We start from the raw sequence: 54,972 nt of genomic DNA, 5'->3' as shown, positions 1-54,972 counted from the left end.
GGACAGGACGGGTGCGATGCCGTTGCTGCACTGGATGGTGAAACCCAGCCCGCCGTTCAGTATCTGTCCGTCCGCCTGGGTGAACAGCGTGTTGTGGGTGCCGAAGTCCAGCGTCCCGAAATCGGCACCGGTGGCACCGTCGGTCAAATTCACCCCGTTTATGATGCAACCGGCCTGGAGCGTTATTGTGGCGTCGACGGTGCCAGTGATTGTTGCTTGCGCCGATGTGGCCTGAAAAGCCAGTGCCAATACAGCCATGGATGAAAGTATTTTCTTTGTGAGCATTTTGAAAACTCCTCAAAAGAGCTGCGCTCTTTCAATTTGCCTTCCCCACAAGACGATTTTCTATTTAATGGAAAAAGGTTAATGAGTCTTCATTCTCGAATAGATGTAAGTTACAACTAAAGGTAATATTATTGCAAATCACAACTTAATTGACCCGTTGTTACATGGTATCTTTATCGTATCTCGTTGTGATGATTGCGATTTAAAAATTGTGATCGCGGACATGCTCCACAGTGGGACAGCGGCGGCAAGGTTCAACCGCCGCCATTGCGGGCCGTTACGATCCACGCCGCCCCGTCGATGAGAATCGAGGTGTCGCCCGGGCGCTGCGCCAGCGCGGCGCGAACCGCATCGGAGGCGAGGTCCTTGATATCGTTGGGCTGGTCGACGAGCGCCCGCGACAGCGGCCCCACCGCAAAGGCCATGTCGAGGGCGTCCTCGATCGCGGCGTCCCTGGTGGTGCCGTGGCCATAGGGGATGGCGGCGTCAAAGGGCGCGATTGCGATGTCGGAAAAGCCCGAGTCGGCCAATATGGCCTTCAGCCGGGCCGAGTCGCCGAAGGCAAAGGGGCCGGGGGCATTGGGATCGGCGGGCGTCTGGGGCAAGATGTCGCGGATCGCGGCCATCGGCAGCCGCACCCAGTCATTCTCCGCCGCGCTGCGCCAGCAGACGAAGGCGAGGCGGCCATCGGCCGACAGCGCGCGGCGCATATGGGTGAAGGCCGCCCGCGGATCGTCGAAGAACATGACGCCGAAGCGCGAAAAGATGAGGTCGAAGGACAAGGGCGGGAAATCGGCCCGGGCCGCGTCCGCCAACAGGAAGCTGACGGGCAGCGCGTCGGGGGTGTCAGCGCGCGCGTGATCCAGCAACTGGCTGGAGATGTCGACGCCAAGGACATGACCGTCACCGCCGACCATGCGCGCGAGGGCAAAGCTGGTGGTGCCTTGTCCGCAGCCCACGTCGAGGATGCGCTCGCCGGGGCGCGGTGCGGCAGCGGCGATGGCGGCATCGCCAAAGACCTGGAGCATCTGGTCGAGGCGGCCGAGATTGGCGGCCCAGCGGTCGGCGGCGTCGCCCTCCCAATCGTGGGTCTGCGCGGCGGTCGTCTCGGTCATAATGGCTCCCAATATTTGCGAATGATTCGCAAGTATACCTTTTGGCGACGCTCGGCAAGCGATGGAAAATAATACTGGAACCGGCCGGGAAAACGGGGCAGCGTCGTTTGCATGTCCGCGCGTCCCGTCCTTGGCATCATCGCTTGCAACCGCCCGGTGGGGACCGAAACCGCGCAGGTGGTGGTCAGCCGTTATGCGGCCGCGGCGATGCGCCACGCCGATTGCGCGGCGCTGATCATCCCGTCGCTGCCCGATCATATGCGCGCGGGCGAGATTGTCGGGCGGCTCGACGGGGTGCTGCTGACGGGCACGCCGTCGAATGTTGAGCCGGCGCGCTATGGCGACGGCGCGGCGGGCGAAGGGCCGTTCGATCCCGATCGCGACCGGATGATGATCGACCTGGTCGCGGCGGTGATCGCGGCGCAGCGGCCGCTGTTCGGCATCTGCCGCGGCTTTCAGGAAATCAACGTCGCGCTGGGCGGCACGTTGCGCCGCGACACGTCGGCGAACGAAGCGCTGCTGCCCCATCACGCCCCCGCTGGCGCCGCCTTTGACGCGATGTTCGATCATCGTCACCGGGTCGATCTGGCCGAAGGGGGCATGCTCGCCGCGGCCTATGGCCAGCCGTCGCTCGACGTCAATTCGGTCCATTATCAGGGCATCGGCACGCTCGCCGACGGGCTGGCGGTCGAGGCGCGGGCGCCCGACGGGCTGGTCGAGGCGTATAGCGCCCGGCCGAACGGCGCGCCGCTGCTCGCGGTGCAGTGGCATCCCGAATGGGCGACCGACGACAAGGCGCAGAGCCAGACCTATTTTCACCTTCTTGGCCGTGCGTTAAGAGGGGCGTTATGAACCGCTGCGTCACCCGCTATGACCGCTGCCTCGCACGGATCAGCTTTTCGCCCTGACCGAAGAAAGCCGGCACTCTCGCCCCCGCGCGTGTCGAGGCCATCGACGCGGTCCGGGGTCGAGACACCTACTTTTCGCGGCGCAAGGCCGGGAGGCATCTCGGCTTCGCTCGATGCAAATTGACTTCTGGATCAGGAACAAGACTATGCCCCGCAATCACGACATCGCCGAACTGCGGCGTCTCGACATCGCCCATCATCTTCCCGCGCAGGCCGACTGGGCCGAAATCGAACGGCTGGGCGGCAGCCGCATCATCACCCATGCCGAGGGCTGCACGATCACCGACGGTGAGGGGAACCGCATCCTCGACGGCATGGCGGGGCTGTGGTGCGTCAATGTCGGCTATGGCCGCGAGGAACTGGTCGAGGCGGCGGCGGCGCAGATGCGCGAGCTGCCCTTTTACAACACTTTCTTCAAGACCGCGACGCCGCCGACCGTCGAGCTGGCGGCCAAGATCGCATCGCTGACCGGCGGGCGGTTGCCGCACGTCTTTTTCAATGCGTCGGGCAGCGAGGCGAACGACACCGTCTTCCGCATGGTGCGCCACTATTGGAAGCTGAAGGGCGAGCCCAAGCGGACGGTCTTCATCAGCCGCTGGAACGCCTATCATGGTTCGACCGTCGCCGGGGTCTCGCTGGGCGGGATGAAGGCGATGCACGCGCAGGGCGACCTGCCGATCGCCGGCGTCGAACATGTCCGCCAGCCCTATGCCTATGGCGAAGGGCAGGGGATGAGCGAGGAGGAGTTCTGCGACGCCTGTGTGCAGGCGATCGAAGACAGGATCCTGGAGGTCGGGCCCGAAAATTGCGCCGCCTTCATCGGCGAACCGGTGCAGGGTGCCGGCGGCGTCATCATCCCGCCCAAGGGATATTGGCCGAAGGTCGAGGCGGTGGTGCGCAAATATGGCCTGTTGCTGGTCGCCGACGAGGTGATCTGTGGTTTCGGCCGCACCGGCAGGATGTGGGGGCATGAAACGATGGGTTTCACCCCCGACCTGATGCCGATGGCGAAGGGGCTGTCGTCGGGCTATCTGCCGATCTCGGCAACCGCGGTGGCGAGCCATGTCGTCGCGGTGCTGAAGACCGGCGGCGATTTCGTTCACGGCTTTACCTATTCGGGCCACCCGGTCGCCGCGGCGGTGGCGCTGAAGAATATCGCGATCATCGAACGCGAAGGACTGGTCGAGCGCACCGCCAGCGTGACCGGACCGCATCTGGCCAAGGCGCTGGCGACGCTCGACGATCATCCGCTGGTTGGCGAAACCCGCTCGGTGGGCCTGCTCGGCGCGGTCGAGATCGTCGCCGACAAGGAGAGCCGCGCGCGCTTTGGCGGGGCCGAAGGGACCGCCGGGCCGATGGTGCGTGATGCGTGCATCGCGGGCGGGTTGATGGTGCGCGGCATTCGCGACAGTATCGTTATGTGCCCGCCGCTGGTGATTTCGACCGACGAGATCGACGCGATGGTTGCCATCATCCGCAAATCGCTGGATGAAGTCATGCCGAAACTGCGCGCCCTTTAACACGGAAAGATCAACCCCATGCCATCCGGCCTTTTTGCCCTGCTCGACGATGTCGCCACCATTGCCAAGGTCGCGGCGGCGAGCATCGACGACATCGGCGCCGCCGCGTCGAAAGCGGGGGTGAAGGCGGCGGGCGTGGTCGTCGACGATACGGCGGTGACGCCGCGCTATGTGACCGGATTCACGCCCGACCGCGAACTGCCGATCATCTGGCGCATCGCCAAGGGGTCGATCTTTAACAAGCTGGTGCTGATCCTGCCGGTGCTGCTGGGGCTGTCGGCGCTGGCGCAGTGGGCGATCACGCCGCTGTTGATGATCGGCGGCGCCTATCTGTGTTTCGAGGGCGCCGAAAAGGTCTGGCATTCGCTCCGGAAGGATACGACGAGCCTGGAGGAGGATGCCGCGATCGTCGCCGACAAGGATCATGAAGAGGCGATGGTCAAGGGCGCGATCCGCACCGACTTCATCCTGTCGGCCGAAATCATGGTCATCGCGCTCAACGAAGTGCTCGACGAACATTTCGCGATGCGCGCCGCGACGCTGGCGGTGGTGGCGATCGCGATCACCATCGCCGTCTATGGCGTCGTCGGCCTGATCGTGAAGATGGACGATATAGGCCTGGCCATGACCAAGGCGGGTTCGGCGGCGCGCCGGTCGATTGGGCGCGGTCTTGTCAACCTGATGCCCAAGTTGCTGGCGGCGCTGGCGACGATCGGCACCGCGGCGATGCTGTGGGTCGGCGGCCAGATTTTCCTCCACGGCCTCGACGAATATCATATCGGCAATATCGGCCACGGGCTTCACGATTTCGCCCATGCGGTGGCGGGCGGCCTGCCCGGTGCCGGGGTCTGGGAATGGCTGATCAACGCGGGCGGCGCGGGGTTGTTCGGGCTGGCGCTGGGCGGGGTGATCGTCGCGGCGCTGCATCTGGTGCCGGGCAAGAAAGCCGCGCATTAGGTGGCGTGCGCCGGGGCAGGCGCGTCTGGTGGCTGGTTTGGGGTGGGGAGCGGTTAGGCAGCTTTCGGGAAAACGTGGTCCGATAGAGGCCCTTCGGCGGTGACGGAAAACCCTTCAACGCACGTTGTCGGACACTTTCTCAATCCGACAGTAATTCTCGGACGAGCGAGGTGCCATGCGACCGCACGATGCCGTGTGTGACGCGAATAGCTCCGAAACGTGCAACGAATGCACGAGTTTCATGTGGTTTTCGTCACGCGCGCGGTGGATGCACCACCCGCGCCGTTCTTTTACCAAATCTCGCCGAGTGTATAGTTCACCTCTGAGCGTCCGCTGGTTACATAGGCGTTGTGTCGCGAAAGCAATGGCCCCATTTGTTCCTCGGCTATCCATGGTCGGTCAATCGCGGTGCAGCGCCTCTCGAAGCGGCGGAGACCGCGAAGGTTCTCTCGCGCGGCGTCAGCAAATTCGACTGATACGAACATCTGGTTGAGGCCCAAAAGGCCAGCAGTCCAAAGGTGCTTGCCAGCGATGGGAGGCTTGCTGATCGGGACTTCGTGGCCGGGCTGGGTTAGCTTACATAGGATTTGCTTTACGCCTGTATCGTTCTCCCAAAGAAACTCGAAATTCTCTGGATTGTTGTCTGTTATCAAGCAATCGATATCCTGCTGCGCGCTGAACAGGAAATAGTCCTCACCGATCCGATCGCCATTTTTTCGTTCAAGAATTATTGGGGCGAATGCATGGATGCCCGGCTCAAGCTCCTCAACGAGGTCGCGAAATCTCTGATGGACGGCAACCGATCCATCAACAAGGATCATGTCGCTCAGCTTACCTTTGTGCGCCTTGCTCTGTCTCGCGACTATAGGCTTTCCGCCAAAGCGCCAAGGCAGGAAAGAGCTTATGCCGGTCGCGTTTATCAGTTTTGTGTTGTCGGGATTTTCTGTGATCTCGAAGTTTGGCTCAAAGAAATGCCAGTTCTTTTCCATTAACCAAGCCATCAAATACCCTCCTGCATGCGCAAGGGTAATGGCAGCTTGTTAAGAAAACGGCTCGGTTGACTGACAAACAGGCGTTTTCCGTCAGCTTTTAGGTGGAGGTACAAGATCACCTAACGACCAGCTTGGGGTCGTTTCCGGTCATTCAATCCAAATCGGTGGTGAACGGCGACTTTGGGGGGCAAGCGGACGTTGCCCTCCTTCGTCATCCCGGACTTGATCCGGGATCCCGCTCTTTGAGGCGCGGATCGCCTTCGATCTCAAGCGGGACCCCGGATCAAGTCCGGGGTGACGATGATGGATAGGTCAACTTCCGGTCGCAACCGGTCGCTAGCCGATGGACCTGTTTTTCCGTTCGTGTCGCGCGAAGTCGAGGCACCCATCGATGCGGCGCCTGGCCCGAGGGGTATCTCGACTTCGCTCGATGTGAACGAGCTGAGGAGGCGGAGACGGCGGCGTCAGGGGCGATACCGGCCATCTGATCCGGATCGGCACCAACGACTGGAACGGCGTAGAGAGCGACCGTTTTCAGTTCGGCCCCGTCGCTGCGGCACAGGGAGGACATGGGCGGCCGCAATCGGTTGTCGGCGGTCCTTTTCATGTCGTCGTCCCGGCCTTGGTCCGGGGTCATGAGGGCGACGGGTTGGGGAGCGTTTATCCCAGCAGCACCACCGGGCTGTCGGCGCGCCAGTGCATGCTGACCTTGTCGTCCCAAGTGAAATCATCCTGGTCGCGGCGCGACAGATTGGGGCGCGATACACGGACACGCGCGCCGCTTTCCAATTCGATCTCGAACAGGGTGATGTCGCCGAGATAGCTCATCCCCTTGATCGTCCCGCGCGCGAAATTATGGCCGTCGGGGGCGTCCTGCGCCGCGGCCTTGACCGCCTTGCCCGCGCCGGGGACGTGGAGATAGATTTTCTCTGGCCGCAGCGCGACCCACACATCGGCGCCGTGCGGGCCGGTGACGCCATGGTTCAGATAGATTTTGCCGAGCCCCGGGCAATCGACCGCCGCCCGGTCGGGTTCGTCGAGGGTCAGCTTGCCCTCGAACAGATTCACCGAGCCGACGAAATCGGCGACGAAGCGGCTGGCGGGAAATTCATAGAGGTCGGACGGGGTAGCGAGTTGCGATACCTCGCCCTTGTTGATCACCGCGATCCGGCACGCCATCGACAGCGCCTCGTCCTGGTCGTGGGTGACGGTGACAAAGGTGATGCCGACCTTTTCCTGCAATTCCGACAGTTCGAACTGCATCTGGGCGCGCAGCTTGGCATCGAGCGCCGACAGCGGTTCGTCGAGCAGCAGCACCTTGGGCCGCATGACCAGGCTGCGGGCGAGGGCGACGCGCTGGCGCTGGCCGCCCGACATCTGGTCGGGCATGCGGCTTTCGAATCCGCCGAGCTTGACCAGTTCGAGCGCCTCGGCGACGCGGTCCTTGATCTCGCCGCCCTTCACCCCGGCGATCTTCAACCCATAGGCGACATTGTCGGCGACGCTCATGTGCGGAAACACGGCATAGCTTTGGAACACCATGTTCACCGGCCGCTTGTTCGGCGGAATGCCGGTCATGTCCTGGCCATCGATGAGGATGCGGCCTTCGCTCGGCAATTCGAACCCGGCGATCATCCGCAGCAGCGTCGTCTTGCCGCAACCCGACGGACCCAGCAGGACGAAAAATTCGCCCGCCAATATGTCGAGGCTGATCCTGTCCACCGCCGTCACCTTGCCAAAGCGTTTGGTGACATTCTGGATCTGGATGATCGGCGGGCGCGTGTCGGTCATGTTCAATGGGTTTCCGCAATCGCCTTCACGCCCTGAAGTTTCAGCGCGATGAAGGTCAGGGCGACGGTCAGGATGATGAGCAGGGTCGAGGCCGCGTTGACCTCTGGCGTCACCGAAAAGCGGACCATCGAATAGACTTTCACCGGAAAGGTGATGGTGTCGGGGCCGCTGGTGAAATAGGTGATCACGAAATCGTCGAGGCTGAGGGTGAAGGACAACAGCGCCCCCGCGACCAGCGCCGGGCGGATGTGCGGGATCAGCACGTCGCGGAAAATCTGCCATTCGCTCGCCCCCAGATCCTTGGCCGCTTCCTCCTGTTCGCGGTTGAAGCTGGCGAGCCGCGAGCGCACGACCATGGTGACGAAGGGAAAGCAGAAGGTGATGTGGGCGATGGTGATCGCGCCGAGGTTGAACGGCCAGACAAGGTCGGTCGGCCAGCCGATCGCCGCGAAGAACATCAAAAACGCAACGCCGAGGCAGATTTCGGGGACGATGATCGGCAGCGAGATCGTGCCGTCGACCGCGCCTTTGAAGGGAAAGCGGAAGCGCCACAGCATCACCGCGGCGAGCGCGCCGAGGATCAGGCTGGCGACCGTCGCCAGCGCCGCGATGGTCAGCGAGTTGAGCAGCGCTTCGACCAGCTGGTCATTGCCCAGCGCCTTTTCATAATATTTGGTGGTGAAGCCGCGCCACACCACGTTGCGCTTGCTGTCGTTGAAGCTGAAGATCATCAGCACGACCAGCGGCGCATAGAGAAAGACCATCACCGCGCCGACCCACAGCCGCATCCACAGGGTGCGGCTATATTCGAGCGGCGCGCGCGGGGTGCGGGCGAACAGCGCCATCAGTGGACCTCCGGCACTTTGCGGCGCATCGATTGCAGCGCGATGAGCGCGAACATGGCGTAGATGAGCAGGAAGGAGAGGGCGGCGCCGAACGGCCAGTCATTCGCCTTTTTGAACTGGCGTTCGATGACATTGGCGATCATCTGGCTGTCGGTTCCGCCCATCAGATCGGGGGTCAGATAGGCGCCGAGCGCCGGGATCAGCGTGATCATCACCCCCGCGACGATGCCCGGCGCGGCGAGCGGCACGACGACCCGCAGGATGGTGCGCAAATGCCCCGCGCCAAGGTCGAGGCTCGCCTCGATCAGGCTGCGGTCGATGCGGTCGAGCGCCGCATAGAGCGGCAGCACCATGAAGGGCAGGTGGACATAGACGAGGCCGAAAACGACCGCGAAATTGTTGAACAGCAGCGGCACCGGTTCCCAATCCGGCAAGGGTTGGAGCCCGGCAAGCGTCTTGATCCAGCTCGCCCCGTCCCACAGCGCGCCGAGCCCTTTGTTCGCGAAACCCTGGGTCCCGAGCAGCATCATCAGCGCATAGGTGCGGATCAGCAAATTGGTCCAGAAGGGCAGCATGATGCCGAGCAGCAGCCAGGGGCGCCATTTTTCGCTGGCAAAGGTGATCGCCATCGCCACCGGAAAGCCGACAATCAGGCAGATGAGCGTGACCAGCGCGGCGACCGCGAGGCTTTTCCCGAAGATGGTGAGGTACAGCCATTCGGTCGCGCGCTTGTAATTGTCGAGCGTGCCCGAAATGGCGATGTCGGCAAGGCCCCTGTTCTCGCCGAAACTGTAGAGCCAGACGATCGCGAGGGGGACAAGGAAAAAGGCGACGATCCAGAACAGGGTCGGGACCGATACGGCCGCGAAGCTGCGCTTGTTTGTCCGCCAATCCTGTTCGGCCACCCCCTGCGTCCCCGCCGTCGTTCAGGCCGCCCTGACACTTGTAAACGCCTGCTCGTAGAGCCGCTGCAGGTCGGGGTTGAACTTGGCATATTCGCACTTGGCGAGAACGTCGATCGGCGGGAAGATAACCGGATTATCCTTGTAATCGTCGGGCATCAGCGCCTTGGCCGCGGCATTGGGCGTGGGATAGAGGATCGTTTCGGTGACATGTTTGTCGACCTCTGCATCCAGAATATAGTTGATGAAGGCGTGCGCATTCTTGGGATGCGGCGCGCCCTTGGGAATGCATAGATTGTCCGAATTGAGCTGGCTGCCCTCTTTCGGCACGACGAAATCGATATCGTCATCTTCGGTCATCGCCTGTGCGATGTCGCCATTATATTCGAGCACGATGTCGCAGTCGCCCTTGAGCAGCAGGTCCTGGCCGTCATCCTCGTGGAATTTCTTCACATGGGGTTTTTGCCGGATCATCATCGCTTCGATCGTCGCGATGTCGGCGGGGGTCAGGCTGTTGACCGATTTTCCGAGATATTTGCCATAGAGGCGGAACATATCACCCGCTTCGGACAGCCAGGCGATACGCCCCGCATATTCGGCGCTGTCGAACAGGGGCTTCCAGCTGTCGGGCGGGCTTTTCACCTTGGACTTGCGATAGCCCAGGCCGAGCACCAGCCAGGTATAGGGCATCGAGAATTTGCGGCCCGGATCATAATCGACATCGATATAGGCGGGGTCGATATTCTTCATGTTCGGGATTTGCGCATGGTCGAGCGTTTCCAGCATTCCGGCACGAGCCATGCGTTCGACGAAATCATTCGACGGCACGATGACGTCATAGCCGGGATTGCCTGCCTTGAACTTGGCGAACAGCACATCATTGCTGTCGAACAGGTCCATCGTGACATCGACGCCCGACGCCTTTTTGAAATCACCCAGCGTGTTTTCGCCGATGTAGGTATCCCAATTGTAGAAGTTCAGCCGGGCTTCCTCGCCATTGGCGAGCTTCTGGCTTTCGCCCTTGCCGCACGCCGCAAGGCCGCCGAAGCTAATGCCGACTGCGGCAACCCCCAGTGCCTGCAACAAAGAACGGCGATTCCTGGCTCGACCCAGCAGTTCGTTCAGTTCCATGACGGCCTCCCTGTATCGCAGGCAAGCTGACTTAATATGCGGGCGTTGAAAAGAGTAATTTTCGCACCCGTCCGAAGCCGTTCAAAAGATGCCCGAAGTTTCAGGCGTTGCGCAGGTACCAATCATAATCAATCGTCGGGACGGCCGAGAAATAACGGTCCTGTTCCACGCGCTTGACGATGCTGAACATGTCAACGAAACGATCGCCGAGATAGTCGCGCATCAGCGCCGAGCCATGGAAGCGGTCGACTGCCGCGAACCAGTTCGAGGGCGGCCGGTCGTCGCCCGAGGCGTCGCGGTCATAGCCGTTGCCGGTCACCGCCACGCCGGGATCGGCGCCGGCCGCCATGCCGTGATGGATGCCCGCGAGCACCGCCGCGACCGCCAGATAGGGGTTGGCATCGGCGCCGCAGACGCGATGTTCGACATGGCGGCTGGCGGGCGGCCCGGCCGGAATGCGGAAGGATACGGTGCGGTTGTTGACCCCCCAGGTCGGCGCGACCGGGGCATAGCTGTTCGCCTTGAACCGGCGATAGCTGTTGGCGTGCGGGGCAAAGAGCGCGAAGGCGTCGCCGATGCTGCCGATCATCCCGCCGATCGCGTGGCGCAGCGCCGCGGTTCCGTGCGGATCGTCGCTCGCGAAAATCGGGGTGCCGCGATCATCGTTCATCGAGACGTGGATGTGCATGCCGCTGCCCGCCTGTTCGGCGAAGGGTTTGGCCATGAAGCTCGCCTCCAGCCCGTGCTGCTGGGCGACCGCCTTGACCAGCCTTTTGTACATGATCGCATCGTCGCAGGCGCGCAGGGCATCGGGCTTGTGGCGCAGCGTCAGTTCGAACTGGCCGGGCGCAAATTCCGAAATCGCGCTTTCGAGCGGCAGCCCCTGCACATCGGTCGCGGCGTAAAGGCCATCGAAGAAGGGACGGAAATCATCGAGTTCGCGCAGGCCATAAACCTCGACATTGCGCGGGGTGTCGCGGCTGTAGCCGGGGCGGGCGGGGCGCACCGATCCGTCGCGGGCGCGGCGCGGATCGAGAAGATAGAATTCCAGCTCGACCGCGAGCACCGGGACCAGCCCGTCGGCGGCGAAGCGGTCGACGACGCGGCCGAGCACATGGCGCGGGTCGAGATCGTGGGGGGTGCCGTCGAGTTCATAGAAATCGACCAGAAATTGCGCGGCGCGATCGCCGCCCCACGGCGTCTTGACGAGGGTGCCGGGAACCGGCTTCATCGACCGGTCGGCGTCGCCATCCTCCCACACCAGGCCGGTTTCGATCGTATCCTGTCCGGTGATGTCGACGACGGTGATCGACCCCGGCATCATCCGGCCGCTGTCATAGACGGCGAGCACTTCGTGCCGGCGCAGCCGCTTGCCGCGCGGGACGCCGCCCATGTCGGTATAGATCATCTCGATCGAATCGATGTCGGGGTTCGCCTCGAAAAAGGCTTCGGCCTCCGATCGCGGCGCTATGACGCCCGATGATGTCGCCATGGCCCTGCTACTCCTTCAATGCCTTGATACAGTCGGAAAAGCCGCCGACCAGCCGGTCGATCTGATCGTCGCCGGTCACCGGGCTCACCAACATCATATTGTGGAACGGCGCCAGCAAAATTCCGCGATTGGCGAGGAAGATGTGGATCGCCGCTTCGAGCGCCGGGTGCATCGCCGCCTTTGCCTCGGTGCCATTGCGGGGCGGGATGGGGCAGGTCAGAAATTCGACCCGCGCCCCGACCTGGGTGACGTGCCAGTCGAGCCTGGCGGCGGCAATTTCGCCCTCCAGCCCGGCAACCAGCCGCGCGGCGCCGCGCAGCATAGGGCCATAAGCGGCGGGCGTGATCACCTCGCCCAGCATCGCGTCCATGGCGGTGATCGCCAGCGCGTTCGCCGACAGCGTTGTGCCGATGCCGCTGTGCCCCGGCGGCCGCGCCGCATTGAGCGCCGCCATGCGGGCGCCGACCGCCGCCGAAAAGCCATAGATGGCGCAAGGCACGCCGCCGCCGATCGATTTTCCGACCACCATCAGGTCGGGGGCCGGCCCGTGGGTGCGGCCGTGCCCGCCATAGCCCGACGAGAGGCAGTGGGTTTCGTCGAACACCAGCAAGGTGCCGGTTGCGTCGCACAGCGCGCGCAGCCGCGTCAGAAAGCCCGGCGCATCGCGCACCATGCCGATATTGGTCATCACCGGTTCGGCGAGCACGCAGGCGACGTCGCCGCGGCCGAGCGCCGCCGCGAGCGCCGCTTCGTCGTTGAATTCGATGACGGTGGAGGTGGCGGTCAGGTCGTGCACCTGGCCGATCAGGCTGGCGCGCATCGCCGGCGTGCCGCCTGTCAGATCGACGAAAGCATCATCGACGGCGCCGTGATAGGCGCCGTTGAACGTGAGGATCTTCGGCCGCCCGCTGATTCCCCGGCACCAGCGGATGACGGCGCGGTTGGCCTCGCTCGCGGTGGTCGTAACCTGCCACTGCGGCAGGCCGAACATCGCGGCGAGCCGCTGCGACAGCGCATTCCCGCGCGCCGTCGGCAGCATATAGCTGAGCCCTTCGCCCGCCTGGCGGGCGAGCGCGGCGGCGAGTGGCGGCGGCGAATGGCCGAACAGGCTGGCCGTGTCGCCAAGGCAGAAATCGTCATAGCGCTGCCCGTCGATACTGGTCAGCACCGCGTCCTTGGCCGACGCAGCGACGATCGGCACCGGGCTGGGCCAGTCCTTCATCCAGTGGAAGGGCACCGACTGGAACCAGCCGGTCGCGGCGGCATGTTGCGCGAAAGCGTGCGGGTTGGCGGCGCGGAAGCGTTCGGCCTCCCGCGCCGCGACACGGGCGATGGCGGTGTCGGCGATCATCCGATGCGATCCTTTAGCGCATACCAAAGCAAACCCAGCGTCGCGAGCGGCCGGCGCAGCCATTTCCCGCCGGGGAAGGGGGAAGACGGCAGAGCGGCGAAGACGTCGAAGCGTTCGGCGGTTCCGGCCAGCGCGTCGGCAACCAGTTCGCCCGACAGCGTCGTCACCAGCGCGCCATGGCCCGAAAAGCCGTGCGCGAAAAAGACATTGCCGCGCCGTCCGATATGCGGCAGCCGGTTCATCGTCACCGCGACCGCGCCGCCCCAGCCATAGTCGATCGGCGTATCGGCGATCTGCGGGAAGACTTCGGCCATGAAGGGGCGAACAAAGGCGGCGATGTCGCGCGGCGGGGTCTGCGAATAGCGTTCGCCGCCGCCGAAGATCAGGCGCCGGTCGGCCGACAGGCGGAAATAGTTGAGCACGAAACGGCTGTCGGCAACCGCCGCGTCGCTTGGCAACAGCGCGTCGGCGCTGACCAGCGGGGCGGTTGCGATATTATAGTTCATGATCGGCACGGTGTAGCGGCCAAGATCGGGATCGACGTCGCCGATCCAGCTGTCGGCGGCGTTGATGATATAGCGCGCCGCGATCGTCGCATCGCCGATGAACAATTCGCCGGGATTGCCATCGAGAATCAGGTCAGCCCGCCGACCTTCGAGGATGACGACGCCTGCCGCTTCGGCCGCCCGGGCGAGGCCGATCGCATAGTTGAGCGGATGGAAATGCCCGGCATGGGCGTCATACACCCCGCCATGATAGAGCGGGCTGGCGATATGCGCGTCCATATCGGCGCGTTCGATGATCCGGGTCGGATAGCCGAAGCGGCTATCGAGAAATTCGGCCTCGCGGTGCATCGCGGCAAAATCCTTCGGCGTCCATGCCGCCTCGAGATGCCCCGCCTTGAGGTCGCAATCGATGCCGTGCTTTGCGATCCGGGCCTGCACCCGATTGTCGCGCCAGCACAGATCGAACAGCGCATCGGCGCGTTCACGGCCGAATTCGGCTTCCATCTCGGAGGCCGACCAGCGCAGGCCGGGGATCAATTGTCCGCCATTGCGACCCGATGCCCCGAAGCCAATGGTTTCGGCCTCGACCAGCATCACCGAAAAGCCGCGTTCGGCGCAGGCGAGAGCGGCCGACAGGCCGGTGAAGCCTCCGCCGATCACCGCGACATCGCAGCGATAGTCGCCGTCAAAAGCGCGCGGCCGCCACGGGTACGCGGTCGCCGCATAATAGCTGTTGGCGAGCGGGTCGGTCATCTGGCCCTTAGGGTTCAGACCCGCATCAGCAGATGTTCGCGTTCCCAGCTCGACACCACCGACTGATAATTGAAGAGTTCGTGGTCCTTCACCGCGAAGAAGATTTCGAAGAAATCGTCGCCGAGCAGGTTGCGGACCTTTTTGCACGAACTGAAACGATCGAGCGCCGCCTCGAGTGTCCGGGGGAGGGTGCGGGCGCGGTTATAGGCGCTGCCCTCGATCGGCTTGGGTGGCACCATGCGGTCGACCATCCCGATATAACCGCACACGAGCGACGCGGCGATCGCGAGATAGGGGTTGCTGTCGGCACCCGCGAGCCGATTTTCGACGCGGCGGTTGTTCTTGTCCGAAATGGGGATGCGAAAGCCGCACGACCGGTTGTCGATCCCCCAATGAACGTTGATCGGCGCCGCGCTGTCGGGGCGCATCCGGCGAAAGCTGTTCACATTGGGCGCCCACATCGGCGAGATTTGCGGCATGAAGCGGATCAGCCCGGCGACATAGCTGCGGAACAGCGCGCTATCGCGGCCGTTGGCGGTGGCGAACAGGTTGCGCCCGGTGTCGGCATCGACCACCGACTGGTGGACATGCATCGCGCTGCCCGGCTGTCCGGCGATGGGGTTGGCCATGAAGGTGGCATAGACGCCATGTTGTTTGGCGACGTTGCGGACGACGCGCTTGAACAGGAACACCTCGTCGGCCAGCCGCAGGGGGTCGCCATGGATGAAATTGACCTCGAGCTGGGCGGCGCCCATTTCATGGATCATCGTGTCGATATCGAGCCCCATCAACTCGCAATCGTCATAGATATGATCGATGATATCTTCATATTCGTTCATTGCCTCCAGCCCATAGGGCTGGCTGGCCGACTCGCTGCGTCCCGACTGGCCGGTGGGCGGGGTCAGCGGAAAATCGGGGTCGGTGTTCTGTGACACCAGATAGAATTCGACCTCGGGCGCGATGATCGGTCGCCACCCCTTGTCGGCATAAAGCGCCAGCACCTTTTTCAGGATCGTGCGCGGCGCGATGTCGACCGCGCTGCCGTCGCTGTTCACCGTGTCGGCAATGACGAAGGCGGTCGGCGATTTGAAACCCGGTGCGACGCAAATCGTGTCGGGATCGGCGATCAATATCTTGTCGGGATCCTTGTCCCATATATCGTCGATATCATCGGGATAATGGCCGTCGATCGTGCAGATGAAGACACTGCCCGGAATGCGCAGCGACTTGTCGTTGACCGACGACAGGAATTTGCGCGCGGGCAGCACCTTGCCCCGCTGGACGCCGTTGATGTCGGGGACGATACATTCGACCTCGTCGATCTTATGTTCGCTGATCCATTGTTCCAAATTGACTGACATGCGCCCCCGATAGGACCGAAGAGCCGGTCCGTTTGTGGATAAGGTCAGCCTATCGCAAGCTTTGCCGCCGCGCCAGTGGGGTGGTTTTGAGCATTGCCAGCGGCGGGGCGGCTTGCCAGATTGACGGCGAGTATCCCTCGTCATCGCGAGCGGAACGATGCCATCAGCCGCCTGCGGTCCCTGGGGCCGCCGCCCGGCGGCTGACGATGGTTTCGTCGCCGCATTTCCCTTGCGATGCCGGGATCGAGGAGACGGCAATGCACGGTGACAATGACCAGCTGGCAAGCTTTTGGATGCCCTTCACCGCCAACCGGGCGTACAAGGCGCACCCGCGCCAGCTGGTGTCGGCGAGCGGCGTCTATTACCAGAGCGCCGACGGGCGGCAGATTCTCGACGGTACGTCGGGGCTATGGTGCAGCAATGCGGGCCATTGTCGCCCCGAAATCGCCGAGGCGATCGCCAAGGCCGCAGCGACGCTGGACTTCGCGCCGACCTTTCAGCTTGGCCACCCTTTGCCTTTTGAACTGGCGCATCGGCTCGCGGCGCTGATGCCCGCCGGGCTCGACCGGATATTCTTCACCAACAGCGGCTCCGAATCGGTTGATACCGCGCTGAAAATCGCGATCGCGGCGCAGCGCGCGAAGGGGCAGGGAACGCGCACCCGGCTGATCGGGCGCGAGCGCGGCTATCACGGCACCGGGTTCGGCGGGATCAGCGTCGGCGGCATCGTGACCAATCGCCGGACCTTTGGCGGCGGACTGCCCGGCGCCGATCATCTGCGCCACACCCATGACCTGGCGCGCAACGCCTTTTCGCGCGGACTGCCGGCGCATGGCGCCGAGCTTGCCGATGATCTGCAGCGACTGGTCGACCTGCACGGCGCCGACACCATCGCGGCGGTGATCGTCGAACCGCTCGCCGGATCGACCGGGGTGCTGTTGCCGCCGCAGGGCTATCTGGCGCGGCTGCGCGAGATTTGCGACCGCCACGGCATCATCCTGATCTTTGACGAGGTGATCACCGCTTTCGGCCGCGTCGGCGGCGCGACCGCGGCGCAGGCCTGGGGCGTCACCCCCGACATCATCACCATGGCCAAGGGGCTGACCAACGCCGCGGTGCCGATGGGCGCGGTCGCGGTGCGGCGCGAGTTGCATGATGCGGTGATCGAAAGCGTGCCGGGCGGGATCGAGCTGTTCCACGGCTATACCTATTCGGGCCACCCGCTCGCGAGCGCCGCGGGCCTTGCGACGCTCGACCTTTATGCACGCGACGGGCTGTTTGCGCGTGCCCGCGACTTGGGCGGTTATTGGGAGGACGCCGCGCATAGTCTGAAAGGGCGGCGCCATGTCATCGATATCCGGACAACGGGACTGGTCGCGGGGATCGAGCTGGAACCGCGCCCCGGCGCCCCGACGGCGCGTGCAATGGAATTGTTCCATGGCGCTTTCGACAATGGTCTGCTCGTCCGCGCGACGGGAGACATCATCGCCCTGTCGCCGCCGCTGATCGTCGAACCGGGCCAGATCGACGAGATGTTCGGCAAGATCGGCGACCTGCTCGACCGGATCGACTGAGGCGGCGCGCGTAATGGATATGAGCGACAAAAGGGGCAGGGTGGACGCGGCGAGCGGCATGGACGACGCCTATCGCCTGACGCTGGAAACCCCGGCGATCGCCGACTATCTGCGGCTGCGCGCCGATGCGGGCATGACGCCGCGCAGCGCCCGCGCGGCACAGGCCGGGCTGCCCCACACGCGGATCGGCGTCGTAATACGCCGCGACGGCCAGGCGGTCGGGATGGGCCGGGTGATTGGCGATGGACTGCACTATTTGGTCGTCGACATCGCGGTCGATCCCGCGCATCAGGGGCGCGGGCTGGGCAAGGCAATCATGGCCGCACTGAGCACCGAGCTTCGCCGCATTGCGCCCGCCGAAGCCTATGTCTGTCTGATCGCCGATGGCGAAGCGCACCGGCTGTATCGCCGCTTCGGGTTCCGGCCCACCGCCCCGGCTTCGATCGGGATGGCGCAATGGATCGGAAATTAAGGGCGTGATTCCAAAAGTCTGATTCTGATCTAGTGGGGCGGCGGGTCTTTGGGCGGATCGGTACCGAACCCGCGCGCGACTAGGCCTAATCTTCCGGCGCGAGGGGAAAGGCGACCGATACCGTCGTGCCCTTGCCCAGCTCGCTTGCGATGTCGAGCTGACCCTGATGACGTTCGCTGATATGCTTGACGATGGCGAGGCCGAGGCCGGTTCCGCCGACCGACCGGCTGCGCGCTTCGTCGACGCGATAGAAACGCTCGGTCAGGCGGGGCAGATGTTCGGGCGCGATGCCGTCGCCTTCGTCGCGGACGGCCAGCCGAACCCGCGCGCCGTCGCGCCCCAGTTTTACCGTGACCGGCGTTCCGGGCCGCCCATATTTCATCGCGTTCGAGATGATGTTGTGCGCAAGCTGTCCCAACTGGGCGGCGTCGCCCAGCACATGCTGCGGCCCATCGTCGATCCGGGCCACGACGTCATGCGGCCGGGCTTCTTCGCTGTCCCTTAGCTGCGTCACGGTGGTGCGCACGATGGCCGCAAGGTCGACGGGGGTGGTGGGACGGCGGAAACGGTCAGCTTCGACCCGAGAAATCGACAGGAGGTCGATCACGAGCTGTTGCATCCGGCGTGCTTCGCGCTCGATGATCGACAGGAAACGATGCCGCGTTTCCTGATCGGCGTCGCCATTCATGTCCTGAAGCGTTTCGACATAGCCGAGAATGGCGGCAAGCGGCGTGCGCAGTTCATGGCTGGCGTTGGCGACGAAATCGGAACGCATGCGGTCGGCGGCATCGAGCGCGGACCGATCGGACAGAAAGATGATCCGGTCGCCGCCCGACAGCGCCGCAATGCGCATCGTCCAGCGTTGCCCGGGACGGGGGAAGTCGACCAGGCTGATGAGGTCGGCGGCGCCTTCGCCGCCCGTCTGCGACAGAGCTTCGGTCGCGGCCGGGTGCCGCACCGCGGTGCGAATATCCGCCCCGACGATATGCCGGCCGAGCAGGCGCACCGCCGCATCATTGGCGATGGTCACGATATTGTCGGCGGTGCCGATCAACGGTTCCTTTTCCTGATCCGCCCAACGGAAAAAATCGGGATGGCGCAGCAGCGACGGGCGCGGGGTTTCCGCCGCCGGGGCGGCAGTGTCCGCGCGCGGTTCGGGCAGTTCGGAGGGAAGGGCGGCGTGGACGACGGCCGCGGCCGCCACACCGGCGAGCGTCAGGATCGCGATCACCAACGGATTGCCGCCCGCCAGCGCCGCAAAGATTGCGGCGACGGCAACCAGCGTCAGCGCAATGACCAGGCTGGACAGGCGATCGAACATCGCCGCTGCGCCTTGCACGCCCGCCGATGTTTCGCAAGCGGCTTTGCGGGCGTTAACGCTTTGCCGCGACCTGTGCCAATGCGGGAAAAGCCATGGCATCCACCGTGTTTTGCTTTGCCTGTTCTCGTCCATCGGTTATGCGCATGCCATGGAAAACAGCGAACTTCCGACCGGCGAGGCCCATGAGGCCCACGAAGCTCTGCCCTCGCGCCGCCGCATGCTGGCACTCGGCGCCGTCGGCGTGTCGGCGGCGCTGACGATCCGTCCGGCCTTCGCCCAGACGGCGGTGTCGGTGATGAATTGCGAGATCCCGGTGCCGGCGCCCACGGCCGCGGGCCAATATATCGACGGCCGCGGGCGGTTGGTACCACCGGGGACAAAGGGCGCCTTTCCAGGCTCTCCGCGTCCCTTTACGGGCGAAGAGGTCAAGCGCGCCTTTCAGGGGCGGACGCTTCCCGGAACGACTTATGACCAGTCGCAGGCCTATTTGAAATATATCCGGCGCTTGCAGGCGGGGCAGAGCGGCTTTACCTGTTTCGCCTCGATTCAGATGCCGCGCTGATCATCGCCTTTTCCTTTTGCGATGACCGAAGGCGGGCGTCGCAGACAAAGGAAAACTCGTGAAACTAGCTTCGCTCAAGCATGGCCGCGACGGTCGGTTGATCGTCGTTTCGGACGATCTGGCCTGGTATGCCGACGCTGGACAGATCGCCCCGACGATGCAGGCGGCCCTCGACAATTGGGTCGAAGCCGCGCCGAAACTGGCCGCGCTGGCGGAAGATCTGAACCATGAAGCAATCCCGCGCGAACGCTTTCACGAGCGCGATGCGGCCTCGCCCTTGCCGCGTGCCTATCAATGGGCCGACGGCAGCGCCTATGTGAACCATGTCGCGCTGGTCCGACAGGCGCGTGGCGCCGAAATGCCCGACAGTTTCTGGCACGATCCGTTGATGTATCAGGGCGGCAGCGACGCATTCCTGTCGCCGCGCGATCCCATCCCGCTGGGCGACCCGGCCTGGGGATGCGACATGGAGGCCGAGGTTGTCGTGGTGACGGGCGATGTTCCGGCGGGGATCGACGCCGAGGCGGCGCGCGATCACATCCTGCTCGTCGGGCTGACCAACGACGTGTCGCTGCGCGGACTGATCCCCGCCGAGCTGGCCAAGGGTTTCGGCTTTTTCCAGTCGAAGCCGTCGAGCGCGATGTCGCCGGTCTTCGTCACGCCCGATGCGCTCGGCGAGCGGTGGAAAGACGGCAAGCTTCACGGGACGCTGTGTGTCGACCTGAACGGGCAGCCGCTTGGCCGTGCCGATGCGGGCGTCGACATGACCTTCGATTTCGGGGCGCTGATCGCCCATGCCGCGAAGACTCGCAATCTGGGGGCGGGAACGATCATCGGATCGGGCACGGTGTCGAACCGCGATGCCGACGGCGGTCCCGGCAAGCCGATCGCCGAAGGTGGGCTGGGCTATAGTTGCCTCGCCGAAGTGCGGACGGTTGAAACGATCCTGGAAGGTCAGCCCAAGACACCCTTCATGCAGCAGGGCGACACGGTGCGCATCTGGATGGACGACGATCGCCACCACAGCATCTTTGGCGCGATCGAACAGCAGGTCGGCTAACAGACCAGAATGGCCGGAGGGGCGGCGGTTTCCTGTCGCCCCCGGTTCGGCGTTCGATCAAGGATGGGGTCAGTTCCCGCCTGAAAGCGCACCCGATGTGAACACGTCGCTAAGCGTACAGGCGGCGGGGCCTAGGATGACGATGAACAGCACCGGCAGGATGAAAAGGATCAGCGGCACCGTCATGATCGCGGGCAAGCGCGCGGCCTTTTCTTCGGCACGCATCATACGCTCGTTGCGGAATTCGGCCGAAAGAACGCGCAGTGCGCTGGCGAGCGGCGTGCCATATTTTTCGGTCTGGATCATCGTGGTGACGACGCCCTTCACCGATTCCAGATTAACGCGATAGGCCAGATTTTCAAACGCCTGTCGCCGTTCGGTGAGGAAGCCGAGCTCGATCGAGGTCAGCGCGAATTCCTCGCCCAATTCCGGATAAGCGCTGCCCAACTCGCGCGAAACGCGGCTGAACGCGGCATCGACGGTGAGGCCGGCCTCGGCGCAGATGACGAGAAGGTCGAGCGCGTCGGGAAGGCCCTTGCGGATCGCGTCGGTCCGCTTTTGCCGCTTGTTGTGCACGAACAGATCGGGCGCCTTGTAGCCAAGGATCAGCGCGGCCATGACTGCGCTCGAGCGCTTGAACGACGACCAGTCGGGGTAATAATCGACGACATAGATCATGAAGGCGGCAAAGCCACCGAGCAGGATCGGCAATACCATGCGCCCGAAGATCACGGTGAAGGCGAGATCCTTTGAGCGAATGCCGGCCTGCGCCAGCTTTTGCTGGACCTCCTTGACCTGTTCCTCTTGCAGAACCTGCAGCCGGCCAAGGATGCTGCGCATCTTGTCGGCTGTCTGATTCTTGCGCACCAGCCTTGCCCTGCGCTTGGCGGTCGAGGCGGTGATCCCGGCCTTCAACTGTTCGCGGCGTTCGTTGAGGGCCTTGACGCGCTTCGCCATCGGGTCGCGCACGGTCAGGGCGCCGTAGATGGCGATCAGCACCGCGAAGACCCCGACGGCGGCAAGCAGCGTCGCCGCCCAGATCACGTCGATTCCAAGCAGCTTGGGGCCGGTGGTGGCTCCAGAAAAGGCCGCGAGAAGGAGGCTGCTGTTCATGATGGCCTTTCCTTCAGATTTCGAAGCTGATCATGCGCGACATGATGAAGACACCGATGCTCATCCAGAGAAGGCCGCCGAGGCCGGTGATGATCAGGCGATCCTCATAGAAAAAGCCCGCAAGATACTCGGGGTTCATCATCCAGACTGTACCGAAGACGAAAAATGGTAGCGCGCCAACGATATAGGCCGATGCCTTCGCCTCGGATGACATGGCGCGGATCTTCAGTTTCATCTGCGCGCGCTTGCGCAGGACATCCGAGAGATTTGCCAGTGTTTCGGCCAGGTTGCCGCCCGTTTCGCGCTGAATCGCGATGGTGATGCAGAAGAATTTGAACTCCGGCGTTCCCAGCATCTTCGCCGATTCCTGAAGGGCGCCCTCCATGGTGTTGCCGATGCGGATGCGTTCGACCACGCCCTTGAATTCTTCGCCCACCGGTCCAGGCAACTCGTTGCTGACGACGTGAAAGGTCTCGGTCACGGGAAGGCCCGATTTGAGGCCTCGGACCAGAAGATCGATTGCGTCAGGGAAGCGCGCATTGAATTTGGCGACGCGCCGGTTGATGAGCTTGCCGGTCACGAAATAGGGCAGGCCGATCGAAAGGAACAGGCCGAGCAACAGACTGAGGAAGGGCGGCGTCCTCAGCAGCAGGAAAAGTCCCGTGCTGACCACGAACAAGCCCATGGACGCGAACATATATTGCGTCGTCGTCCAGCCGCGACCGGTCCGGCGCAGGCGCAGTTCCATCTCTTCGCGGCGTGGCATCAGGCTCGACAAGCTGCCGCTGCCCCGGGCTCCGGATGCCTGGATTGTCTTTCGCATCTGCGCCTCGACCACGGCTTCGGTAGAGGCCGCGTGCCGATCCTTGACCATCGCCAGCCGGCGCCCCTTGGCTTTTCCGGCCGAAGGGCCGCTCAGTGCGAGCACGAGCAGGATGAAAGCCAGGGTGGCGGCCGCGATGATGAGGAGCACTGGCAGATTCATGATCGTTACTGGTCCATTTCCGGCAGCAGATGTTGGCGAGCGATCGGCGGCGGACGCCGCCGATCATTTACTGTGCCTTTGCGGTTTTCTTGCTCATGCGGCCGCCTATGCTGCTCAGCTTTCCAAGCAGGGAGCCGCCGCTTTTGCCCTTTGCTGTCGTTTCTTCGGCTTCCGCAGCGTCGGCGCCGTCGAGGATGACGCGCATCAGGTTCGTCCAGACCTGGCCGGCCTTCGTCCCCTTGCAGATTTCGGCATAGGATTTTCCGAGCTTGGCCGCCTGGGCGACCAGCTTGGGATCAAAGGGGATCACGACGTCGATACTGCGTTCGATCGAGGATTCGAATTCCTTGCGCGACAGTTCGCCGATCGCGTTCTGGAACTTGTTCGCAACCAGAACCACCCGCGCGCCGGGAATATTCTGCTTGAACCACGACAGCAGGCGGATCGTATCGCGCGCAGCCGCCAGCGTGACGTCGCTGACCAGCAGAATCGTTCCGGCCTCCGACACCAGATGGGGGAAGGGGATCAATACCTGACGCGGGATGTCGACGATCGTCATTTCAAATGCGCTGCGCAATTCTTCTTCCAGCTGGAAGAAGGCCGAGCCATCGGTCATCACGGGCTGGTGGATCGGGGCTTCGGCCGAGAGCAGGCTGAGCTTGTCCGAAGCCCGCACCATCGCGCGCTCAATGAACAGCCCGTCGATACGGCTGGGGTTATCGATCGCATCGATCAGGCCGCGCCCCGGTTCGAGGTCGAGCGTCAGCGCCCCGGTGCCGAAATGGACGTCGAGGTCGAGGAGCGCGGTCTGACGACCGGCCTGCTCGCTCATCGCCCATGCGAGCGATGTCGCGACGAGCGAAGCGCCCACGCCGCCGCGCACACCCACGACCGCCATCAGATGATGCGGTTTGTCGTCGTGCATGTCCGCGTGTTTCGGCGCGGAGAGCATCGCCTGTGCCATGTTGAGCGAGTCGCGGACCTGATCCAGCGACAGCGGTTTCAGGAGATAATCCTGAATGCCGCTCGACAAGAGGTCGCGGTAAAGCCTGACGTCATTCACCTGTCCGGCCGCAATCACGACCGTTCCGGGTTCGCAGACTTCGGCCAGAGCATTGATGTCGTTGATCGGGTCGCCCGATTCCGACATGTCGACGAACAGGATGTTCGGGCTTGCCGAAACCGACAGTGACTGCACGGCGTTGCGCAGGCCGCCCTTGTTGCACTTTTCGACCGGCCAACCCATTTCGCCCGCAGCGAGACGGATCAGCTCAAGCGTATCGTCATCGCACACGAAGGCGTTGAAGGCGTCACGCAGCCCGGCGGTTTTGAAAGGAGCGTTCACTGGCCGCCTCCCTTGCTGGTGTCCGTCCCTTGCAGCGAACCTGCGCCCGTGGGCGTTTTCTCGCGATAGGTCTTGATGGCCCGGGTCGCGGTGCTCGGGTCATAGGCTTCGTTGCGGGCGCCCTTGATCAGATCATTCGGGTCCGCGACCATCGCGGCGATGTTGCTGTTCGTCGCGCAGCCGTAATTGGCCGACGTGGCGTTGTTGAAATTGATCGACGAGCGTGTCGACCAGTCGGGACAACCCGGAACATGAGCCGAAGCACGCGATACGATGACGCGCAGATGCCCGGCGGGAATGGCGCCGGTGGTCACGGGCACGTCATGGCTGAGCAGGAGGCCACGGCGTTCGATCATCCCGCGGATCGCCGACTGGGCACCGCTCGCGCCATAGGGGGAGGGGTCTTCGATCGAAATGCGGTCGCCGTAGCGCACGCCGATCGCGTCGAACCAGCCCTGCAGGCGGCCCTGTTCGCTGGGTGCGAGGTCGCCGCTGCCGGCGGCGACATCGAACTGATGCGTTGCGTTGCGCACGACGGGTTGATGCACCGATTCAAGGCTGCGGTTGCTGTAGCCGGTGCCGCCGCATGCGCTGAGCGACGTAGCGAATGCCACGACGGTCCAGGTTGCCAGTTTCTTCATCATCGAGCTCCTCGAATCCCGGATCATTTGTTCAGGCTGAAGCCAGGCGCGGCGGCAGCGCCGTTGCGCGGGCGGTCAGCGTCGGCGGGCTGCGTTTCCAGCCGTGGTTTCGGCCGGTCGCCGCCCGTCACCCCGTCTGCCTGCTGGCCAAGAAACAGCCGCGAAATATCGTTGGGGTTCTGAAAGGCGTCGGTCGGAAGCTTGATCTCGTTCGCCGATACCGGCTGGACGAGATAGGGGGTCACGACGATGACCAGTTCGGTTTCCCCGCGGCGGAAATTGTCCGATTTGAACAAGGTTCCGAGGATGGGAACGTCGCCGAGGCCGGGAATCTTGTCGATCGCGCCGATCGAGCGGTTGTTGAGCAGCCCGCCGATCATGAAGCTTTCGCCCGATCCGAGCTCGACCGTCGTTTCGGCGCGACGCACCGTGAGGGCGGGGATCTGGAACCCCCCCATCTCGATCGCGCCCTCGCTCGTGAGTTCGGACACTTCGGGGCGAACGCGCAGGCTGATCCGCCCGTTCGACAGGACGGTCGGCGTATAGGCAAGGCTGACGCCATATTTGCGATATTCGATCGTGGTCGTACCGAAGGTGCCCGGGATCGGAATCGGGAATTCGCCCCCGGCCAGGAAATCGGCGGTCTCGCCCGAAATCGCGGTCAGATTGGGCTGTGCGAGCGTCGCGACCATGCCCGAGCGTTCGCCAAGATCGAGCGAGGCCATGAGATCGAGGCCGAACAGACGGCCGGCGGCGCCGAGGCTGTTGGTTCCGCTGGGCACATTGAACTGATAGCTTGTGCCCAAAATGGTGCTGGAGATCGGCAGGCCGGTCCGCGGATCATAGGGACGGGGCGCGGGACTGCCGGGGAACACCGCAGTGGGTGCCGGAATGTCGGTGATCGTCCCGGCGGTCCGGCCGCGCCATACGCCGCCGAGGAAACCGTTACCGAGCACGCCATCCTTGTCGCGGCTGAGGACATTGCCGCTGATTTCCTTGACCAGCGTGCGATTGACCTCGGCAATGCGGACCTGGAGATTGACCTGAAGCGGCGTCGCGGTGCGCAGGCGCGAAAGAACTTTCGTGCCTTCGCCCACAAAGGCCTGCACAAGGCGCTCGGCCTCTGCCGCATCGTCGGGGGACTGGACCGTCCCGGTCAACAGGATGAAGCCGTTCATCGTGTTCGAGGCGATGTGGGCGTCGGGCATCGCCAGCGACAGCATCTGATCGATCGTTTCGATGTTGTTGCCGACCCGTGCGACGGTTGAATAGACAACCCGTCCGCTGGCATCGGTGGCATAGACGCTGGTTTCGCCCGGCGCCTTGCCGAAGACATAGAGCTGGCGGCTCGAGCGGACCTGGACATCGGCGACGCTGTCGTTGGCCACGAACACGTCGCTCATCGGAGCGGGCAGGTTCACCAGTCGTCCGCGGCCGACCGACAGGTCGATGCTGCTGCTGGCATTGTGGGTCGCCTGGGCCGCCACCGGTCCCGACGGAGCCGACACGAGGGTTGCCGCGATCAGGCCGATGGCCAGAGTGCGGGCGAGCGCCTGCGCCTTCATATTGGCTTTGCTGTTCATCTTACTTACCCCCAACCGGAACTTCGGTCACCTTGTCGCCGCGCGTCACGCGCACGACCGGTCCCCGCGGTGCTGCCGGTGCGCTGTCGCCGGCGGGTGCCGACGGTGCGTAGTTGTTGCCGCCCTGCGGCTGGCGCGGCGCCGAGACGCGGCCATTGACGGGCATCCAGAAGCGCGACACGTCGCCGCCGGTTGTCGCCGACGAACGGCCGGCCGTCGGCCGCGCTGCGGCTTCGGCCATCATCTTGCGTTCAGCGGCGGTTCCGCCCTTGGACGGTACATCGACCGCACCCGAAGCGATCGCGGCGTCGAGTTCGCCAGCGCTTTCGGCCAGCGGACGCAGTGCGAGTGACAGATTTCCCATATTCTGCGCGACGGCGATTTTTTCCGCGATCTCCGGTGTGGCTTCGAGCGTGACGAGGCCGAAGGTCACGACTTCGGTCTTGCCCTCGTCATTCTCGGCGGCGTAGCGCTGGTCCGTCGCGAGCACGCGGACGTTGCGGACGATCGTTTCAGCCGTGTAGAGTTCGTCGTCGGGATAGGCGCTGCCTTCCTTGACCTTCAGTTCCTGGGCCAACACGACGTCCACGCGGTCGCCCGGGAACACGAAGCCGGCAACGCCCTGTTCCTGCGAAACCTTGACCGTCACCGCGCGCATGCCGGGCCCGAGCGCGGCGGCGAGGAACCCGCGGTCGTCGGGGCGGACGAGCGCACCCTGCGTCAGCGGCTGGCCAGCCGTGATCGGATAGCGCACGACAGTGCCGACCAGCGTTTGCGTATCGGTCTTGTCCTTGAGGAAATAGGCCTGTTCGACCAGATCCTTCGGCCAGGGCTGAAACCGGAAGCTGTCGGGGCCGATGATGGTGCCGACGGGCAGCTGCCGCGTCGCGACGAGGATCATCGGTCCGTCGATATTCGGTGCTGCCGCTGCGCGCGCCGAAGGAGCCGACGACCCACGCATCATCAGATTCACCCCAAGGGCGGCACTGAGCGCAATGATCAGCGCGCCGACGATCAGCATTATCTTTCGCGTATCCATGACGATTTTTCGCCCTCCTGCACCCACCAGAGACGGCAGTGCTTACCCTCAGCTCGTTCCGATAGACTGAAACTGGTTAAGATAGTGTTGGTGAAGCGCCCAAAGGCCAGCCGCGGCGATGGCGACCCCATAGGGGACCTCGACCGGCTTGTCCGAAGGGCGAAGCTTGATGTGGACCAGCATGACCGCCGACAGGATCCCGCCCGCAATGGCCATGACCATCAGGGTCGGCAGAAACAGCGGCAGCGGAATCCACAGCATGACCGCGCCGATCATCTTTACATCGCCGCCGCCCATCGCGCCGAGCGCAAAGAGCCCGACGAAGGCCAGGAAGACGCCAAAGGCCGCGCCGGCCTGGATCGCCATGTCGGGCCAGACGGGCAATCCGCTGGCCACCCAGAAGGGAATGGCGAGAAGTGCCATGACGGCGTTGAGTCCGTTGGAGATGGTGCGCGTCCGCAGGTCGCTGATCGCCGCAGCGATCATCAATGCCGCCAGCACCCCCATCAGCCCGAGCGAGATCATCTTGTGGTCCATCGGCCATTTTCTAGCGGAGATGGCTTACCAAAAAGTAACCATCTTAATCGGCCCGCGCGCTTGCATTCCCGGAGGCAGCCGATATGCGGCGGGCATGACCGACGCCGCGTCCGCCTCAACCGATGTGCTGATCGTCGGCGCCGGTATTGCTGGCGCCAGCCTTGCTGCCCAGCTTGCTCCGTATCGCCGGGTCATGATGATCGAGGCGGAGGATGTTGCGGGCTTTCATTCGACCGGCCGGTCGGCCGCTTTTTGGCAGGAAAGCTATGGCGGCGTCCGGGTCCAGCCGCTGACCGCCGCTTCGGCACAGGCCTTGGCAAGCCCCGATCCCGGCTTTTCGGATCGGCCCTTTCTGTCGCCACGCGGGGCGGTCGTGATCGGTCGCAGCGGCGAAGCGCAGGCGGTCGACGCCTTCGTCACCGATTTCGGCGCACAGGGGGTCGAGGTGGATCGGTTGACGCCTGCCGCGCTTGAGGCTCGGGTCGCGGGCCTGCGCGATGGCTGGACCGAGGCGGCGTGGGAGCCGTCATGCCGCGATATCGATGTCGGTGGATTGCATGCGGCCTATCTGCGCGCCGGGAGGCGGGCCGGGGCATCGCTGGGGCTGCGAACGCCGCTGGTTTCGGCGCGCCGCGGCCGCGACGGGTGGATGGTGGAAACAGGGCAGGGAATGATCCGCGCGGCGGTGATCATCAACGCCGCCGGGGCATGGGCCGATAGGGTCGCAGAGCGTTGCGGCGTTGCGCCAATCGGGATCCAGCCCTTTCGCCGCACGATGGTGCAGTTGAGGCTGGGCATTCCGGTGCCCGCCAGCCTGCCGCTCGTATCGCACATCGGCGGCGCCTTCTATTTCAAGGGCGAGGGCGAGGGGCGCGTATGGCTGAGCCCGCACGACGAGACGCCATCGCCCCCGTGCGATGTCGCGCCTGAGGAGATGGACGTGGCTGTCGCCATCGACCGTTTTCAGTCGGTGGTCGACTGGCCGATCGCGGCGGTCGAACGCAAATGGGCCGGGCTGCGCAGTTTTGCGCCCGATCGCCTGCCGGTCTTTGGCGCCGATCCGCACCAGCGCGATTTCATATGGTGCGCGGGGCAGGGCGGTTTCGGTATCCAGACGGTGCCGGCCATTTCGGGGTTGCTCGCAGAGCAACTGGGCGCGCCGTCGCCGAGTGCCGCCATTGCCGCGGTCGATCCCGCCCCCTTTTCGCCTCGGCGGTTCGCCTGAGCCATACTGGCGGCTTGCACGGGCGCCGAGGGGGGGTAACATGGGGTGTCCCGCCATACCGGCGCGGCTCGACAAGTGGAGGACCCGATGGCCCATTATTTCGAGATCAAGAAGAACAAGGCGGGCGAATATGTCGCCTATTTCAAATATAACAGCGAAACCATGTTCTGGACCGAAGGCTATTCGAGCAAGGCCTCTGCGGTGAATGCCATCGAGTCGATCAAGAAAAATGGTCCCGGCGCCGAAACGCGCGAGGTCGAATAGGATATCGACCAGGGGTGGAGCGGGCGTTCAGCGCGCTCGCGCCACCTTCAGCGCCGCGTCGCTGGCGAGTTGGTCGGCCAGTTCATTGTCGCCGTGCCCGGCGTGGCCCTTTACCCACAGCCATTCGATGCGGTGGCGTGCGGCCTCGGCAATAAGCCGCTGCCACAGATCGGCATTGGCGACCGGCTTTTTCGCGGCGGTTTTCCAGCCATTGCGTTGCCAGCCATGCACCCATTTGGTGATGCCGTCGCGGACATAGACGCTGTCGGTCGATAGCTCGACCGCGCAGCTGCGCTTGAGCGCCGCGAGCGCCTCGATCGCCGCCATCAATTCCATGCGGTTGTTCGTCGTGTCGGGCTCCCCGCCCGACAGCGTCTTGACCACATCGCCCCAGCGCAGCACCGCGCCCCAGCCGCCAGGGCCGGGATTGCCCTTGCACGCGCCGTCGGTCGCGACGATCACCGTCTTTGCGTCGCTGCTGCTCATGCGCCGGCGAACAGGCTGGCGGCGTCGGCAGCCTGGTAGCGGCGGAGGCGATTGAGGAAGGGCGAAGGATCCTTGCGCGTCACCAGCGCATCGGCAGGGGTGTGGACCCAGTCGTGCGCGCGGGTCAGCAAGAAGCGAAGCGCCGCGCCGCGCGCGAGCAGCGGCAGCGCGGCGAATTCCGCGTCGTTCAGCGTCACTTCGCTTGCGTATCCGCGCATCAGGGCGCCAGCGAGCGCCGGATCGCAGTCGCGGCCATCGTCCGAAAAGGTCCAGGAGGCATGCGTGACCGCGACGTCATAGGCGCGAAAATCGGTTGCCGCGAAATAGAAGTCGATGAGCCCGGTGACATGCTCCCCCAGCATCAGCACATTGTCGGGGAACAGGTCTGCGTGGATGACGTGCGCGGGAAGATCGGCCGGCCAGTGTGCATCGAGAAAGGCCAGTTCGTCCTCGACGATCGCCTGCAGTCCAGGCAGCACTGCGTCGAGATTGCCGGTGGCTTCGGCGATGCCGCGCCAGTGACGGTGGCCCATGCTGTTTTCGCGGGAGCCGTCATAGTCGGCGAGCGCGCGGTGCATGGCGCCCAGCGCCGTGCCGGCCGCCGCGCATTGGCCAGCGCTGGGATGGGTCAGCGAAATTCCCGACAGGAACTGGATGATGCACGCCGCGCGTCCCGAAATCTGCTGGATCGCGGTTCCGGCGCGATCCTTGATCATTGCGGGAACCGGGCAGCCGCGCGCCGCGAGATGGCCGAGGAGATCGACGAAGAAAGGCAGATCGTCCTCGCGCACCCGCTTTTCGTAAAGCGTCAGGATGAAGCGCCCGGCGGTGGTTTCGAGCAGGAAATTGCTGTTTTCGACGCCTTCGGCGATCCCCTTGCACGACAGCACAGTGCCGATGTCGTACCGCGCGACGAGCGCGGCGAGATCGTCGGGGTCTACGGCGGTGTAAACGGCCATGATCCGTCCCTATGCCGCTTCGGGCTCGAGCCCGCGAGGGAGCTTGAACACCATATTTTCCTCGGCGGTCACGACGACTTCCTCGCGGATCGGCCGGTGTGCGGCGACGGCGTCGATCACCTCGCGCACCAAAGTTTCGGGTGCGCTGGCGCCTGCCGTGATTCCGAGCGCCGCGATACCGGTCAGCCAGGCGGGGTCGATGTCGGTGCCGCGCTGAACGAGATGCGCAGGCGTTCCCATCCGTTCGGCCACTTCGACCAGGCGCAGGCTGTTCGAACTGTTCGGCGCCCCGATGACGATCACCCGATCGCAGGGGCCGGCGATTGCCTTCACCGCTTCCTGGCGGTTCGACGTCGCGTAGCAGATGTCCTCGCCGCGCGGTCCGCTGATCGTCGGAAAGCGATGCTGAAGCGCGGCGATGATGTCGCGGGTGTCGTCGACCGACAATGTCGTCTGGGTCAGAAAGGATAATTCGGCGCCATCCGGAGGGAGGAGTCCGGCGACGTCGTCGACCGATTCGACCAGCGTCATCGCCCCGTCCGGCAATTGGCCGAGCGTGCCGATCACTTCAGGATGCCCGGCGTGGCCGACGAAGATGATGTGGCGCCCCGCTTCATGCGCGCGCTCGGCCTGGCGGTGCACCTTCGACACCAACGGGCAGGTTGCGTCGATATAGTCGAGCCCGCGCGCCTCCGCCTTTGCGGGCACCGCCTTGGGGACGCCATGGGCGCTGAAAACCACCGGAACATCGTCGGGAACCTGGTCGAGCGATTCGACGAAGATCGCGCCTTTCGACTTCAGCGTTTCGACGACATAGCGATTGTGAACGATTTCATGGCGGACATAGACCGGCGCGCCGAAGCGTTCGAGGGCGAGTTCGACGATACGGATCGCGCGATCGACCCCGGCGCAAAAACCGCGCGGAGCGGCGATCAGGACCCGGAGTTCCGCGGTTTCGCCGTCATTCTGGCGCGTCGTTGCATGGGGATCGTTCATGATGGCCGCGCTCTAGCGCAGCGAGGCATATCGGGTAAAGCGGCTTCGTCCCCGTTGCGCCGCGTTCATCGCACCGATAAGAAGCGGCGCGCATGAAGCGGGATGACCGTCCCGACGCACCCCGCGCCTGTTTGGAAAGCCCGATCATCATGAAGCCCATTTCGACCTCGCCCCGTAAGTTTCTGGCTGTGCTGTGCGGCACGGCGGCCATGGCGGCGACGGCGGGCTGTGCGAAGGACAATGATCTGGACCTGAGCTCGGGCGTCGGCATTACGGCGACCCGCAGCGTCTGTCCGGCGATCGCGGTTCCGCTGCATACCGGCGACGTCACGCTGTTCGACCCAGCCGGGAGCCGCGATGCCGCCGCGATCGATGTCGTGGCGACGATCACCAACGTGACACCGCAATGCAATGACAGCGGCGACAAAGTGTATCAGCTCGCTTCGTTCGATGTCGTGGCGACCCGCCGTGAAGCCGGTCCGGCGCGGACCGTCACGCTTCCCTACTTCTCGACGGTCGTGCAGGGCGGAACCGCCGTGGTTGCCAAGCGCCTGGGCCAGGTCAGCGTGACCTTTCCCGACGGCCAGCTGCGCGGCACCGGCCGCGGTCAGGCCTCGGCTTTCGTCGATCGTACGGCGGCGACGCTGCCCGCCGATATTCAGGAACGCATCACCCGCCGCCGCCGCGCGGGCGACCAGGATGCGGCGATCGATCCGCTGAGCATTCCCGAGGTGCGCGCCGCCGTGCAGCGCGCCAGTTTCGAACTGCTGGTCGGTTTCCAGCTGACCCAGGACCAGCTCGAATATAACGTCCGACGATAGGTTGCGCGTCGGCGCGCGTCGGCGTGCCGTACGCTTCGTTTTCGCCCTGCGGCGCTCCTGGCAGCGGCGCGGGGCTTTTCGCGCCTGCCAAGCTGGGTTAGGGCGCGCTTGATCCATGTCAGAGTGAAGATAGGCCCGTTCCCGTGACTCTTTTCAGCCGTTTTTCCGATCATATCGGCGCCGCGCTCGACGCGCTTGCCGCCCGCGATGCGCTTCCGGCCGGGCTCGACCGCAGCGCGATCAGCGTCGAACCGCCGCGCGACCCCGCGCATGGCGACATCGCCACCAACGCCGCGATGGTGCTGGCCAAGCCCGCGGGCACCAATCCGCGCGCGCTCGCCGAGCTTCTGGCTGCCGAATTGGGCGCGCTCGACGAGGTGACCGAGGCGAGCATCGCCGGTCCTGGCTTCATCAACCTGCGGCTTGCCGATCAAAGCTGGCGCGACGAATTGGCGCTGATCCACGCCGCCGCCGGCGACTATGGCCGCTCGGCGACGGGCCAGGGGCGGCGGGTCAATGTCGAATATGTCTCGGCGAACCCGACCGGGCCGATGCACGTCGGTCATTGCCGCGGCGCGGTCGTCGGCGACGCGCTCGCCGCGCTGCTCGAATATGCCGGGCATGATGTGGTGCGCGAATATTATGTCAACGACGCCGGCGCGCAGGTCGACGTCCTCGCGCGGTCGGCGCATATGCGTTACCGCGAGGCGCTGGGCGAGGAGATCGGGACCATTCCCGAAGGGCTTTACCCCGGCGATTATCTGAAGCCCGTCGGGGCGGCGCTTGCCGCCGAATTTGGCGATCGCTTCGCCGGCGCACCGGAGAGCGACTGGCTTGTGCCGTTCCGTACCCGCGCGGTCGCGGCGATGATGGACATGATCCGCGCCGACCTCGCCAAGCTGGGTATCCATCACGATCTTTTTTCGTCGGAGGCCGAGTTGCAGGCGGCCGGCAAGCCCGCCGCCGCCGAAAAATGGCTGCGCGAACAGGGGCTGGTCTATGACGGTGTGCTCGAAGCCCCCAAGGGCGAAACCCCCGAGGATTGGGAGCCGGTCGAACTGCCGCTGTTCCGATCGACCCGGTTCGGCGACGATCAGGACCGGCCGATCAAGAAATCGGACGGCAGCTGGACCTATTTCGGCGCCGACCTCGCCTATCATTTCCAGAAAAGCCAGGATGCCGACGAGCTGATCGACATCTGGGGCGCCGACCATGCCGGGACGGTGAAGCGGATCAAGGCCGCGGTCGCGGCGCTGACCGGCGGAGCCAAGAAGTTCGACGTCAAGCTGGTCCAGATGGTCCGCCTGCTCAAAAATGGCGAGCCGTTCAAAATGTCGAAGCGCGCGGGCAATTTCGTCACCCTCGCCGATGTCGTCGACGAGGTCGGCAAGGATGCAGTGCGCTTTACCATGCTGACCCGCAAGGCCGATGCGCAGATGGATTTCGACTTTGCCAAAGTGGTCGAGGCGTCGCGCGACAATCCGGTTTTCTATGTCCAATATGCCCATGCCCGCATCGCGTCGTTGAAGCGCAAGCTCGCCGACGCCGGGATCGCCGCTGCAGAGCCGTCACCTGGCCGCTTGGGAGGCGAGGAACTGGCGCTCGTGAAGCTGCTCGCGCAGTTCCCGCGTGTGATCGAGGCGGCGGCGGCAGCGCGCGAGCCGCATCGTGTCGCCTTTTATCTCGGCGATGTCGCCGCCGCGTTCCACGCCTGGTGGAACATGGGTAACGATCGCCCCGATGCCCGTATCATATTGGCAAATGATCCCGAGTTGACCGCGACCCGGCTTTATTTGGCCGACGGAATCGGGCAGGTTATCCGCAACGGGCTGCACCTGATGGGGGTCGAGGCGCTCGAGGAGATGAACTGATGGGCGAAGACAGGGCTGCGGCGCAGGGGGAAACCGGTCTGGGACTGGACGAGGAAGATCGTCTGCCCTGGCTGGAGGCAGCCGATGGTTTTGAGGAGGATGGCGAGGTGTCGCCGGTGCGCCTGCTCGCCATGGTGCTCGGCGGTCTGATCCTGATCGGCGCGGTGCTGGGCGGCCTGTGGTGGATCCAGAACGGCGGTGCGCGCGATGGACAGGGCGACCTGATCGTCGCACAGCAGGGCGATTACAAGGTCGCGCCGGAAAATGACGCCGCCAGAACCTTCGAAGGCGAGGGCGATGCGAGCTTTGCGGTGAGCGAAGGCGCCGAACCGGCGGGCAAGGTCGATCCGACCCGTATGCCCGAGGAGCCCGCCGTAACCCCCGATGAGCGCGAGGCCGCGGCCAAGGCGGCGAAGAAGGCCGAGGCGGACAAGGCCGCAGAGAAGAAGATGGCGGACAAGAAAGCCCCCGCCAGCGAAACGACCAAGGCGGTTGCGCCAGCCAAGGCCGCGACCCCGCCCGCCAAGCCGGCGGCCGCGCCGTCCGGATCCTCGCTGATTCAGCTCGGCGCGTTCAGCAGCGAAGGTGCCGCGAACAAGGCCTGGTCGAACCTGTCGAAGCGCTTTGCCTATCTGGCCGATCTCAATCGATCCATTTCGCCCGCGAAGGTGGAGAGCGGCACCGTTTATCGGCTGCGCGTATCGGCGGGATCGACCGCGAATGCCGAAAGCCTGTGCGGGAAATTGCGCGTTGCGGGTGAAAATTGCGTCATCGTTCGCTGATTCGACCCGCCCGGTCGCAGACTCCGTTGGTCCGCGGGTTCGCCTGTGGCATAATATATGCTTGGCCGTTGCAGGGGGGATATCGGCGGATGGAGATTGACGCACGATGATACCCGCTATTTTCGGTCTGTCGGGACCAGTTCTGACCGATGACGAGCGCGCCTTTTTTCGCGACAGCAATCCGGCGGGGTATATCCTGTTCGGGCGCAACATCGAAAATCGCGACCAGCTTCGGCGGTTGACCGACGATCTGCGCAGCCTGGACGGCCGCGCGGGTTTGCCCATCCTGATTGACCAGGAAGGCGGCCGGGTCGCCCGCATGAAAGCCCCGGAATGGCCGGACTTTCCGCCGGGTGCTGTGTTCGATGCCCTGTATGAGCGGGCGCCGGCGAGCGCGATCGAAGCGGCGCGGCTCAATGCCATGGCGCTCGCCGCGATGCTGGCCGAGGTCGGGATTACGGTCGATTGCCTGCCGCTGCTCGACGTCCGCCAGCCGGGTGCCAGCGATGTGATCGGCGACCGCGCCCTGGGCAGCGAGCCGATGCGGGTCGCGGCGCTCGGCCGCGCGATTCTGGGTGGGCTTCAGGCCGGCGGTGTGATCGGCGTGGTCAAGCATATCCCCGGCCACGGCCGCGCGCTGCTCGATTCGCACAAGGAATTGCCGCGCGTCGCGGCGTCCGACCACGAGCTTCAGAGCGATTTGGCACCCTTTGCCGCGCTGCGCGATGCGGCGATGGCGATGACCTGCCATGTCGTGTTCGAAGCATGGGACGCCGAAAGACCCGCGACGCTATCGCCGGTGGTGATCGACACGATCATCCGTCAGCGCGTCGGCTTTCACGGCCTGCTGATGACCGACGATATCGACATGAAAGCATTGTCGGGAAGCATTCCGGCGCTGGCGGCCGAAGCGCTGGCGGCGGGGTGCGACATCGTTCTGAACTGCTGGGGCAAGATGGACGACATGGTCGGCATCGCGAAGGCGATCGATCCGATCCGTTCCATTTCGCTCGCGCGGCTGGAAGGTGCGATGGATCGCATCGCCGGAGCGTCCGATCTTCGTGAGTTTGCCGCGCTTGTCGACCAGCGCGACGCGCTGCTGGCCGTCGCATGAGGGGGGACTGAGCCCACGATGGACGAACTGCCGCTCGACTTTGACCTGGCGCCAGCGGCGGAGCGCGAAGATGCGTTGCAGATCAGTCTCGACAGCTGGGAAGGCCCGCTCGACCTGCTGCTGACGCTGGCGCGCGGACAGAAAGTCGATTTGCGGCAGATTTCGATTCTGGCGCTCGTCGAGCAATATCTGGCCTTCATCGCCGAGGTGCGCGCGCTCAAGCTGGAGGTGGCGGCCGACTATCTGGTGATGGCCGCGTGGCTTGCCTATCTGAAATCGGCGCTGCTGTTGCCGAAGGACCCGCTGGAAGAACCCTCGCCCGACGAGTTGGCGCTGCGCCTGCAACTCCGGCTCCAGCGGCTGGCGGCGATGCGCGAAGCGGCGGCCCGGCTGTTGACGCGCGACCGGGTCGGCCGCGACGTTTTCCTGCGCCCCAAGCCCGAAGGGCTGCGGGACGTGAAGGTTCGGCGATGGGACGCCAGCCTGTACGACCTGATCGCGGCCTATGGACAGGTGAAGGCCCGGACCGAGCCGGTCGTGCATATGGTCGCCCGGCGCCCGGTCATCACGCTCGATGCGGCGCTTCACCACCTGGAACGGATGATAGGGGTGAAACTGGACTGGGCGGAACTTTCCGATTTTCTGCCATCCGATTATGATGGGCCGTTGCGGCGCTCCGCGATCGCGTCCAGCTTTGTCGCCGCGCTCGAACTGGCGCGGCAGGGGCGGGTCGATTTGAAACAGGATGGAGCTTTCGAGCCGCTTTATTTGAAGGCAGCGCAGGCATGAACCAGATCGACGATCGCGAAAGGGCGATAGAGGCGATGCTTTTCGCCAGCGACGAGGCGCTCGAACCGCGCCACATCGCGGCGCGGCTGGGCGGCGAAATGACGCCCGGTGAGGTAAAGGCAATCGTCCAGGCCATTGCGGCGCGTCATGCGGGCGGCGGGATCGAACTCGTCGAGCGCGGCGGCGCATGGCATTTTCAGACGCCCGCCGACCTTGCCCACCTGCTCCGCCGCGAACGCGACGACCCGCGCAAGCTGTCGCGCGCCGCGTCGGAAGTGCTGGCCATCATCGCCTATCACGAGCCGGTAAGCCGCGCGGAGATCGAGGCCATCCGCGGCGTTCAGACCTCGAAGGGGACGCTTGACGTGCTGATGGAGGCCGAATGGGTCGCACCAGCGGGGCGACGCGAGGTTCCCGGGCGTCCGTTGATTTATAAAACGACCGACGTTTTTTTGCAGCATTTCGGACTTAGCAGCCGCAAGGACCTGCCCGGGATCGACGATCTGCGTGCGGCGGGGCTGCTCGATCCGGTCGACCTTGCTTTTGAAGCAGCGATGGACGAGCTGGACCTAGTAAAAGATGGCGAAGACGCCTAGATGGGGCGCTTCAAGGAGACGATGAATGGGTAGCTTCAGCATCTGGCACTGGCTGGTGGTCGGGATTCTCGTCCTGCTGCTGTTCGGCAAGGGCCGTTTCTCGGATATGATGGGCGACGTCGCCAAGGGCATCAAGAGCTTCAAAAAAGGCATGGCGGACGACGAGGAAGCGCCGACGGCGCCGAAGCAGATCGAAGGACAGCGCACGCCCGAAACGCCGGCGCCGACGGCCGACACGAAAACCCACTGATCGCGTTGCCCGCGGGGGAATAAACACCCATGTTCGATGTTGCGCCCACCGAGTTGTTGCTCGTCGTGGTGGTGGCCCTGGTCGTCATCGGCCCCAAGGATTTGCCCAAGGCAATGCGCTTCGTCGGAAAATGGATGGGCAAGGCGCGCGGCATGGCGCGGCATTTCCGATCCGGCCTCGATACGATGATGCGCGAGGCGGAACTCGAAGAATTGGAAAAGCAGTGGCGGGCGCAGAATGAAGCCATCATGCGCGAGTTTCCGCGCGTCGATGGGGTCGATGCGCCGCCTATGATCGCGGCAAGCGATACACCCGCGGGCGATCCCGGCGCGGATGCGAAGGTGGAGCCTTCAGCAGGGGGCGACGGCGCGAAGGAGGGCGGCGGCACGCAGGCCAAGTCTGCAGGCGGAACGCCGGATACCCACCCCGAAACCCACCAGGTGCCGCCGAAGGACGGCCCCCTGCCATGAGCAGTGACACGTCCCTCAGCCCCGAAGATGAGGAAGGCGCCGGCGGCAAAATGCCGCTGCTCGACCATCTGATCGAACTGCGATCGCGATTGCTGAAATCTTTGCTGGCGATCGGCGTCGCCTTTGGCGTCTGCCTTTATTTTGCCAAGCCGATCTTTGGTATATTGGTGCAGCCGCTGGTCCATGCCGGGCAGGGCAAGCTGATTTATACGCAGTTGTTCGAAGCCTTTTTCGTCGAGATCAAGGTCGCGCTGTTTGCTGCGATGATGATTTCGTTTCCGGTCATCGCCAACCAGCTTTGGAAATTCGTCGCGCCGGGCCTGTATCGACAGGAAAAGCGCGCGCTGCTGCCATTTCTGCTCGCGACGCCGGTGCTGTTCGCGATCGGCGCGAGCTTTGCCTATTTCATCACCATCCCGATCGCCCTGAAATTCCTGCTCGGCTATCAGGGCGATATCGGCGGCATTACACAGGAAGCACTGCCGTCGGTCGGCAATTATCTAAGCTTCACGATGCAGTTCATCATGGCGTTCGGCATCGCCTTTCTGTTGCCGATCCTGCTGATGCTGATCGAACGCTCGGGGCTCGTGACCCGCGAGCAGCTGGTATCGGCGCGGCGCTATATGATCGTTGCGGCGTTCGTGATCGCCGCCATTTTCACCCCGCCCGATATTTTGAGCCAGCTGCTCCTCGCGGTGCCGTTGACGCTGCTTTACGAACTGTCGCTTTTTGCGATCTGGTTTACGCGGCGCCGACGCAAAACAGGCGCCGAAACGGCGCCTGTCGAACCTCTCGAAGAGGTATAGAGTAAGGTAAGTAACCGGGGTCTCGTCAGAGAGCACGGTCTCCTGCTTCGCCAACCGATTCAATGTCGCGGCCGACGCCCTTCACCGTATTGCAGCCAGCGACCAGAAAGCTGGCAAGCAGGGTGAGAAGGATTGCACGGAAACTCGTCATAAATCACCTCTTTGAACCCGGAGAGCAAAATGGCCCGGCACGCTTCGAGGGGGGGGAGGGAATGCGGGCCGGGCCAATGTTGCTGAGCAGCGCTGCGGGGGGGCGATGATCGCTGCTCGAACGGGAAACGAGCGATGGCTTCCGAAAGTTCCCCAAAAAAAAGCTCCGATGAAAATATTTTTTCGATTCTTTTGAATCGCTTGGATTTCAGGGGCTTGTGCTAAAAGCTCGTCAGTCCGCTGAGCACCGCCAGGCCCAGGAACGCCAAGAATCCCATGGAATCGGTCGTCATGGTGACGAAAATCGAACTCGCCACCGCCGGATCCTGATCGAGCCGGTCCAGCAGCAAGGGGATCGCAACCCCCGCGACCCCGGCGACGAAGATGTTCACGATCATCGCCGCCGCGATCACGGCGCCCAATGCGGGGTTCGCAAACCACAGCGCGGTCGCGGTTCCGGCGATCAGCGCGATGGTGCCGCCGTTCAGCAGCGCGATCTTCATTTCGCGAAACACCGCGCGCCAGCTGTTCGAATCGGTGAGCTGGTTCATCGCCAGCGCACGCACCGTCACCGCCAGCGTCTGTGTTCCGGCATTGCCGCCAACCCCGGCGACGATCGGCATCAACGCGGCGAGCGCAACCATCTGTTCGATCGCGCCGCCGAAAAGACCGACGATCGAGGAGGCGACGAGCGCCGTGCCGAGGTTGGCGACCAGCCAGCGGACCCGCGCGCTATAGGTTTCGCGGATCGGTTCGTTGATGTCGCCGTCGCCGGCGCCCGACAGACGCAATATATCCTCGCCCGCCTCTTCCTGGATGATGTGGACAACGTCGTCGACGGTGATCATCCCGACCAGCCGCCCCGCCTTGTCGACAACGGCGGCCGAGATCAGCGCATATTTCTGGAAGCGCAGCGCCACCTCTTCCTGGTCCATGTCGACCGGGATCAGCGTCTGTTCGCGCTTCATCACGTCGGTGATCGCAATGTCGCGCGGGGTGCGCAAAATCCAGCTCAGCTGGCAGGTGCCGACCGGGCGGTGCATCGGATCGACGACATAGATTTCCCAGAAATCGGTGGTCAGGTCGCCGTCTTCGCGCAGCCGGTCGATCACGTCGCCGACGGTCACATGTTCGGGCACCGCGACATATTCGCGCTGCATCAGGCGCCCGGCCGTCTCCTCCGGGAAGGAAAGGGCGTCCTCGATCGCGGCGCGATCCTCGGGCTCCATGGCGCGCAGCACCGCCTGCTGCTCGTCGGCTTCCATATCCTCGATGATCGCGACGGCGTCGTCGGTATCGAGTTCGGAGGCGATTTCGGCGACCTGTTCGGGCGCGAGCAGGTCGATCAGCCGCTCGCGTACATAATCGTTCATCTCCGCCAGCACGTCGGGCGACACCATGTCCCCCAGCACCGCGGCGAGCAGCGGGCGGTCCTCGTCGGACACAAGTTCGAACAGGTCGGCGATGTCGGCGGGGTGAAGGCGGCCGACGCGCTCGCGCGCCGCTTCATCCTCGCCCGCCTCGGCGAGGTCGATGACGTCGCGGACGAACTCGGGCTTCAGCCGGTCGTCTTCGTCGAGCTCGGTCGCGGTTTCACGGGGCGGCATGTCGCGCTCGCGCTCGTCGGCGATGAGGGTGTCCTCGACAGGCAGGGGGTGTTCGCGTTCGTCCATCGCGCGGTCCTCCCTGGTCAGTGCGGCGTCCGATCCTTCCCCTAGAGCCCGCGCCGCTTCATGGCAACGCCGCGCGCGCGGCCGCCGTAATTAATGCGTGGCATTGTGGCTGTCGCCCGCTATGGCACCGCCCAATCACAACCCGCAGGAGCCAAACATGTCCGAACAGACGCTCACCCTTTCGCTTTCGACCGGCGATGTCGTCATCCGTCTGCGCCCCGATCTTGCCCCCCAGCATGTCGAGCGCATCACCACGCTGGCCAAGGACGGCTTTTACGACGGTGTGGTCTTTCACCGCGTGATCGACGGCTTCATGGCGCAGGGCGGCGACCCGACGGGCACCGGCATGGGCGGCAGCGACCTTCCCGACCTGCCCGCCGAATTCAATGCAGAACCGCATGTTCGCGGCACCTGTTCGATGGCGCGCGCGATGAACCCGAACAGCGCGAACAGCCAGTTTTTCATCTGCTTCACCGACGCGCGCTTCCTCGACAATCAGTACACCGTCTGGGGCGAAGTGACCGAAGGCATGGATAATGTCGACGCGCTGCCCAAGGGTGAACCGCCGCGCGAACCCGGCAAGATCGTCAAGGCGACCGTCGCCTGATTGATAAGATGATGGCGAGCGCCCCGGCGGTGTCCGGGGCGCTCGCCACTTTGCGGCGATCAATCGCCGATAAATGCGTTCAGCCGCTCGCAAGCGGCGACCCAGTCCTCCTTGAACGCTTGCACCACCTGACCAGCGCTCATCGCTTCGTTCATCAGCCCGACGCCCTGGCCCACCCAATAGGTTGCGAGCTGTTTGGCGCCCTCGTGGCCACCCTCTGACAATTTGTCGACCTTGCGTAGAGCGGGTTCGGCGACAAGCGACTGGAGCGGCATCGGAAGCGGCCTGGGGGCGCCTTCGACTTCCCACGCATCGGTCCATGGCGAACGAAGCTGGCGCGAAGGTTTTCCGGTGCGGCTTTTCGAACGCACGGTATCGCGCGCGCTGGCGGCGAGCATCTTGTCCTTCACCACCGGATTGGTTTCGGCCTCGGCGGTGGTCAGCCATACCGATCCGCACCAGGCCCCATGCGCGCCCATCGCCATTGCCGCTGCCATCTGGCGTCCGGTAACGATCCCGCCGGCGGCGAGGATCGGGGTGTTTGCACCGACCGCCGCGACTGCCGCCGCGACCTCGGGTACCAACACCATCGTCGCGACCTCGCCGCAATGGCCGCCAGCCTCTCCGCCCGCGACGACGAGAATGTCGACCCCGGCACGGACCTGGGATAAGGCATGGTCGCGGGTGCCGACCAGTGCCGCGACGGGCACATTGTGGCGTTTCCCGAGGTCGAGCATCAGCGGCGGCGGAACCCCCAGCGCGTTGGCGATCAGCCGGATGGGGTGACGAAAGGCGACCTCCAGCAACTGCGCGGCGCCATCCGCGTGCATATTGTCGCCAAAGCTCTGGCGCGCTGCCATCGCCTCGTCGAGGCCTGCCGTATCTATGCCATGCCGCGCGAGCAGCCCGGCGGCGAAATCGCGGTGCGCGTCGGGGATGGCCGGTCCCGCGGTCGATGCCTCGCCCTTTCCGGCAAAGCTGTTCGGGACGATCAGGTCGACGCCATAAGGCTTCCCGCCGATATGGGCGTCGATCCATGCCAGTTCCTCTTCCAGTCGTTCGGGTGGCAGGGCGGCGGCGCCGAACACGCCCATGCCGCCTGCTTTCGAGACGGCCACGACGACGTCGCGGCAATGCGAAAAGGCGAGCAGCGGAAATTCGATGCCGAGCAGGGCGCAAATGGGGGATTGCATGAGAACCTCTCCGTTTCGTTATGGAACCTATGTCAGCGTTGGTTGACGTAAACGTCAAGTTGATTTGCGCGCGTCGGCGAGTATCGCGAGGGATATGAGCAATTTTTCCCTGCCCGACTTTGACCTCGACGCTTTTGTCCGCGCCACGCTGGCCGAAGATCTGGGGAGCGGGGGCGACATCACCTCGATGGCCGTCATTCCTGCCGCAGCCGGTTTTTCGGGCGTGATGGACAGTCGCGATTCGGTTGTGGTTGCGGGGCTTCCGATCGCCGCGCGCTTCTTTCGGGCGCTCGATCCCGCAATGCGTATCGAAATTTTGGTCGACGAAGGCGCCGTGGTCGCGGCGGGTGCCGACCTGATGCGCCTGTCGGGCAATGCGCGCGCCATGCTGACCGCCGAGCGGTCGGCGCTCAACACCGTCCAGCATCTGACAGGGATCGCGACGATGACCCGGCAATATGTCGATGCGCTCGCCGGAACGGGCGCGACTTTGCTCGACACGCGCAAGACGATACCGGGCCTGCGCCTGCTGGAGAAATATGCGACCCGCATGGGCGGCGCGACCAACCACCGCATGGGATTGTGGGATGCGGCGATGATCAAAGACAATCATGTCGCGGTCGCCGGTTCGGTCGAGGCGGCGCTGCGCCGCGCGGTCGATGCCGGAATCGCGCGCATCATCGTCGAGGTCGACCGCGTCGATCAGGTCGAACCGGCACTGGGCGCCGGGGCGACGCATTTGCTGCTCGACAATATGAGCCTCGATCAACTGCGTTCGTGTGTTGCTATCGTCGGCGGGCGCGTTCCGACCGAGGCGTCGGGCGGCGTGCGTCTGGACACGATTCGCGCAATCGGCGAAACCGGTGTGACCTATGTGTCGGTCGGCCGGCTCACCCAATCGGCGCCTGCCGCCGATGTTGGGCTCGACTTTGCGTTGGTCTGATTTCGCGTCCGATGCTCCCGCCCGGGCGGGGGAGAAAGGAAGAAATGTGGGGGGAGGGGCTGGATATCCGCCTTTTCGGCTGGCCAGGGCAAGCCTGGCCTTGGCAGGGCTTTTGGCACTGGTGCCGACCGCCGCGATTACTCAGTCGATATCATGCGTCGCGCCCGATCGCCTTTCGGTGCCGCGTCTCGAACAGCCCCGCCGCGGCGAAGCGGTCCGCAAAACGCCAATAACCGGCTATCTGCTCAGCCTTAGCTGGTCGCCGCAGCATTGCGCCGGGGTTCGCAATCCGAAGGGCGCGCGGGACCGTTTCCAATGCTCCGGCGAAGCGGGCCGCTTTGGCTGGGTCCTGCATGGGCTGTGGCCTGAAACCGATCATCCCGGCTATCCGCAGTGGTGCCGGCCGGCGCGGATCGTGCCGCAACCGGTGCTGCGTCGGCACATGTGCATGACCCCTTCGGTTCAGCTTTTACAACATGAATGGGCGAAACATGGAACCTGCATGAGCCCGAATCCCGCCGCCTATTTTCGGGCGGCCGAAATATTGTTCGGTGTGGTCCGTTTCCCGGACATGAAGAAATTGTCGTCGCACCCCCAGACCGCAGGAAGCGTGCGCCGGGCCTTTGCCGATGCGAACGAAGGCATTTCGGCACCGATGATCGGGGTGACGGTCGATCGGGACGGTTGGTTGAAGGAGGTCCGCTTGTGTCTGGGCGCGCGGATGCGGCCCCAGAGATGCAAGCCCTTTCAAGCCGGAGCGGATGAACGCCGCCGCGTTCGCGTTCGTCCGCTGGGATAAGGCGCCCGCAGGGGTAAGAAATGGCGCGGCAGCCGTCCCACGCCGGGACGGTGTGGGCGTTAACACTCTTTTAACCTTACCGACAGGTTAAGATGGGCATAGCCTGCGTTCGATGGACTCGGACGATCATATCAACATCCGCGAACGCATCCGGGCGCATGGCGCGCGGCAGATGGTGATCGCGCGGCTCGCCGCTCCCGCCGACTGGCAGGGCGAACTGCGCCGCGCATTGGCATCCGAACGCGAAACCCGGTCGATCTGGTCGCGTGGCGGGGACGGCCGTCTATTCTTGCAGAGTTTCGCGATCTTTTTCACCGCGACGATGATGTTCCTGATCTGACATGGCGCTTGCGCTGTCGATGGACGATGCCCCCTTCGTCCCGGGCTCTTAGGAGCAGGGTTTTTAGAGTAACAGGGAACGGCTGGCCACGCACGGCTCGGCGTCCAGCCGATTCAGAGGTTTAGTCGCACGCCTTGTGCAGTCGCCACGCAAGCCAGGCCGAGACGAGGCACATGACCGCAACCATCAACAGTGTATCGTCGATGGTCAGCCCCAGCGCGATCAGGACGCTGAGCAGCAGCGTCGCGGCGACCATGAAGCCCGAATTGACGATATTGTTCGCCGCGACGGTTCGTGCGGTCTGGGACTTGGCGACGGTCGTGGTCAGAAAGGCGTAAAGCGGGACGACGAACATGCCCCCGGCAATGGCGATGCCGAGCAGGTCGAGGAGGATCCGGTCGCCCGCCGTTATCGAAAGAAATTCGCGCCAGCCCATCAGGCTGTCATCGGCATGTTTCCATCCCTTTACCGACCACCAGAGATCGAGCACGAACAGGCCCATGACGATCACCGATCCGGGCGAATAGCGGGCGGAAACCTGTCCCTTCAGCAGGCGATTGACCACGATCGAGCCGACCGCGACGCCAACCGAGAAGATGGCGGTGAACATGGTCGCGACCGTTTTGTCCGCGCCCAGCGCGTTTTTGACGAGCGGCGGGAACTGCGCGGCGAGAATGGCGCCGATCGCCCAAAAGAAGCTGATCGAAACAATGGCGAGAAACAGGCGCGGGATGTGCATCGTCGAATTGACGAGGCGCCATGAGGACCGAAAGACATTGTGGTCGATCACCAGATTTTCGGCCTCTGCCTCGGGCGGCGCGGCAGGAACATAGGTGGCGGTCAGGCGCCCGATGATGGCGACAATGATGATGCCCACCATCGCAAAGTGCGGCGGCGTCAGCCCGCCCACGATCGTGCCGCCGAGAATCGCGATATAGGTTCCGGCCTCGACCCAGCCGGTGCCGGCCAGCACCTGATCCTCGTCCAGATGCTGCGGAAGAATGGCGTATTTGATCGGGCCGAAGAAGGTCGAATGCACCCCCATGGCGAACAGCGCGAGCAGCATCAGCGGGACGTTGTGCAGCCAGATGCCGGCCGCCCCCGCCAGCATGATGCCGATCTCGGCGCTTTTGATGATCCGGATGATCTTCGTCTTGTCGCTGCTGTCGGCCAGTTGCCCGGCGAGCGCGGAAAAGAGGAAGAAGGGCAGGATGAACAGCCCACCCGCCAGCGCGTTGAACCAGGCTTCGGTTTCGGGATCCTTGTAGATGGTGAAGGTCACGAGAATGACCATCGCCATCTTGTAGAAATTGTCGTTGAAGGCGTTCAGGAACTGGGTTGCGAACAGGGGCAGGAACCGGCGTTGCCCCATCAGCGCAAAAGAACCGGTCATGCAAATCCCATCCATTTGGTCCAACGGCACGCCATCGCTCGCCAGCAAGGGCAAATCGGTTGTCGCGCGGCGGGCTTATCGGCTAGGGGGATCAGGGTCAAAGACCAATTTGAACCATCCATGCCGCCCGAGCGGGAAACAGGGATCATGCTGAGCCTTCCCAATTTGTTGACCTTGTCGCGAATCCTGGCGGTTCCCATCCTGCTGTTCCTGCTGTGGCCGGGGGTGGCCGAAGGCACGCATCAGCCGAGGCCGCTCGACTATGCGCTGGCCTTTGGCCTGTACTGCCTGATGGGCATTACCGATTATTTTGACGGTTATGTTGCGCGCGCGCGCGGGATCGTGTCGCGGCTGGGCGCCTTCCTCGACCCGATCGCCGACAAGATCATGATCGCCGCTGTGATCCTGTTGCTCGTATTCACGCGCGACATCGACGGATATCACGTTATCGCCGCACTGATGATCCTGCTGCGCGAAATCATCGTGTCGGGGCTGCGGGAGTTCCTCGCGACGTTGCAGGTGTCGATGCCGGTCACGCAGCTCGCCAAATGGAAGACGACCTTTCAACTCGTCTCGTTCGGCGCGCTGATTTTGGCGGGGGCATTGCCCGCGATGGAATGGATCAAGACCGTCGGCCTCGCGACATTGTGGGGGGCCGCGGTGCTGACGCTGATCACAGGCTGGGACTATCTGCGCGTCGGCCTCAAGCATATGGACTGACGTGGTGGCGCTGCACCTGTCCTATTTCGCGTGGGTGCGCGACCGCATGGGGATGGCCGAAGAGACCGTCGAGCCACCCGCCGGCATCGAGAATATCGCGGCGCTGATCGCGTGGCTGGCGGCGCGCGACGGGCGCGGAGCGCGCGCCTTTGCGGACGAGGGGCGCATTCGTGTCGCGATCGACGGGCGCATGGCCGGACCCGAATCGGTGATCGCGGGCGCGCGCGACGTCGCGCTTTTCCCGCCGGTAACGGGGGGGTGATCCGGGTCGCGGTTCAGGTGGCGGCGATCGACGTCGCGGCCGAGTTCGACCGCCACGATGCGGGCGGGCACGGAGCAAGCGCGAGTTTCATCGGGCGGGTGCGCGGCGATGATGGGCTGGTCGAGCTGTTCCTCGATCATCATCCGGAAATGACCGAGGCGGGGCTTGCGGAACTGGCCCGGCACGCCGCGGCGCGCTGGTGCCTGTCGGCGCTAACCCTGATCCATCGGGTCGGGGCGATGGGGCCGGGCGATACGATCGTGCTGGTGATCGCCAGCAGCCCGCACCGTGCCGAAGCGCTGGCAGCGAACGAATTTCTGATCGACCGGCTGAAGACCGACGTGATGCTGTGGAAACGTGAAAGCTTTGCCGACGGGCGAGCCGCATGGGTCGAGCAGCGCGAAAGCGACCAGGATCGTGCGGCGCGGTGGGCGGCCGAGGGCGGCGATGCGCCGCGGACTTGACGTCCCGCCACCGCCCGCCCCGGGGCCGTGGGAGCCGGTAACTGCGAGCCCGGAGGATTTTCGCTAGTTCAGCTTATGCTGGCGGAAAATATCGGCGAGCATCCGGAATTCTTCGGCGCGCGGGCTGCCCTTTCGCCAGACCAGCGCGATGGTGCGCCAGTCGTGATCCGAATCGAGCGGGCGGGTGTCGATGTCGGTGTGGTCGAGAATGCCCGCCTCGATCGCCATTTGCGGCAACATGGTGATACCGAGGCCGTTGTCGACCATCTGGACCAGCGTGTGGAGCGATGTCCCCATCATCCGTGCCCCGGCTCGTAGTTCGGGGCGGTTGCAGGCCGCTAGCGCATGATCCTTGAGGCAATGGCCATCCTCGAGCATCAGCATCTGCGCGGGATCGATCTGGTCGGCGCTGACCATCGCGGGCAGATCCTCGCTCTGGTCGCCGGGAAAGGCGACGAACAGCGCGTCGTCGAACAGCTTTTCGCTTTCCACATCGCCGCAGGCATAAGGGAGGGCCAGGAGGACGCAGTCGACCATGCCGTGGTGCAGGGATTCGCAGGCCTGAGCGCTCGGCTCTTCGCGCAGGAAGAGCTTGAGCGAAGGGCGTTCCTTGCGCAGCCGCGGCAATAGGCCGGGGAGCAGAAAGGGCGCGATCGTGGGAATGACGCTCATGCGCAGTTCGCCGACGAGCGGTGCCGAGGCGGCCGCGGCCATGTCGGCCAGTTCCTCGGCTTCGCGTAGCACCCGATGCGCCTTTTCCACGATGGCATTGCCGAGCGAAGTGAATCGGACAACGCGCCGGGTTCGTTCGACAAGCGTTTGGCCAAGCAACGTTTCCAGTTCGCGAATCCCCGCCGACAAGGTCGATTGGGTGACATTGCAGGCATCGGCGGCGCGGCCGAAATGCCCCTGATCATGCAGGGCCACCAGATATTGCATCTGTTTGAGCGACGGCAGGTAATTGTGCATTGATCGGATATAGCAATGATCGTGTCCCGTTTAAACAAGTCGTTCGATCATGTGGCGGCATGTCGCGGTGCGGTTCATTGCCGGGAAAGGCGCAGACGTGATAGCGTTGCGCATCTTGGGGACGGGGAAGGGGGCCTGAATGGCCATATCGCGTTTTCTGGTCGGCGGCGTTGCCAGCGCCCTGTTGCTGACCGGCGGCCTGTTCATGTGGAAGGGCTATAGCCAGATTGCGGGGGAGACCGTGCTGCCCGATCCGCCGCCCGCATTGCCCGCGATTCCGGTCGCGGGGACGAATGCGCCGAAGCACGGTCCGGCTCCGCCCGATCTTCCTGCGGCGAAGGAAGCTTCGCGTGAGGAGCGCCGGTTCAACCGCTATGACCGCGACCGCAACGACCGGATCAGCCGCATCGAGATGATGGCGACGCGCAGCGCCGCCTTTCGCAAGCTCGACAAGGACGGCAATAACCTGCTGACCTTCGAGGAATGGGCGGCGGCGACGGGCGAGCGTTTTGCCGGAGCCGATGCCGACAAGTCGGGTGAGCTTTCGCGCGCCGAATTTGCGGCGACCGCGCCCAAGCGGGCGGCAGTCGCCAAGTGCAAATGTTGAGCGAATGAACCTCCCTGCTGCAGAGCGGTGGGGAGGCGGAACGCCCGCGGAGCCGGCGGTGGAAGGGGGCGGCGAGGTTGGCGGACATGCCCCTCCGTCAGCGCGGTGCGCTGTCACCTCCCCATGGCTTCGCCACAGGGAGGGTTTTCAGGCCGCTAGGCCATCGGCGGCCTTGATCCATGCCGCCAGCGCCTCACCGGCGCGGCGAGTATAGCCGAGTTTGCGATCCTTTTTCCGGACATCGTCGGCGAGCGGCGGGAACAAGCCGAAGTTGACGTTCATCGGCTGGTAGCTGGCTGCGTCGGCGCCGCCGGTAATATGGCCGAGAAGCGCACCGAGCGCCGTTTCGGGCGGCGGCGGGGGCAGGGCCCGGCCCGCGAGTTCGGCGGCGGCAAAACGCGCCGCAACAAGGCCGATCGCGGCGCTTTCGACATAGCCTTCGCAGCCAGTGATCTGGCCCGCAAAGCGGATGTGCGGCGCCGATTTCAGGCGTAGCTGATCGTCGAGCAGTTCGGGCGAACGGATGAAGCTGTTGCGGTGAAGCCCGCCGAGCCGGGCGAATTCAGCCTTTTCAAGGCCGGGGATGGTGCGGAACAGTTCGACCTGCGCGGCGTGCTTGAGCTTGGTCTGAAAGCCGACCATGTTCCATAGCGTGCCGAGTGCATTGTCCTGGCGCAGTTGGACGACCGCATAAGGCCAGCGTCCGGTGCGCGGATTGTCGAGACCGACGCCTTTCATCGGGCCGAAGCGCAAGGTTTCGATGCCGCGTTCGGCCATTACCTCGATCGGCATGCAGCCTTCGAAATAGGGTGTGTCCTTCTCCCAATCCTTGAAATCGGTCTTTTCGCCATCGATCAGTCCCTGGACGAAGGCATAATATTGATCCCTGTCCATCGGGCAGTTGATATAATCCTTGCCGTCGCCGATCGGTCCGACCTTGTCCCAGCGGCTCGCCATCCAGGCGACGTCCATGTCGATGCTGTCGCGATAGACGATCGGCGCGATGGCATCGAAAAAGGCGAGCGCGTCCTTGCCCGTCGCCGTGCCGATGCTGTCGGCAAGCGCGGCGGCGGTCAGCGGGCCGGTGGCGACGATCGTCATGCCTTCGCTGGGCAGCGTGTCGATGCGTTCGCGCACGACGGTGATATTGGGGTGTTCCGAAAGCGCTCTGGTCACGCCACCCGAAAACAGGTCACGGTCCACCGCGAGTGCGGAGCCCGCCGGAACCTTGGTCGCGTCGGCCTCGCGCATGATAATCGAGCCCAGCGCGCGCATCTCGCGATGGAGCAGGCCGACGGCATTGCTGTCGCCATCGTCGCTGCGAAAGCTGTTCGAGCACACCATTTCGGCGAGCGTGTCGCCCTGATGCGCCGGGGTCATATCGCCGCCACCGGCCAAATTGGCGCCGCGCATTTCGGAGAGGCGGACGCGAAAGCCCGCTTCAGCGAGTTGCCAGGCAGCTTCGGAGCCCGCGAGGCCGCCGCCGATGATGTGAATATCGTCGCTCATTTACCGTGTCCGTTGACTTGCATTGGGTGCGCTGCGCACTAGGCCGGTTGCAGACAAGATGCAAAGGGGGCGGAGGCGTATGGCGGCAAAGCAGGGTTGGGACCGGGCGCAGTGGCTGTGGTGGCTGGCACTGCTTGGCGGCGCAAGCTTCATGATCGCGGTGGCGCAGCGGATGGATGGTGCTGCCATTCATCTGTGGAAGGCGTCGGGGGTCGCGCTGCTCGCGGCCTGGGCGGCAGCGAATGCGCGCGAAAGCGGTGGCTGGACGATTGCGGCGGCGCTCGCCTTTGGGGCGCTCGGCGACTGGATGCTCGACGCGATCGGGTTGATGCAGGGCGCTGTCGCCTTTGCCATCGGACACGTCCTTGCGATCACCCTTTATCTTCGCAACCGCCGCGCGGCGATGACCGGATCGCAGCGGTTGCTGGTGCTGGCGGCCGTCCCGTTGTCGCTGCTCGCCGCATGGGGGCTGACCAGCGAGGGGACACCGGCCGAAATTGGCGCTGCGATGGGCTATACCGCAATCGTCGCGCTGATGGCGGCGACGGCGTGGGCGAGCCGGTTTCCCCGCTATCGAACGGGTGTCGGCGCTATGATCTTTCTTGCCAGCGACCTGTTCATCTTTGCCGGGGAGGGCGGCAGGCTGTCGAAAGACATCACCATGTGGCTGGTCTGGCCGCTCTATTTCGCAGGGCAGGCGCTGATTGCATGGGGCGTGGTGAGCACGCTGGCGCGTGAGGCGGGGGCAGTGCCTAAAGACGGCTGATAAGCCGATAAAGAGCATCGCTTGTCCCGGAGATGTGAGGCGATATCGTTCTCGCCGATTGCGTATCATTTCGACCATCCCTAGCTTCGGCGGATGGAAAAAGACCGCCCCTTCATATTGTTGCTGAACGGTCCGCTGGGTTGCGGCAAGTCAACCTTGGGGGAGGCTCTGGTAGAATCGCTGGATCAGGCTGTCTTCCTCGACGGCGATGCCCTGTGCGCGCTAAACCCACCTCCCAGCGATGAACGGGCGGTCTTAAACCAGTCGATCGCGCTTCTGGTATCTCAGCATTTGGCGAACGGATACCGGACTTTCGTGATCAGCCATGCGTGGGAGATGCCGGGACAACTCGAGGATTTGCAGGATGTGCTAGACCAACTAGCTGCCCCGACCGTGAAGGTGCTTCTTCTGACGCTGCCGCGCGATGCAAATCTGCAGCGCATAGACATTCGGCGCCGGTCCAGAGCGATCGACGAGGCCGATTTCGAAGATGCCCAGTTCCAAATGGAGCACGAACTGTTCTCGAACTCGCCGCCAAACCATCTGGGCATTCCCTTTGACGCGACCGAGTCCGTGGACGTTCTGGTCAGAAATGTAAAAGAGATGCTAGGACTGGATTCGATCTAGGAGGCTGGCATCGGACGGTCGCCTGCCAACTGTTCCATATTGGTTCCGCGCCTCTGTTGCGCCGTTGTTGCCCTACCCGTTCCAGGCCGCGATGGTCGTGCGGTGGAGCAGGCGGTCGTGGCCGACATAGCCACCCGTTGCGCGGTGGAGGACCGAGCGGTTGTCCCACATCACGAGCATGTCGGCTTCCCAAGTGTGGCTGTAACGAAATTCCTCGCGCCCCTGCCACTGGATGAGTTCGTAGAGGAGCGGAAGCGCCTCGGCATCGTCCATGCCGTCGATGCCGATGATATAGCCGGCGCAGCCGAACAGCCCTTCGCGCCCAGTTTCGGGATGACGGCGGATGAACGGGTGAAGCTGGGTCGCGAGCGCTTCGTCATCCGAACGGATGTCCATGCTGCGGCCGCTGTCCCTGGCGCCATACATGCCTGACGGGGCGTAGCCGCCGCGCGCGCTGTGAATCGCCTGGCGCCCCTCTATCCGCGCGCGCAGCGCATCCGGCATCGCGTCGAGTGCGGCGTGCTGGTTGGCAAATTCGGTGTTGCCGCCAACCGGCGGGATAGTGATGCCGAACAAGCAGGTGCCCGCAGGCGGGTGGACCTGAAAACTCCAGTCGCTGTGCCAGTTTTCCGCGAACAGCGGCGACGTCTCGTCGGCCTTGCGCTTGACCGCGATGATATGCTGGCGTCCCGGAATGGGGCGGATGAAGGGATCTTCGCCGAAGTCCCCGAAATAGCCGGTGAAACGCTCCAGATCGTCATCGTCCATTGCCTGATCGGGAAAGGCGAGAACATGATGGTCGAGCCACGCCGCGCGAAGGTCGGCGACCGTTTCGGGGGCAAGCGGGCGGGTCAGGTCCACGCCGGTCACCCGGGCGCCGCAGGCCTGTCCGCTGGGAGTGATGATAAGCGTCATGCCGCGATGCTGCGCCGGTTGCGGCGCAACGTCAATCGAGACCCCACGCCTTTCCGCGAGAAAAGGGCACAGTCCTTTAACCCAGCGCTTCCACCTCTTCGGCGAGCGCGAGCCAGCGGTCCTCTGCGGCCGCCTTTTCGTCGCGGAGCGTTTCCAGCTGTCCGGTCAGCGCAGTGAAGCGCGCATGATCGCGCGTGAACAGGCTGCCGTCCGACAGTTCAGCCTCTATACCCGCCATTTCGATTTCGATCGCCTCGATCCGGGCGGGAAGCAGGTCATAGTCGCGCTGGTCCTTATAGGAGAGTTTCTTGCGCGGTTGCGGGGGCGGAGGAGGCGTGGATGCAGCCCCCGACGCCTTGGTCTTTGTTGCTGCGGGCTTGCTGCGCTTGGCTTCCCAGTCGGCGTAACCGCCGGCGACGATATCGACCTTGCCCGACCCGTCGAGTCCCAGCGTGACGGTGACGGTGCGGTCAAGAAAATCACGGTCGTGACTGACGAGCAGCACCGTGCCCTGATAGTCGGCGATAACCTCCTGCAGCAGGTCGAGCGTTTCGAGGTCGAGGTCGTTGGTCGGTTCGTCGAGTACCAGCAAGTTCGATTCGCGGGCGAATTCGCGCGCCAGGAGGAGGCGCGAACGCTCGCCGCCCGACAGCGCGCTGACGCTGGCTTCGGCGACCGACGGATCGAAGAGAAAGTCTTTCAGATATCCCTGAACATGCTTCTTTACCCCGCGCACTTCGACCCAGTCGCCGCCGTCGGCCAGGATGTCGCGTACCCGCTTGTCGGGGGAGAGCAGGCTGCGCTGCTGGTCGATGACGATGCCATCGAGCGTGGGGGCGAGGGTGACGCTGCCTTCATCGGGCTCGATCTCGCCGGTCAATAGCTTGAGCAGGGTCGATTTGCCCGCGCCATTGGCGCCGACGATGCCGATGCGGTCGCCGCGCTGGACGCGAAAGTCGAAACCCTTGATGATCGTGCGGTCGCCGAAGCTTTTGCTGATGTGATCGGCGACGATCACTGATTTCGAACGCACATCGTCATTGGCGAGCCCGAGCTTCGCGACCCCGGGGCCGCCGATCATCGATGCGCGCGTGGCGCGCATTTCCATCAGCTTTTCGAGCCGTCCCTGGTTGCGCTTGCGGCGGGCGGTGACGCCGCGTTCGAGCCAGTGCGCCTCCAGCCGCAGCTTGGCATCGAGCTTTTCGGCGGCGCGCGTTTCCTCGGCAAACACCGCCTCCATCCACGCATCGAAACCACCGAAGCCGATTTCCTTGCGCCGGATGCCGCCGCGGTCGAGCCACAGCGTCTGGCGGGTGAGCCGGGTGAGGAAGGTACGGTCGTGGCTGATGACGACAAAGGCGCCGGCAAAGCGCGACAGCCAGCCTTCGAGCCAGTCGATCGCCGCAAGGTCGAGATGATTGGTCGGCTCGTCGAGCAATAGCACGTCGGGATTCTGCGCAAGGGC

General features: G+C 64.2%; 58 protein-coding genes (2 of these 58 only partly in view). 28 read left to right on the top strand and 30 right to left on the bottom strand.

Features of this window, described 5'->3' with window-relative positions; genetic code table 11:
- Positions 1–258, bottom strand: partial view of a spore coat U domain-containing protein gene (locus U0S50_RS05770; RefSeq protein WP_322307804.1) — the start only. It extends 261 nt beyond the left edge of the window; only the first 258 of its 519 coding nucleotides appear in the window; its start codon is at positions 256–258; its stop codon lies off the left edge, out of view.
- A 281-nt stretch (positions 259–539) separates the two neighbouring features.
- On the bottom strand, positions 540–1,400 hold the full coding sequence (locus tag U0S50_RS05765; protein ID WP_322307803.1) for a class I SAM-dependent methyltransferase: 861 nt from the start codon (positions 1,398–1,400) through the stop codon (positions 540–542).
- Between the two features lie 111 nt (positions 1,401–1,511).
- On the opposite strand from U0S50_RS05765, the gene U0S50_RS05760 reads away from it, so the two are divergent.
- The 3 genes from U0S50_RS05760 to U0S50_RS05750 all read left to right on the top strand — a co-directional run bounded on the left by U0S50_RS05760 (position 1,512) and on the right by U0S50_RS05750 (position 4,785).
- Positions 1,512–2,252, top strand: a complete 741-nt coding sequence (locus tag U0S50_RS05760; protein ID WP_322307802.1) for a gamma-glutamyl-gamma-aminobutyrate hydrolase family protein — start codon at positions 1,512–1,514, stop codon at positions 2,250–2,252.
- Positions 2,253–2,454: 202 nt separating this feature from the next.
- Positions 2,455–3,828 (top strand): aspartate aminotransferase family protein, encoded by a 1,374-nt coding sequence (locus tag U0S50_RS05755; RefSeq protein WP_322307801.1) that lies wholly within the window; start codon positions 2,455–2,457, stop codon positions 3,826–3,828.
- 18 nt (positions 3,829–3,846) lie between these two features.
- Positions 3,847–4,785 carry a DUF808 domain-containing protein gene (locus U0S50_RS05750; RefSeq protein WP_322307800.1) on the top strand — a complete coding sequence of 313 codons (939 nt, stop codon included), beginning with the start codon at positions 3,847–3,849 and terminating at the stop codon, positions 4,783–4,785.
- A 290-nt stretch (positions 4,786–5,075) separates the two neighbouring features.
- On the opposite strand, the gene U0S50_RS05745 is transcribed toward U0S50_RS05750, so the two are convergent.
- The 9 genes from U0S50_RS05745 to U0S50_RS05705 form a co-directional block, all read right to left on the bottom strand.
- Positions 5,076–5,786, bottom strand: coding sequence for an imm11 family protein (locus U0S50_RS05745; RefSeq protein ID WP_322307799.1), 711 nt, complete (start codon positions 5,784–5,786; stop codon positions 5,076–5,078).
- A gap of 651 nt (positions 5,787–6,437) precedes the next feature.
- Positions 6,438–7,568, bottom strand: a complete 1,131-nt coding sequence (locus tag U0S50_RS05740) for an ABC transporter ATP-binding protein (protein ID WP_322307798.1) — start codon at positions 7,566–7,568, stop codon at positions 6,438–6,440.
- A gap of 2 nt (positions 7,569–7,570) precedes the next feature.
- Complete coding sequence (locus tag U0S50_RS05735; RefSeq protein ID WP_322307797.1) at positions 7,571–8,413, bottom strand: ABC transporter permease; 843 nt, start codon at positions 8,411–8,413, stop codon at positions 7,571–7,573.
- Positions 8,413–9,318 carry an ABC transporter permease gene (locus U0S50_RS05730; protein WP_322307796.1) on the bottom strand — a complete coding sequence of 302 codons (906 nt, stop codon included), beginning with the start codon at positions 9,316–9,318 and terminating at the stop codon, positions 8,413–8,415. Before U0S50_RS05730 ends, U0S50_RS05735 begins: the two co-directional genes overlap by 1 nt.
- Before the next feature lie 21 nt (positions 9,319–9,339).
- The gene (locus tag U0S50_RS05725) at positions 9,340–10,446 is read right to left on the bottom strand and encodes a spermidine/putrescine ABC transporter substrate-binding protein (protein WP_322307795.1); all 1,107 of its coding nucleotides are present in this window, start codon (positions 10,444–10,446) and stop codon (positions 9,340–9,342) included.
- 100 nt (positions 10,447–10,546) lie between these two features.
- Positions 10,547–11,938, bottom strand: coding sequence for a glutamine synthetase family protein (locus U0S50_RS05720; protein WP_322307794.1), 1,392 nt, complete (start codon positions 11,936–11,938; stop codon positions 10,547–10,549).
- Positions 11,939–11,945: 7 nt separating this feature from the next.
- A complete protein-coding gene (locus U0S50_RS05715) occupies positions 11,946–13,289 on the bottom strand; it encodes an aspartate aminotransferase family protein (protein WP_322307793.1) in 1,344 nt (447 codons plus the stop codon).
- Positions 13,286–14,548 (bottom strand): FAD-binding oxidoreductase, encoded by a 1,263-nt coding sequence (locus tag U0S50_RS05710; RefSeq protein WP_322307792.1) that lies wholly within the window; start codon positions 14,546–14,548, stop codon positions 13,286–13,288. Before U0S50_RS05710 ends, U0S50_RS05715 begins: the two co-directional genes overlap by 4 nt.
- Before the next feature lie 14 nt (positions 14,549–14,562).
- Positions 14,563–15,909 carry a glutamine synthetase family protein gene (locus tag U0S50_RS05705; protein ID WP_322307791.1) on the bottom strand — a complete coding sequence of 449 codons (1,347 nt, stop codon included), beginning with the start codon at positions 15,907–15,909 and terminating at the stop codon, positions 14,563–14,565.
- Between the two features lie 257 nt (positions 15,910–16,166).
- Here U0S50_RS05705 and U0S50_RS05700 point away from each other — a divergent pair, with 257 nt between their 5' ends.
- Both U0S50_RS05700 and U0S50_RS05695 read left to right on the top strand, forming a co-directional pair.
- The gene (locus tag U0S50_RS05700) at positions 16,167–17,483 is read left to right on the top strand and encodes an aspartate aminotransferase family protein (protein WP_322307790.1); all 1,317 of its coding nucleotides are present in this window, start codon (positions 16,167–16,169) and stop codon (positions 17,481–17,483) included.
- A gap of 19 nt (positions 17,484–17,502) precedes the next feature.
- Positions 17,503–17,955: a GNAT family N-acetyltransferase gene (locus U0S50_RS05695; protein ID WP_322307789.1), complete on the top strand. Its 453-nt coding sequence runs from the start codon at positions 17,503–17,505 to the stop codon at positions 17,953–17,955.
- Positions 17,956–18,040: 85 nt separating this feature from the next.
- On the opposite strand, the gene U0S50_RS05690 is transcribed toward U0S50_RS05695, so the two are convergent.
- Entirely contained in the window at positions 18,041–19,276 is a 1,236-nt protein-coding gene (locus U0S50_RS05690) for a sensor histidine kinase (protein ID WP_322307788.1), read from the bottom strand.
- Between the two features lie 148 nt (positions 19,277–19,424).
- On the opposite strand from U0S50_RS05690, the gene U0S50_RS05685 reads away from it, so the two are divergent.
- Positions 19,425–19,838, top strand: coding sequence for a hypothetical protein (locus tag U0S50_RS05685; RefSeq protein ID WP_322307787.1), 414 nt, complete (start codon positions 19,425–19,427; stop codon positions 19,836–19,838).
- A 58-nt stretch (positions 19,839–19,896) separates the two neighbouring features.
- Positions 19,897–20,898 carry a fumarylacetoacetate hydrolase family protein gene (locus U0S50_RS05680; RefSeq protein ID WP_322307786.1) on the top strand — a complete coding sequence of 334 codons (1,002 nt, stop codon included), beginning with the start codon at positions 19,897–19,899 and terminating at the stop codon, positions 20,896–20,898.
- Between the two features lie 69 nt (positions 20,899–20,967).
- Here the strand turns inward: U0S50_RS05680 and U0S50_RS05675 are convergent, their stop codons facing one another.
- The 7 genes from U0S50_RS05675 to U0S50_RS05645 all read right to left on the bottom strand — a co-directional run bounded on the left by U0S50_RS05675 (position 20,968) and on the right by U0S50_RS05645 (position 28,141).
- A complete protein-coding gene (locus U0S50_RS05675; RefSeq protein WP_322307785.1) occupies positions 20,968–22,011 on the bottom strand; it encodes a type II secretion system F family protein in 1,044 nt (347 codons plus the stop codon).
- A 13-nt stretch (positions 22,012–22,024) separates the two neighbouring features.
- Entirely contained in the window at positions 22,025–22,996 is a 972-nt protein-coding gene (locus tag U0S50_RS05670; RefSeq protein WP_322307784.1) for a type II secretion system F family protein, read from the bottom strand.
- Positions 22,997–23,063: 67 nt separating this feature from the next.
- A complete protein-coding gene (locus U0S50_RS05665; RefSeq protein ID WP_322307783.1) occupies positions 23,064–24,341 on the bottom strand; it encodes a pilus assembly protein CpaE in 1,278 nt (425 codons plus the stop codon).
- Positions 24,338–24,985, bottom strand: coding sequence for a CpaD family pilus assembly protein (locus U0S50_RS05660; RefSeq protein WP_322307782.1), 648 nt, complete (start codon positions 24,983–24,985; stop codon positions 24,338–24,340). The genes U0S50_RS05665 and U0S50_RS05660 overlap by 4 nt, the downstream gene beginning before the upstream one ends.
- A gap of 20 nt (positions 24,986–25,005) precedes the next feature.
- A complete protein-coding gene (locus U0S50_RS05655; protein ID WP_322307781.1) occupies positions 25,006–26,565 on the bottom strand; it encodes a type II and III secretion system protein family protein in 1,560 nt (519 codons plus the stop codon).
- A 1-nt stretch (position 26,566) separates the two neighbouring features.
- Positions 26,567–27,604, bottom strand: coding sequence for a Flp pilus assembly protein CpaB (gene cpaB, locus U0S50_RS05650; protein WP_322307780.1), 1,038 nt, complete (start codon positions 27,602–27,604; stop codon positions 26,567–26,569).
- Positions 27,605–27,652: 48 nt separating this feature from the next.
- Entirely contained in the window at positions 27,653–28,141 is a 489-nt protein-coding gene (locus U0S50_RS05645) for an A24 family peptidase (protein WP_322307779.1), read from the bottom strand.
- 94 nt (positions 28,142–28,235) lie between these two features.
- On the opposite strand from U0S50_RS05645, the gene U0S50_RS05640 reads away from it, so the two are divergent.
- Together U0S50_RS05640 and U0S50_RS05635 are read left to right on the top strand one after the other, a co-directional pair.
- Entirely contained in the window at positions 28,236–29,366 is a 1,131-nt protein-coding gene (locus tag U0S50_RS05640) for an FAD-dependent oxidoreductase (protein ID WP_322307778.1), read from the top strand.
- A gap of 87 nt (positions 29,367–29,453) precedes the next feature.
- Positions 29,454–29,630: a YegP family protein gene (locus U0S50_RS05635; RefSeq protein WP_242777811.1), complete on the top strand. Its 177-nt coding sequence runs from the start codon at positions 29,454–29,456 to the stop codon at positions 29,628–29,630.
- Between the two features lie 27 nt (positions 29,631–29,657).
- Here the strand turns inward: U0S50_RS05635 and rnhA are convergent, their stop codons facing one another.
- Genes rnhA through ispH form a run of 3 tightly spaced genes read right to left on the bottom strand, consistent with a single transcriptional unit; the run spans position 29,658 to position 32,071 of the window.
- On the bottom strand, positions 29,658–30,116 hold the full coding sequence (gene rnhA, locus U0S50_RS05630) for a ribonuclease HI (protein ID WP_322307777.1): 459 nt from the start codon (positions 30,114–30,116) through the stop codon (positions 29,658–29,660).
- Positions 30,113–31,075 (bottom strand): homoserine kinase, encoded by a 963-nt coding sequence (gene thrB / locus U0S50_RS05625; RefSeq protein ID WP_322307776.1) that lies wholly within the window; start codon positions 31,073–31,075, stop codon positions 30,113–30,115. The genes rnhA and thrB overlap by 4 nt, the downstream gene beginning before the upstream one ends.
- Positions 31,076–31,084: 9 nt before the next feature.
- Positions 31,085–32,071, bottom strand: coding sequence for a 4-hydroxy-3-methylbut-2-enyl diphosphate reductase (ispH, locus tag U0S50_RS05620; protein WP_322307775.1), 987 nt, complete (start codon positions 32,069–32,071; stop codon positions 31,085–31,087).
- A 149-nt stretch (positions 32,072–32,220) separates the two neighbouring features.
- On the opposite strand from ispH, the gene U0S50_RS05615 reads away from it, so the two are divergent.
- The 9 genes from U0S50_RS05615 (at position 32,221) to tatC (ending at position 39,570) form a co-directional block, all read left to right on the top strand.
- Positions 32,221–32,892: a hypothetical protein gene (locus tag U0S50_RS05615; protein WP_322307854.1), complete on the top strand. Its 672-nt coding sequence runs from the start codon at positions 32,221–32,223 to the stop codon at positions 32,890–32,892.
- Positions 32,893–33,035: 143 nt separating this feature from the next.
- A complete protein-coding gene (gene argS / locus U0S50_RS05610) occupies positions 33,036–34,763 on the top strand; it encodes an arginine--tRNA ligase (protein WP_322307774.1) in 1,728 nt (575 codons plus the stop codon).
- Positions 34,763–35,545 (top strand): SPOR domain-containing protein, encoded by a 783-nt coding sequence (locus tag U0S50_RS05605; protein ID WP_322307773.1) that lies wholly within the window; start codon positions 34,763–34,765, stop codon positions 35,543–35,545. Before argS ends, U0S50_RS05605 begins: the two co-directional genes overlap by 1 nt.
- A gap of 106 nt (positions 35,546–35,651) precedes the next feature.
- On the top strand, positions 35,652–36,659 hold the full coding sequence (nagZ, locus tag U0S50_RS05600) for a beta-N-acetylhexosaminidase (RefSeq protein ID WP_322307772.1): 1,008 nt from the start codon (positions 35,652–35,654) through the stop codon (positions 36,657–36,659).
- Between the two features lie 18 nt (positions 36,660–36,677).
- A complete protein-coding gene (locus tag U0S50_RS05595; RefSeq protein WP_322307771.1) occupies positions 36,678–37,448 on the top strand; it encodes a ScpA family protein in 771 nt (256 codons plus the stop codon).
- Positions 37,445–38,044 carry an SMC-Scp complex subunit ScpB gene (scpB, locus tag U0S50_RS05590; RefSeq protein ID WP_322307770.1) on the top strand — a complete coding sequence of 200 codons (600 nt, stop codon included), beginning with the start codon at positions 37,445–37,447 and terminating at the stop codon, positions 38,042–38,044. Before U0S50_RS05595 ends, scpB begins: the two co-directional genes overlap by 4 nt.
- A 25-nt stretch (positions 38,045–38,069) precedes the next feature.
- Positions 38,070–38,294, top strand: coding sequence for a twin-arginine translocase TatA/TatE family subunit (locus U0S50_RS05585; RefSeq protein WP_322307769.1), 225 nt, complete (start codon positions 38,070–38,072; stop codon positions 38,292–38,294).
- 29 nt (positions 38,295–38,323) lie between these two features.
- On the top strand, positions 38,324–38,764 hold the full coding sequence (tatB, locus tag U0S50_RS18520) for a Sec-independent protein translocase protein TatB (RefSeq protein ID WP_416194956.1): 441 nt from the start codon (positions 38,324–38,326) through the stop codon (positions 38,762–38,764).
- Entirely contained in the window at positions 38,761–39,570 is an 810-nt protein-coding gene (gene tatC / locus U0S50_RS05575) for a twin-arginine translocase subunit TatC (RefSeq protein WP_322307768.1), read from the top strand. The genes tatB and tatC overlap by 4 nt, the downstream gene beginning before the upstream one ends.
- Positions 39,571–39,595: 25 nt before the next feature.
- Here the strand turns inward: tatC and U0S50_RS05570 are convergent, their stop codons facing one another.
- Both U0S50_RS05570 and mgtE read right to left on the bottom strand, forming a co-directional pair.
- Entirely contained in the window at positions 39,596–39,721 is a 126-nt protein-coding gene (locus U0S50_RS05570; RefSeq protein WP_322307767.1) for an entericidin A/B family lipoprotein, read from the bottom strand.
- Between the two features lie 220 nt (positions 39,722–39,941).
- Positions 39,942–41,393, bottom strand: a complete 1,452-nt coding sequence (mgtE, locus tag U0S50_RS05565; protein ID WP_416194955.1) for a magnesium transporter — start codon at positions 41,391–41,393, stop codon at positions 39,942–39,944.
- A 157-nt stretch (positions 41,394–41,550) separates the two neighbouring features.
- Between mgtE and U0S50_RS05560 the strand changes: the two genes are divergently transcribed.
- Entirely contained in the window at positions 41,551–42,000 is a 450-nt protein-coding gene (locus tag U0S50_RS05560) for a peptidylprolyl isomerase (protein ID WP_322307766.1), read from the top strand.
- Between the two features lie 59 nt (positions 42,001–42,059).
- Here the strand turns inward: U0S50_RS05560 and U0S50_RS05555 are convergent, their stop codons facing one another.
- On the bottom strand, positions 42,060–43,193 hold the full coding sequence (locus U0S50_RS05555; RefSeq protein WP_322307765.1) for a nitronate monooxygenase: 1,134 nt from the start codon (positions 43,191–43,193) through the stop codon (positions 42,060–42,062).
- Positions 43,194–43,287: 94 nt separating this feature from the next.
- On the opposite strand from U0S50_RS05555, the gene nadC reads away from it, so the two are divergent.
- The 3 genes from nadC to U0S50_RS05540 all read left to right on the top strand — a co-directional run bounded on the left by nadC (position 43,288) and on the right by U0S50_RS05540 (position 45,275).
- Positions 43,288–44,136, top strand: a complete 849-nt coding sequence (nadC, locus tag U0S50_RS05550) for a carboxylating nicotinate-nucleotide diphosphorylase (protein ID WP_322307764.1) — start codon at positions 43,288–43,290, stop codon at positions 44,134–44,136.
- Positions 44,137–44,236: 100 nt separating this feature from the next.
- Complete coding sequence (locus tag U0S50_RS05545) at positions 44,237–44,935, top strand: ribonuclease T2 family protein (protein ID WP_322307763.1); 699 nt, start codon at positions 44,237–44,239, stop codon at positions 44,933–44,935.
- 112 nt (positions 44,936–45,047) lie between these two features.
- Positions 45,048–45,275, top strand: a complete 228-nt coding sequence (locus U0S50_RS05540; protein ID WP_322307762.1) for a hypothetical protein — start codon at positions 45,048–45,050, stop codon at positions 45,273–45,275.
- Between the two features lie 121 nt (positions 45,276–45,396).
- Here the strand turns inward: U0S50_RS05540 and U0S50_RS05535 are convergent, their stop codons facing one another.
- Positions 45,397–46,668, bottom strand: coding sequence for an MFS transporter (locus U0S50_RS05535; protein ID WP_322307761.1), 1,272 nt, complete (start codon positions 46,666–46,668; stop codon positions 45,397–45,399).
- Between the two features lie 147 nt (positions 46,669–46,815).
- Here U0S50_RS05535 and pgsA point away from each other — a divergent pair, with 147 nt between their 5' ends.
- Genes pgsA through U0S50_RS05520 form a run of 3 tightly spaced genes read left to right on the top strand, consistent with a single transcriptional unit; the run spans position 46,816 to position 48,114 of the window.
- The gene (pgsA, locus tag U0S50_RS05530) at positions 46,816–47,388 is read left to right on the top strand and encodes a CDP-diacylglycerol--glycerol-3-phosphate 3-phosphatidyltransferase (RefSeq protein ID WP_322307760.1); all 573 of its coding nucleotides are present in this window, start codon (positions 46,816–46,818) and stop codon (positions 47,386–47,388) included.
- Positions 47,389–47,392: 4 nt separating this feature from the next.
- Positions 47,393–47,650, top strand: a complete 258-nt coding sequence (locus U0S50_RS05525) for a MoaD/ThiS family protein (protein WP_322307759.1) — start codon at positions 47,393–47,395, stop codon at positions 47,648–47,650.
- On the top strand, positions 47,647–48,114 hold the full coding sequence (locus U0S50_RS05520; protein WP_322307758.1) for a molybdenum cofactor biosynthesis protein MoaE: 468 nt from the start codon (positions 47,647–47,649) through the stop codon (positions 48,112–48,114). The genes U0S50_RS05525 and U0S50_RS05520 overlap by 4 nt, the downstream gene beginning before the upstream one ends.
- Before the next feature lie 63 nt (positions 48,115–48,177).
- On the opposite strand, the gene U0S50_RS05515 is transcribed toward U0S50_RS05520, so the two are convergent.
- Entirely contained in the window at positions 48,178–49,083 is a 906-nt protein-coding gene (locus tag U0S50_RS05515; RefSeq protein ID WP_322307757.1) for a hydrogen peroxide-inducible genes activator, read from the bottom strand.
- A gap of 139 nt (positions 49,084–49,222) precedes the next feature.
- Between U0S50_RS05515 and U0S50_RS05510 the strand changes: the two genes are divergently transcribed.
- Entirely contained in the window at positions 49,223–49,690 is a 468-nt protein-coding gene (locus tag U0S50_RS05510; protein WP_322307756.1) for an EF-hand domain-containing protein, read from the top strand.
- Positions 49,691–49,837: 147 nt separating this feature from the next.
- On the opposite strand, the gene trmFO is transcribed toward U0S50_RS05510, so the two are convergent.
- Positions 49,838–51,199: a methylenetetrahydrofolate--tRNA-(uracil(54)-C(5))-methyltransferase (FADH(2)-oxidizing) TrmFO gene (gene trmFO, locus U0S50_RS05505; RefSeq protein WP_322307755.1), complete on the bottom strand. Its 1,362-nt coding sequence runs from the start codon at positions 51,197–51,199 to the stop codon at positions 49,838–49,840.
- A 79-nt stretch (positions 51,200–51,278) separates the two neighbouring features.
- Between trmFO and U0S50_RS05500 the strand changes: the two genes are divergently transcribed.
- Positions 51,279–51,965: a lysoplasmalogenase family protein gene (locus U0S50_RS05500; RefSeq protein ID WP_322307754.1), complete on the top strand. Its 687-nt coding sequence runs from the start codon at positions 51,279–51,281 to the stop codon at positions 51,963–51,965.
- A 93-nt stretch (positions 51,966–52,058) separates the two neighbouring features.
- On the top strand, positions 52,059–52,592 hold the full coding sequence (locus tag U0S50_RS05495) for a Gar/GrdA family gentamicin resistance ATP-binding protein (protein ID WP_322307753.1): 534 nt from the start codon (positions 52,059–52,061) through the stop codon (positions 52,590–52,592).
- Positions 52,593–52,664: 72 nt separating this feature from the next.
- On the opposite strand, the gene U0S50_RS05490 is transcribed toward U0S50_RS05495, so the two are convergent.
- Positions 52,665–53,507 (bottom strand): TauD/TfdA family dioxygenase, encoded by an 843-nt coding sequence (locus U0S50_RS05490; protein ID WP_322307752.1) that lies wholly within the window; start codon positions 53,505–53,507, stop codon positions 52,665–52,667.
- Between the two features lie 76 nt (positions 53,508–53,583).
- On the bottom strand, positions 53,584–54,972 hold the 3' portion of the coding sequence (locus U0S50_RS05485; protein WP_322307751.1) for an ABC-F family ATP-binding cassette domain-containing protein. 393 nt of this gene lie beyond the right edge of the window; only the last 1,389 of its 1,782 coding nucleotides appear in the window; its start codon lies beyond the right edge, outside the window — the gene reads right to left on this strand; it ends in the stop codon at positions 53,584–53,586.

The organism is Sphingopyxis sp., assembly GCF_034380315.1.
Classification (GTDB): Bacteria; Pseudomonadota; Alphaproteobacteria; order Sphingomonadales; family Sphingomonadaceae; genus Sphingopyxis.
Note: the sequence above shows the minus strand (reverse complement) of the source record. Positions and strands in the feature narration are given on the sequence as shown.

What these genes read in the sequence shown, in the direction of transcription:
- U0S50_RS05740 (WP_322307798.1), bottom strand. Translation starts at nt 7,568, where the DNA reads ATGACCGACACGCGCCCGCCGATCATCCAGATCCAGAATGTCACCAAA.
- nadC (WP_322307764.1), top strand. Translation starts at nt 43,288, where the DNA reads ATGAGCAATTTTTCCCTGCCCGACTTTGACCTCGACGCTTTTGTCCGC.
- rnhA (WP_322307777.1), bottom strand. Translation starts at nt 30,116, where the DNA reads ATGAGCAGCAGCGACGCAAAGACGGTGATCGTCGCGACCGACGGCGCG.
- U0S50_RS05735 (WP_322307797.1), bottom strand. Translation starts at nt 8,413, where the DNA reads ATGGCGCTGTTCGCCCGCACCCCGCGCGCGCCGCTCGAATATAGCCGC.
- U0S50_RS05670 (WP_322307784.1), bottom strand. Translation starts at nt 22,996, where the DNA reads ATGAATCTGCCAGTGCTCCTCATCATCGCGGCCGCCACCCTGGCTTTC.
- trmFO (WP_322307755.1), bottom strand. Translation starts at nt 51,199, where the DNA reads ATGAGCGACGATATTCACATCATCGGCGGCGGCCTCGCGGGCTCCGAA.
- tatB (WP_416194956.1), top strand. Translation starts at nt 38,324, where the DNA reads ATGTTCGATGTTGCGCCCACCGAGTTGTTGCTCGTCGTGGTGGTGGCC.
- U0S50_RS05540 (WP_322307762.1), top strand. Translation starts at nt 45,048, where the DNA reads ATGGACTCGGACGATCATATCAACATCCGCGAACGCATCCGGGCGCAT.
- U0S50_RS05755 (WP_322307801.1), top strand. Translation starts at nt 2,455, where the DNA reads ATGCCCCGCAATCACGACATCGCCGAACTGCGGCGTCTCGACATCGCC.
- U0S50_RS05765 (WP_322307803.1), bottom strand. Translation starts at nt 1,400, where the DNA reads ATGACCGAGACGACCGCCGCGCAGACCCACGATTGGGAGGGCGACGCC.
- thrB (WP_322307776.1), bottom strand. Translation starts at nt 31,075, where the DNA reads ATGGCCGTTTACACCGCCGTAGACCCCGACGATCTCGCCGCGCTCGTC.
- nagZ (WP_322307772.1), top strand. Translation starts at nt 35,652, where the DNA reads ATGATACCCGCTATTTTCGGTCTGTCGGGACCAGTTCTGACCGATGAC.
- U0S50_RS05515 (WP_322307757.1), bottom strand. Translation starts at nt 49,083, where the DNA reads ATGCACAATTACCTGCCGTCGCTCAAACAGATGCAATATCTGGTGGCC.
- U0S50_RS05570 (WP_322307767.1), bottom strand. Translation starts at nt 39,721, where the DNA reads ATGACGAGTTTCCGTGCAATCCTTCTCACCCTGCTTGCCAGCTTTCTG.
- U0S50_RS05585 (WP_322307769.1), top strand. Translation starts at nt 38,070, where the DNA reads ATGGGTAGCTTCAGCATCTGGCACTGGCTGGTGGTCGGGATTCTCGTC.
- U0S50_RS05720 (WP_322307794.1), bottom strand. Translation starts at nt 11,938, where the DNA reads ATGGCGACATCATCGGGCGTCATAGCGCCGCGATCGGAGGCCGAAGCC.
- U0S50_RS05635 (WP_242777811.1), top strand. Translation starts at nt 29,454, where the DNA reads ATGGCCCATTATTTCGAGATCAAGAAGAACAAGGCGGGCGAATATGTC.
- U0S50_RS05700 (WP_322307790.1), top strand. Translation starts at nt 16,167, where the DNA reads ATGCACGGTGACAATGACCAGCTGGCAAGCTTTTGGATGCCCTTCACC.
- U0S50_RS05655 (WP_322307781.1), bottom strand. Translation starts at nt 26,565, where the DNA reads ATGAACAGCAAAGCCAATATGAAGGCGCAGGCGCTCGCCCGCACTCTG.
- cpaB (WP_322307780.1), bottom strand. Translation starts at nt 27,604, where the DNA reads ATGGATACGCGAAAGATAATGCTGATCGTCGGCGCGCTGATCATTGCG.
- U0S50_RS05750 (WP_322307800.1), top strand. Translation starts at nt 3,847, where the DNA reads ATGCCATCCGGCCTTTTTGCCCTGCTCGACGATGTCGCCACCATTGCC.
- U0S50_RS05715 (WP_322307793.1), bottom strand. Translation starts at nt 13,289, where the DNA reads ATGATCGCCGACACCGCCATCGCCCGTGTCGCGGCGCGGGAGGCCGAA.
- U0S50_RS05760 (WP_322307802.1), top strand. Translation starts at nt 1,512, where the DNA reads ATGTCCGCGCGTCCCGTCCTTGGCATCATCGCTTGCAACCGCCCGGTG.
- U0S50_RS05555 (WP_322307765.1), bottom strand. Translation starts at nt 43,193, where the DNA reads ATGCAATCCCCCATTTGCGCCCTGCTCGGCATCGAATTTCCGCTGCTC.
- U0S50_RS05605 (WP_322307773.1), top strand. Translation starts at nt 34,763, where the DNA reads ATGGGCGAAGACAGGGCTGCGGCGCAGGGGGAAACCGGTCTGGGACTG.
- U0S50_RS05705 (WP_322307791.1), bottom strand. Translation starts at nt 15,909, where the DNA reads ATGTCAGTCAATTTGGAACAATGGATCAGCGAACATAAGATCGACGAG.
- U0S50_RS05675 (WP_322307785.1), bottom strand. Translation starts at nt 22,011, where the DNA reads ATGAACAGCAGCCTCCTTCTCGCGGCCTTTTCTGGAGCCACCACCGGC.
- U0S50_RS05560 (WP_322307766.1), top strand. Translation starts at nt 41,551, where the DNA reads ATGTCCGAACAGACGCTCACCCTTTCGCTTTCGACCGGCGATGTCGTC.
- scpB (WP_322307770.1), top strand. Translation starts at nt 37,445, where the DNA reads ATGAACCAGATCGACGATCGCGAAAGGGCGATAGAGGCGATGCTTTTC.
- ispH (WP_322307775.1), bottom strand. Translation starts at nt 32,071, where the DNA reads ATGAACGATCCCCATGCAACGACGCGCCAGAATGACGGCGAAACCGCG.
- U0S50_RS05690 (WP_322307788.1), bottom strand. Translation starts at nt 19,276, where the DNA reads ATGTTCGATCGCCTGTCCAGCCTGGTCATTGCGCTGACGCTGGTTGCC.
- U0S50_RS05645 (WP_322307779.1), bottom strand. Translation starts at nt 28,141, where the DNA reads ATGGACCACAAGATGATCTCGCTCGGGCTGATGGGGGTGCTGGCGGCA.
- U0S50_RS05500 (WP_322307754.1), top strand. Translation starts at nt 51,279, where the DNA reads ATGGCGGCAAAGCAGGGTTGGGACCGGGCGCAGTGGCTGTGGTGGCTG.
- U0S50_RS05595 (WP_322307771.1), top strand. Translation starts at nt 36,678, where the DNA reads ATGGACGAACTGCCGCTCGACTTTGACCTGGCGCCAGCGGCGGAGCGC.
- U0S50_RS05510 (WP_322307756.1), top strand. Translation starts at nt 49,223, where the DNA reads ATGGCCATATCGCGTTTTCTGGTCGGCGGCGTTGCCAGCGCCCTGTTG.
- pgsA (WP_322307760.1), top strand. Translation starts at nt 46,816, where the DNA reads ATGCTGAGCCTTCCCAATTTGTTGACCTTGTCGCGAATCCTGGCGGTT.
- U0S50_RS05660 (WP_322307782.1), bottom strand. Translation starts at nt 24,985, where the DNA reads ATGATGAAGAAACTGGCAACCTGGACCGTCGTGGCATTCGCTACGTCG.
- U0S50_RS05745 (WP_322307799.1), bottom strand. Translation starts at nt 5,786, where the DNA reads ATGGCTTGGTTAATGGAAAAGAACTGGCATTTCTTTGAGCCAAACTTC.
- mgtE (WP_416194955.1), bottom strand. Translation starts at nt 41,393, where the DNA reads ATGGACGAACGCGAACACCCCCTGCCTGTCGAGGACACCCTCATCGCC.
- U0S50_RS05615 (WP_322307854.1), top strand. Translation starts at nt 32,221, where the DNA reads ATGAAGCCCATTTCGACCTCGCCCCGTAAGTTTCTGGCTGTGCTGTGC.
- U0S50_RS05695 (WP_322307789.1), top strand. Translation starts at nt 17,503, where the DNA reads ATGAGCGACAAAAGGGGCAGGGTGGACGCGGCGAGCGGCATGGACGAC.
- U0S50_RS05685 (WP_322307787.1), top strand. Translation starts at nt 19,425, where the DNA reads ATGGAAAACAGCGAACTTCCGACCGGCGAGGCCCATGAGGCCCACGAA.
- tatC (WP_322307768.1), top strand. Translation starts at nt 38,761, where the DNA reads ATGAGCAGTGACACGTCCCTCAGCCCCGAAGATGAGGAAGGCGCCGGC.
- U0S50_RS05535 (WP_322307761.1), bottom strand. Translation starts at nt 46,668, where the DNA reads ATGACCGGTTCTTTTGCGCTGATGGGGCAACGCCGGTTCCTGCCCCTG.
- U0S50_RS05495 (WP_322307753.1), top strand. Translation starts at nt 52,059, where the DNA reads ATGGAAAAAGACCGCCCCTTCATATTGTTGCTGAACGGTCCGCTGGGT.
- U0S50_RS05725 (WP_322307795.1), bottom strand. Translation starts at nt 10,446, where the DNA reads ATGGAACTGAACGAACTGCTGGGTCGAGCCAGGAATCGCCGTTCTTTG.
- U0S50_RS05490 (WP_322307752.1), bottom strand. Translation starts at nt 53,507, where the DNA reads ATGACGCTTATCATCACTCCCAGCGGACAGGCCTGCGGCGCCCGGGTG.
- U0S50_RS05710 (WP_322307792.1), bottom strand. Translation starts at nt 14,548, where the DNA reads ATGACCGACCCGCTCGCCAACAGCTATTATGCGGCGACCGCGTACCCG.
- U0S50_RS05640 (WP_322307778.1), top strand. Translation starts at nt 28,236, where the DNA reads ATGACCGACGCCGCGTCCGCCTCAACCGATGTGCTGATCGTCGGCGCC.